The organism is Roseicella sp. DB1501 (genome assembly GCF_013112485.1).
GTDB lineage: Bacteria > Pseudomonadota > Alphaproteobacteria > Acetobacterales > Acetobacteraceae > Paracraurococcus.
In genome coordinates this window covers 278110-335356 of the sequence record NZ_JABFHG010000005.1, presented here as the reverse complement: position 1 = coordinate 335356, position 57247 = coordinate 278110, and the positions used below count along the sequence as shown (strand labels likewise).

48 protein-coding genes and 3 tRNA genes (2 of these 51 running past the window's edge) are annotated in these 57247 nt (G+C 70.0%); 48 read left to right on the top strand and 3 right to left on the bottom strand.

All coding sequences use genetic code 11. The features are described 5' to 3' along the window. The 3 genes from HJG45_RS12445 to HJG45_RS12435 all read left to right on the top strand — a co-directional run. Positions 1-787, top strand: partial view of an NAD(P)H-hydrate dehydratase gene (locus HJG45_RS12445; protein WP_171612432.1) — the 3' portion only. 647 nt of this gene lie to the left of the window's left edge; only the last 787 of its 1434 coding nucleotides appear in the window; its start codon lies off the left edge, out of view; it ends in the stop codon at positions 785-787. Between the two features lie 64 nt (positions 788-851). Continuing rightward, positions 852-2318 carry a malonyl-CoA decarboxylase gene (locus HJG45_RS12440; RefSeq protein ID WP_171612431.1) on the top strand — a complete coding sequence of 489 codons (1467 nt, stop codon included), beginning with the start codon at positions 852-854 and terminating at the stop codon, positions 2316-2318. 254 nt (positions 2319-2572) lie between these two features. After that, complete coding sequence (locus HJG45_RS12435) at positions 2573-4957, top strand: 1-deoxy-D-xylulose-5-phosphate synthase N-terminal domain-containing protein (protein WP_171612430.1); 2385 nt, start codon at positions 2573-2575, stop codon at positions 4955-4957. A 142-nt stretch (positions 4958-5099) separates the two neighbouring features. On the opposite strand, the gene HJG45_RS28395 is transcribed toward HJG45_RS12435, so the two are convergent. After that, positions 5100-6374, bottom strand: coding sequence for a glycoside hydrolase family 108 protein (locus HJG45_RS28395; RefSeq protein WP_217362908.1), 1275 nt, complete (start codon positions 6372-6374; stop codon positions 5100-5102). A gap of 264 nt (positions 6375-6638) precedes the next feature. On the opposite strand from HJG45_RS28395, the gene HJG45_RS12425 reads away from it, so the two are divergent. The 31 genes from HJG45_RS12425 to HJG45_RS12275 all read left to right on the top strand — a co-directional run bounded on the left by HJG45_RS12425 (position 6639) and on the right by HJG45_RS12275 (position 38909). Further along, positions 6639-6723, top strand: a tRNA-Leu gene (locus tag HJG45_RS12425). An 85-nt stretch (positions 6724-6808) separates the two neighbouring features. After that, the gene (gene tig, locus HJG45_RS12420; protein WP_171612429.1) at positions 6809-8152 is read left to right on the top strand and encodes a trigger factor; all 1344 of its coding nucleotides are present in this window, start codon (positions 6809-6811) and stop codon (positions 8150-8152) included. Positions 8153-8365: 213 nt separating this feature from the next. Then, complete coding sequence (clpP, locus tag HJG45_RS12415; RefSeq protein WP_171612428.1) at positions 8366-9013, top strand: ATP-dependent Clp endopeptidase proteolytic subunit ClpP; 648 nt, start codon at positions 8366-8368, stop codon at positions 9011-9013. A 264-nt stretch (positions 9014-9277) separates the two neighbouring features. Continuing rightward, positions 9278-10534, top strand: coding sequence for an ATP-dependent Clp protease ATP-binding subunit ClpX (gene clpX / locus HJG45_RS12410; RefSeq protein ID WP_171612427.1), 1257 nt, complete (start codon positions 9278-9280; stop codon positions 10532-10534). A gap of 156 nt (positions 10535-10690) precedes the next feature. After that, positions 10691-13105: an endopeptidase La gene (gene lon, locus HJG45_RS12405; protein WP_171612426.1), complete on the top strand. Its 2415-nt coding sequence runs from the start codon at positions 10691-10693 to the stop codon at positions 13103-13105. A 127-nt stretch (positions 13106-13232) separates the two neighbouring features. Then, positions 13233-13304 (top strand) — tRNA-Val (locus HJG45_RS12400). A 171-nt stretch (positions 13305-13475) separates the two neighbouring features. Beyond that, positions 13476-14252 (top strand): CsgG/HfaB family protein, encoded by a 777-nt coding sequence (locus tag HJG45_RS12395; RefSeq protein WP_217362907.1) that lies wholly within the window; start codon positions 13476-13478, stop codon positions 14250-14252. Continuing rightward, entirely contained in the window at positions 14230-15225 is a 996-nt protein-coding gene (locus HJG45_RS12390) for a tetratricopeptide repeat protein (protein WP_171612424.1), read from the top strand. The genes HJG45_RS12395 and HJG45_RS12390 overlap by 23 nt, the downstream gene beginning before the upstream one ends. 54 nt (positions 15226-15279) lie before the next feature. Next, positions 15280-15356: transfer RNA gene (locus HJG45_RS12385), tRNA-Asp, on the top strand. Positions 15357-15617: 261 nt separating this feature from the next. Further along, entirely contained in the window at positions 15618-15986 is a 369-nt protein-coding gene (locus HJG45_RS12380) for an NADH-quinone oxidoreductase subunit A (protein ID WP_171612423.1), read from the top strand. A 47-nt stretch (positions 15987-16033) separates the two neighbouring features. Further along, positions 16034-16618, top strand: coding sequence for an NADH-quinone oxidoreductase subunit B family protein (locus HJG45_RS12375; RefSeq protein WP_171612422.1), 585 nt, complete (start codon positions 16034-16036; stop codon positions 16616-16618). Continuing rightward, positions 16611-17273, top strand: a complete 663-nt coding sequence (locus tag HJG45_RS12370) for an NADH-quinone oxidoreductase subunit C (RefSeq protein ID WP_368040571.1) — start codon at positions 16611-16613, stop codon at positions 17271-17273. Before HJG45_RS12375 ends, HJG45_RS12370 begins: the two co-directional genes overlap by 8 nt. Continuing rightward, entirely contained in the window at positions 17270-18550 is a 1281-nt protein-coding gene (locus HJG45_RS12365) for an NADH-quinone oxidoreductase subunit D (protein WP_254452467.1), read from the top strand. Before HJG45_RS12370 ends, HJG45_RS12365 begins: the two co-directional genes overlap by 4 nt. Further along, on the top strand, positions 18550-19182 hold the full coding sequence (locus HJG45_RS12360; protein WP_171612420.1) for an NAD(P)H-dependent oxidoreductase subunit E: 633 nt from the start codon (positions 18550-18552) through the stop codon (positions 19180-19182). Before HJG45_RS12365 ends, HJG45_RS12360 begins: the two co-directional genes overlap by 1 nt. Before the next feature lie 4 nt (positions 19183-19186). After that, a complete protein-coding gene (gene nuoF / locus HJG45_RS12355; protein ID WP_171612419.1) occupies positions 19187-20500 on the top strand; it encodes an NADH-quinone oxidoreductase subunit NuoF in 1314 nt (437 codons plus the stop codon). 6 nt (positions 20501-20506) lie between these two features. Then, entirely contained in the window at positions 20507-22552 is a 2046-nt protein-coding gene (nuoG, locus tag HJG45_RS12350) for an NADH-quinone oxidoreductase subunit NuoG (RefSeq protein ID WP_171612418.1), read from the top strand. Positions 22553-22557: 5 nt separating this feature from the next. Next, positions 22558-23568: an NADH-quinone oxidoreductase subunit NuoH gene (nuoH, locus tag HJG45_RS12345; RefSeq protein ID WP_171612417.1), complete on the top strand. Its 1011-nt coding sequence runs from the start codon at positions 22558-22560 to the stop codon at positions 23566-23568. Between the two features lie 12 nt (positions 23569-23580). Continuing rightward, the gene (gene nuoI / locus HJG45_RS12340; protein WP_171612416.1) at positions 23581-24069 is read left to right on the top strand and encodes an NADH-quinone oxidoreductase subunit NuoI; all 489 of its coding nucleotides are present in this window, start codon (positions 23581-23583) and stop codon (positions 24067-24069) included. Positions 24070-24173: 104 nt separating this feature from the next. After that, positions 24174-24869 carry an NADH-quinone oxidoreductase subunit J gene (locus tag HJG45_RS12335; protein ID WP_171612415.1) on the top strand — a complete coding sequence of 232 codons (696 nt, stop codon included), beginning with the start codon at positions 24174-24176 and terminating at the stop codon, positions 24867-24869. Between the two features lies 1 nt (position 24870). After that, on the top strand, positions 24871-25179 hold the full coding sequence (gene nuoK / locus HJG45_RS12330; RefSeq protein WP_171612512.1) for an NADH-quinone oxidoreductase subunit NuoK: 309 nt from the start codon (positions 24871-24873) through the stop codon (positions 25177-25179). A gap of 4 nt (positions 25180-25183) precedes the next feature. Then, the gene (nuoL, locus tag HJG45_RS12325) at positions 25184-27172 is read left to right on the top strand and encodes an NADH-quinone oxidoreductase subunit L (protein WP_171612414.1); all 1989 of its coding nucleotides are present in this window, start codon (positions 25184-25186) and stop codon (positions 27170-27172) included. Positions 27173-27174: 2 nt separating this feature from the next. Further along, positions 27175-28686: an NADH-quinone oxidoreductase subunit M gene (locus tag HJG45_RS12320; protein ID WP_171612413.1), complete on the top strand. Its 1512-nt coding sequence runs from the start codon at positions 27175-27177 to the stop codon at positions 28684-28686. Positions 28687-28690: 4 nt separating this feature from the next. Then, positions 28691-30112, top strand: a complete 1422-nt coding sequence (nuoN, locus tag HJG45_RS12315) for an NADH-quinone oxidoreductase subunit NuoN (RefSeq protein WP_171612412.1) — start codon at positions 28691-28693, stop codon at positions 30110-30112. Next, a complete protein-coding gene (locus HJG45_RS12310) occupies positions 30109-30879 on the top strand; it encodes a biotin--[acetyl-CoA-carboxylase] ligase (RefSeq protein ID WP_171612411.1) in 771 nt (256 codons plus the stop codon). The genes nuoN and HJG45_RS12310 overlap by 4 nt, the downstream gene beginning before the upstream one ends. A 3-nt stretch (positions 30880-30882) precedes the next feature. Then, a complete protein-coding gene (locus HJG45_RS12305) occupies positions 30883-31686 on the top strand; it encodes a type III pantothenate kinase (RefSeq protein ID WP_171612410.1) in 804 nt (267 codons plus the stop codon). Between the two features lie 114 nt (positions 31687-31800). Next, entirely contained in the window at positions 31801-33471 is a 1671-nt protein-coding gene (locus HJG45_RS12300) for a ribonuclease J (RefSeq protein ID WP_171612511.1), read from the top strand. A 223-nt stretch (positions 33472-33694) separates the two neighbouring features. After that, entirely contained in the window at positions 33695-33955 is a 261-nt protein-coding gene (locus HJG45_RS12295) for a DUF1467 family protein (protein ID WP_171612409.1), read from the top strand. Positions 33956-34385: 430 nt separating this feature from the next. Then, positions 34386-35696, top strand: coding sequence for a proline--tRNA ligase (gene proS, locus HJG45_RS12290; protein WP_171612408.1), 1311 nt, complete (start codon positions 34386-34388; stop codon positions 35694-35696). 10 nt (positions 35697-35706) lie between these two features. Next, positions 35707-36960, top strand: coding sequence for a lipoprotein-releasing ABC transporter permease subunit (locus HJG45_RS12285; protein WP_171612407.1), 1254 nt, complete (start codon positions 35707-35709; stop codon positions 36958-36960). After that, positions 36953-38218 carry a lipoprotein-releasing ABC transporter permease subunit gene (locus HJG45_RS12280; protein WP_171612406.1) on the top strand — a complete coding sequence of 422 codons (1266 nt, stop codon included), beginning with the start codon at positions 36953-36955 and terminating at the stop codon, positions 38216-38218. Before HJG45_RS12285 ends, HJG45_RS12280 begins: the two co-directional genes overlap by 8 nt. Further along, positions 38211-38909 (top strand): ABC transporter ATP-binding protein, encoded by a 699-nt coding sequence (locus HJG45_RS12275; protein ID WP_171612405.1) that lies wholly within the window; start codon positions 38211-38213, stop codon positions 38907-38909. Before HJG45_RS12280 ends, HJG45_RS12275 begins: the two co-directional genes overlap by 8 nt. A 4-nt stretch (positions 38910-38913) precedes the next feature. Here HJG45_RS12275 and HJG45_RS12270 read toward each other — a convergent pair whose 3' ends face one another. Beyond that, positions 38914-39330: a hypothetical protein gene (locus HJG45_RS12270; protein ID WP_171612404.1), complete on the bottom strand. Its 417-nt coding sequence runs from the start codon at positions 39328-39330 to the stop codon at positions 38914-38916. Positions 39331-39360: 30 nt separating this feature from the next. Next, positions 39361-40281 (bottom strand): DMT family transporter, encoded by a 921-nt coding sequence (locus HJG45_RS12265; protein ID WP_171612403.1) that lies wholly within the window; start codon positions 40279-40281, stop codon positions 39361-39363. 47 nt (positions 40282-40328) lie between these two features. On the opposite strand from HJG45_RS12265, the gene dnaE reads away from it, so the two are divergent. The 14 genes from dnaE to lpxA form a co-directional block, all read left to right on the top strand. Beyond that, positions 40329-43781 (top strand): DNA polymerase III subunit alpha, encoded by a 3453-nt coding sequence (dnaE, locus tag HJG45_RS12260; protein ID WP_171612402.1) that lies wholly within the window; start codon positions 40329-40331, stop codon positions 43779-43781. A 350-nt stretch (positions 43782-44131) separates the two neighbouring features. Further along, positions 44132-45043, top strand: coding sequence for a 30S ribosomal protein S2 (rpsB, locus tag HJG45_RS12255; RefSeq protein WP_171612401.1), 912 nt, complete (start codon positions 44132-44134; stop codon positions 45041-45043). A 232-nt stretch (positions 45044-45275) separates the two neighbouring features. Next, positions 45276-46196, top strand: coding sequence for a translation elongation factor Ts (gene tsf, locus HJG45_RS12250; RefSeq protein WP_171612400.1), 921 nt, complete (start codon positions 45276-45278; stop codon positions 46194-46196). 138 nt (positions 46197-46334) lie between these two features. Beyond that, complete coding sequence (gene pyrH / locus HJG45_RS12245; protein WP_171612399.1) at positions 46335-47057, top strand: UMP kinase; 723 nt, start codon at positions 46335-46337, stop codon at positions 47055-47057. Positions 47058-47287: 230 nt separating this feature from the next. Beyond that, complete coding sequence (frr, locus tag HJG45_RS12240) at positions 47288-47860, top strand: ribosome recycling factor (RefSeq protein ID WP_171612398.1); 573 nt, start codon at positions 47288-47290, stop codon at positions 47858-47860. A 105-nt stretch (positions 47861-47965) separates the two neighbouring features. Beyond that, positions 47966-48640 carry a polyprenyl diphosphate synthase gene (gene uppS, locus HJG45_RS12235; RefSeq protein WP_171612510.1) on the top strand — a complete coding sequence of 225 codons (675 nt, stop codon included), beginning with the start codon at positions 47966-47968 and terminating at the stop codon, positions 48638-48640. Beyond that, positions 48624-49520 (top strand): phosphatidate cytidylyltransferase, encoded by an 897-nt coding sequence (locus HJG45_RS12230; RefSeq protein WP_368040570.1) that lies wholly within the window; start codon positions 48624-48626, stop codon positions 49518-49520. Before uppS ends, HJG45_RS12230 begins: the two co-directional genes overlap by 17 nt. 245 nt (positions 49521-49765) lie before the next feature. Continuing rightward, positions 49766-50929, top strand: coding sequence for a 1-deoxy-D-xylulose-5-phosphate reductoisomerase (gene dxr / locus HJG45_RS12225; RefSeq protein WP_368040569.1), 1164 nt, complete (start codon positions 49766-49768; stop codon positions 50927-50929). A 78-nt stretch (positions 50930-51007) separates the two neighbouring features. Further along, entirely contained in the window at positions 51008-52147 is a 1140-nt protein-coding gene (rseP, locus tag HJG45_RS12220) for an RIP metalloprotease RseP (RefSeq protein ID WP_254452466.1), read from the top strand. Between the two features lie 148 nt (positions 52148-52295). Further along, positions 52296-54650, top strand: coding sequence for an outer membrane protein assembly factor BamA (gene bamA / locus HJG45_RS12215; protein ID WP_254452465.1), 2355 nt, complete (start codon positions 52296-52298; stop codon positions 54648-54650). 20 nt (positions 54651-54670) lie between these two features. After that, entirely contained in the window at positions 54671-55456 is a 786-nt protein-coding gene (locus HJG45_RS12210; protein ID WP_254452464.1) for an OmpH family outer membrane protein, read from the top strand. Between the two features lie 13 nt (positions 55457-55469). After that, a complete protein-coding gene (gene lpxD, locus HJG45_RS12205; protein ID WP_171612394.1) occupies positions 55470-56489 on the top strand; it encodes a UDP-3-O-(3-hydroxymyristoyl)glucosamine N-acyltransferase in 1020 nt (339 codons plus the stop codon). Between the two features lie 19 nt (positions 56490-56508). After that, entirely contained in the window at positions 56509-56997 is a 489-nt protein-coding gene (gene fabZ, locus HJG45_RS12200) for a 3-hydroxyacyl-ACP dehydratase FabZ (RefSeq protein ID WP_171612393.1), read from the top strand. Then, positions 56994-57247 carry the start of an acyl-ACP--UDP-N-acetylglucosamine O-acyltransferase gene (lpxA, locus tag HJG45_RS12195; RefSeq protein ID WP_254452463.1) on the top strand. The gene runs 616 nt beyond the window's last position, so the window shows 254 of its 870 coding nt (coding positions 1-254); the start codon lies at positions 56994-56996; its stop codon lies off the right edge, out of view. The genes fabZ and lpxA overlap by 4 nt, the downstream gene beginning before the upstream one ends.

Here is a 57247-nt window from a genome sequence, read left to right as displayed (position 1 = left end):
CAACGCCCCCGGCCCCTGGCGCCCGCCCGGCTTCGGCGCCGAGGCGCACAAATACAGCCGCGGCCACCTCACCATCCTCGCCGGCGGCGAGATGACCGGCGCCGCCCGCCTCGCCGCCGGCGCCGCGCATCGCGCCGGGGCGGGGCTGGTGACGATCCTCGCCCCCGATGCCGCCAGCGCCGCGCTCTACCGCGCCGGCGATCCCGGCACGATCGTCAGCGAGGCCGGGCTCGAGGCGCTGCTCGCGGATGAGCGGCGGCGCGCCTGGCTGATCGGGCCCGGCCTGCCGGGCGATGCGGCGACGCGCGCGGCGCTGCGGCGGCTGGTCGCGGCGGGGCGGCAGGTGGTGGCGGATGCCGGCGCGCTCACCGCCTGCGCCGGCGATCCCGGCGCTCTCGCCGGCGCCGCGGTGCTGACGCCGCATGCCGGCGAGTTCGCCCGCGTCTTCGGCCCGGTCGGCGCGGACAAGCCGGAAGCCGCCCGCGCCGCCGCCGCGGCGACCGGGGCGGTGCTGCTGCTGAAGGGGGCGGACACCGTCATCGCCGCGCCGGACGGCCGGCTCGCCATCAACGACAACGCGCCGCCGAGCCTGGCGACGGGCGGCACCGGCGACGTGCTGGCCGGCACCATCGCGGCGCTGCTGGCGCAGGGGATGCCGGGCTTCGAGGCGGCCTGCTGCGGCGCCTGGGCACAGGGCAAGGCGGCGCGGCGATGCGGGCCCGGCCTGGTCGCCGAGGACCTCATCACGCTCCTGCCAAGCGCGCTGGAATCGGCTCGCATCAACTGAAGGGCGGCTCCACAATCGCGGCAGGTTTCACCATGTTACCGGTGCTGCCCGGAGAGAGTGACGCATGTCCGACTTAGCCCTCGAAACCGGCCTGCTGGACCGCGCGCTGCGGCGCGTCACCAGCCTCTGGCGCGATATGGCGGAGCGGGTGGTGGGCGGCGAGGCCGAGACCATCGCCGAGCAGATGCGCGCCTGCCTCGACGGCCGCGGCGGCGAGGTCTCCGCCCGCAATCGCGCGGCCAAGCTGGCCCGCGCCTATCTGGCGCTCGATGCCGAGGGGCGGGTCGGCTTCCTGCGCGACCTCGCCGGCTTCGACAGCGACGAGGCCGGGCTCGACTTCGCCATCGACCGCCTCGCCCGGGCGCGCGACCCGGAGGAGCGGGCGGCGGCCAAGACCCGGCTGCGCCGGGCGCTGGAGACGCCGCGCAGCCGGCTGCTGACCCAGTTCACCGCCATCCCGGACGGCATGAAATTCCTCGTCGAGCTGCGCGCCGAGCTGCTGCAGGCGACGGGCAAGGACGCGCTGCTGCAGGCGCTCGAGACCGATCTGAAGGGGCTGCTGGCGAGCTGGTTCGATGTCGGCTTCCTCGAGCTGCGGCGCATCGACTGGCACTCGCCGGCGGCGCTGCTGGAGAAGCTGGTGCGCTACGAGGCGGTGCACCGCATCCGCACCTGGCGCGACCTGAAGAACCGGCTGGACAGCGACCGCCGGTGCTACGCCTTCTTCCATCCGCGCATGCCGGAGGAGCCGCTGATCTTCGTCGAGGTGGCGCTGGTCAAGGGCATGGCGGACAGCGTGCAGCGGCTGCTGGACGAGAAGGCGCCGGTGCTCGACCCGGCGCAGGCGGATACCGCCATCTTCTACTCCATCAACAACTGCCAGCGCGGGCTGGACGGCATCTCCTTCGGCAATTTCCTCATCAAGCGCGTCGTCTCGCTGCTGCAGGAGGAGCTGAGGAACATCCGCCACTTCGCCACCCTCTCGCCCATCCCGGGCTTCGGCCGCTGGCTGACGGCGCAGCTCGCCGATGGCGATGCGGCGCTGATCGATGCGGAGCAGGCGGCGGCGCTGCGGCAGCTCGTGCCGCCGAGCCTCGCCTTGCCGGCGCCTGACGACGCGCAGAGGCAGACCGAGGGAGAGGGCACGGCGACGGTCCTCGCCGAGACGCCGGTGCAGACGCTCGCCCGGGTGCTCGCCCGCCGCGGCTGGCAGCGCGAGGAGGCGGTGGCGCGCATCCTCGAGCCGCTGCTGCTGCGCGCCTGCGCCCGCTACCTGCTGCAGGAATCCGCCAAGGGGCGGGCGAAGCGGGCGCGCGACCCGGTGGCGCATTTCCACCTCTCCAACGGCGCCCGGATCGAGCGGCTGAACTGGAAGGGCGATGTCAGCGAGAAGGGGCTGAAGGAGAGCCTCGGGTTGATGGTGAACTACCTCTACGACCCGGCCCGGATCGAGGACTACCACGAGGAGTATGTGGGCGAGGGCAAGCGCCCGGCCTCGGCGGCGCTGCGCAAGCTGGGGCGCAGCGGGTAGAGCATGATCGCCCGAGGTGGACTCACCGAAGGCGAGGCTCACGCGATCAAGCAGCGACCTGGACCATGGTCCGTGAACCGAAGTGAACGGATCATGGTCCAGGGGGCTGGCGGCGCCTGCTTCCTCGGCGGGGCCGTGCCGCGGGGATATCAAGCACAGGCCTCCGGCCTTATGCTCGCCCGGTCGCGGCCAGGCGCGGCGCAAGAATGGCCGGCCGCGCTCGCTCGCCAGGCCGGCCCGGAGGGAGTCCCGCCATGACCGTCCAGGGCCGCATCGCTCCCCTCGCCGAGGACTCGACGCGCCGGCTGGAGCTGCTGCACGCCATCGAGCGCAAGCTGCTCTGGCTCTCGGCCTGGATGATCCACCACGCCAACCATGTTCGGCCGAATCGCGACGGGCTGAAGGTGGGCGGCCACCAGGCCTCCTCGGCCTCGGTGATCTCGATCATGACGGCGCTGTATTTCGAGATCCTGCGGCCGCAGGACCGGCTGGCGGTGAAGCCGCATGCCGGGCCGGTCTTCCACGCCATCAACTACCTCTTTGGCCGGCAGGCGCGGGAGACGCTCGGGACGCTGCGGCAGTTCGGCGGCATCCAGCCCTATCCGAGCCGGGTGAAGGACGGGCCGGAGGTGGATTTCTCCACCGGCTCGGTCGGGCTCGGCGTGGCGCTGACCAGCTTCGGCAGCCTGGTGCAGGACTATGTGCGGCTGCACGGACTTGGCCGGGAGGAGGTGCCGGCCGGGCGGCATGTCGCCATCGTCGGCGATGCCGAGCTCGACGAGGGCAATATCTACGAGGCCCTGCTGGAGGGCTGGAAGCACGATGTCCGCAATGTCTGGTGGGTGATCGACTACAACCGCCAGAGCCTCGATTCGGTGGTGCAGGACCGGCTCTTCGGCCGGATCGAGGGCCTGTTCCGCGACATGGGCTGGAACGTCGTCATCCTGAAATACGGCCGCAGGCTGGAGGCGGCCTTCGCCCGCGAGGGCGGCGAGGCACTGCGCCGCTGGATCGACGACTGCCCGAACAGCCTCTACTCGGCGCTGACCTTCCAGGGCGGCGCCGCCTGGCGCGCGGCGCTGCTCGCCGAGCTCGGCCGCGAGCCGGGGGCGCGGGCGATCATCGACCCGCTTTCCGACGAGGAGCTGGGCGCGCTGATGACCAATCTCGGCGGCCAGGACACGGCGACGCTGCTCGAGGCCTTCCGCGCCCAGGACGCCGCCGGCGACCAGCCCACCTGCTTCATCGCCTACACCATCAAGGGCATGGGCCTGCCCTTCGCCGGGCACAAGGACAACCATGCCGGGCTGATGACGAAGGAGCAGATGGCCACCTTCAAGGCCGAGATGCGCATCCGCGACGGCCATGAATGGGACCGCTTCGAGGGGCTCGACATCCCGGAGGCCGAGCTGCGGGCCTTCATCGAGGGCGTGCCCTTCGCCACCCCCATCGCCCCGGAGGGCCGGCGGCTGCAGGCCGCGGCGGTGCCGGTGCCGGGGGCGAGCTTCCCGCAGCCGAAGGTCGCGCCCGGCCGCAAGCTCTCCACCCAGGCGGCCTTCGGCGAGGTGCTGGCCGAGCTCGGCCGCGGCCAGGGCGAGGCGGCGGCGATCGCGAAGCGGATCGTCACCACCAGCCCGGACGTCACCGTCTCGACCAATCTCGGCCCCTGGGTGAACCGGCGCGGCATCTTCGACCGGCACCTGAAGAACGACGTGTTCCGCGACGCCAAGCTGGCCAGCGCGCAGCGCTGGGGGATGAGCCCGGAGGGGCAGCATATCGAGCTGGGCATCGCCGAGCAGAACCTGTTCCTGCTGCTCTCGGCGCTCGGCCTGGCGCACGACCTCTACGGCGCCCGGCTGCTGCCGGTGGGGACGGTCTACGACCCCTTCGTCAATCGCGGCCTCGATGCGCTGATCTATGCCTGCTACCAGGATGCCCGCTTCATGCTGGTCAGCACGCCCTCCGGCCTGACGCTGGCGCCGGAGGGCGGGCAGCACCAGTCGGTCAACACGCCGTTGATCGGCATGGCGCAGGACCGGCTGGCGAGCTTCGAGCCGGCCTTCGCCGACGAGCTGGCGATCCTGATGCGCTGGGGGTTCGAGCACATGCAGAAGCCCGAGGGCAGCGCCGTCTGGCTGCGGCTCTCGACCCGCGGGCTGGAGCAGCCGCAGCGGCGGCTCGACCCGGCGGCGGTGGTGGCGGGGGCGCATTGGATGGTGCCGCCGGCGCCGGGCACGCGGATCGCGCTCGCCTATCAGGGCGCGGTGGCGCCGGAGGCGATCGCCGCCTTCGAGGCGCTGCGGGAGGACGAGCCGGGGGCGGGGCTGCTCGCCATCACCTCGCCCGACCGGCTGCATGCCGGGTGGCTGGCGGCGCGGCGGAAGGCGCGGGCGGGCTTCGGCGGCCCGTCCTGGGTGGAGGAGCTGCTGGCGCCGCTCGCCCCCGATGCGGCGCTGGTGACGGTGCTGGACGGGCACCCGGCGGCGCATGCCTGGCTCGGCGCGGTGCGCGGCCAGCGGGTGATGCCGCTCGGCGTCGACCGCTTCGGTCAGGGCGGCGACATTCCGGACCTGTACCGGGAATATGGGCTGGACACCGACGCCATCCTCGACGCCTGCGCCCAGGCGATGCTGGGATAGAGCATTTTCCGTTCACCTGCGTTCACGGCAAATGCTCTATCCTGTTGTTTTCAAAGCATCTTCACCCGTTCGAGTGTTTCCACTCGAACGGGATCTGCTCTAGGAAATTCCCCACGGCGTCGCTCCGCGCCGTCGTGGGGAACTACGCCATCGCCGGCTGCCGCGCCCGCGCCATCTGCATCGCCGCGTCGCGCATCCGCGTCGTGCGCAGGGTCCAGCCGCGGCCGAAGGCGTCGAAATTCTCCAGCGAACGGTAATAGGCGAGCCGCCGCTCGGCATAGCGCTCGATCAGCTCGGCCGGGTCGCAGGCGGCGGCGGCGGCCAGGGTGATGGCGCCGACCGAGCCGTCCTGGGTGACGCCGACCAGCTCCTGCAGCAGCAGGATCGCCCGCCGCACCCCGGCATTGACGCCGAAATCGAAGACGCAGAGATCAAGCCCCGGCGGCAGGCGGTCGCAGCAGGCGGCGTTCCAGTAATTCGAGCGGTAGATCTCGATCGCCTGCTCCCGCGTCAGCGCCCGCATCGTGGCCTCGCCCACGCTCTCCAGGGCGAGGCCGTGGAAATCGGCATAGGTGCGGGCGGTGATGCCGAAATTGGTCATGCCGCCGCGGTCGCGCGGGTCGTTGCTGAAGCCGCCCTCATTCTCGAGGATCAGGGCGACCGCCCGCTCGAAGGCCTGGTTGCGCGGCTGGCCGGCGGCAGCGGGGGCGGCCGGCGAGCGGGCGGCCTCGGCCACGCTCCGCAGCGAGGTGATGGCGTCCTTGGCCTGCTGGGTCTGGCTGGCCATGGCGGCGCTCGCCTGCTGGCTCTGGGCATTGAGCGCCGTGCTCGCCTGCTCGGCCTGGGTGGCCTGTAGGACGCGCACCGTCGCATCCTTCTCGCGCGAGCCCTGGGAGGAGCCGATCCAGAAATTGATCACCGCGGTGAAGGCGGCGACCAGGGCGCCGAGGATGATGTTCACCATCTCGCGGTTCCCCTGGGCGATGAAGGATTCCGACGAGGTGAAGATGAACAGCGCCAGGACGAACATCAGGGTCACGGTCACCGAGACGACCGGCGCGCCCCAGCGCATCGGGTCCCGGTTGCCGGAGAGCTGGAGCATCGCCGCCCGGGCGCCCTGGGTGTCGGCGATCCGGGCCTGCAACGTGGCGAACTCGACGGCGCGCTGCTTCTCGGCGGCTTCCAGCTGCAGCCGCTCCTGCTCGACCGCGATCTCGGCGAGGCGGGTGCGCAGCGCGGCGGCGGCGGCGGGGTCCTGGTCGAGCCGTTGCTTGGCATCGACCGGATCGGCGGTGCCGGTCGTCGCCTGCACCGCCTGCTCGACGGCGGTGGCGACGGTGCCGGCGCGGTCGCCGGCGACGAGGCGGACGAGTTCGGGCAGCACCGTGGCGGCGAGGGCGATCAGGGGGAAGGCCATGCTGTACCTCCAGCGGGCCCGGTCTGCGGATCGGGCCGGCGAGGAAGGCTAGGCGTCGCGGCGCGCCGGTTCTGTGTTCCAGGCCACGGAATGTAACGATGGTGCGACGCTGGGAAGGCAACCTGGCGTTGTGCTGCGGCTGGCACCGGGCGCCGTGGGAGAGGCGGTGGGCAGCGCCATGGGAGAGGCAGCGGCCTCGTCGCCCCAGGCATCCTTGGAAAGCCCCTTCCCCTGCGCTAGACAGCGCCCCTTCCGGGGCCCGGGGCGGGCGTGGTGGAATTGGTAGACACGCTGGATTTAGGTTCCAGTGGCGCAAGCCGTGGGGGTTCAAGTCCCTCCGCCCGCACCACCGCCTCGCCAATGGCCCATCATCGCCCGCCGGGGCAGGAGACCCCGGCCGGCTGGCAGGACCTTTCTCCAGGGTGGACAGTACGATGCAGGTGACCGAGGTCGCGAACGAGGGGCTGAAGCGGGCCTATACGGTGGTGGTCCCCGCGGGCGACATCGCCGCCGAACGCCAGAAGCGCCTGGCGGAGCTCGGCCGCGACCTGCGCCTGCCTGGCTTCCGCCCCGGTAAGGTGCCGGCCAAGGTGGTGGCGCAGCGCTACGGCCAGGCCGTGATGGGCGAGGTGCTTGAGCAGTCGGTCAACAAGGCCACCGACCAGGTGGTGACCGATCGCGGCCTGCGCCCGGCGCTGCAGCCGAAGATCGAGCTGGTGAACTTCGCCCCCGAGGCCGATCTGGAGTTCAAGGTCGAGCTCGAGGTGCTGCCCGAGATCCCCATGCCCGACTTCTCCGGCATCGCGGTGGAGCGGCTGAAGGCCGAGCCCTCGGAGGAGCAGGTCGAGAAGGCGCTCGAGACCATCGCCTCGCGCAACCGCAAGCTCGAGGACATCACCGAGAAGGCGGCCGAGAAGGGCGAGGTCCTGGTCTGCGACTTCGTCGGCCGGCTCGACCCGGCCGAGGGCGAGGAGGGGCCGGGCGAGCCCTTCCCGGGCGGCACCGCCAACGACATGCCGGTCGAGGTGGACGGCCCCGGCTTCATCCCCGGCTTCACCGAGCAGCTCACCGGCATGCGTCCGGGCGAGGTGCGCGAGGTGAAGGTGACCTTCCCCGAGGAATACGGCTCGAAGGAGCTGGCGGGGAAGAAGGCGACCTTCACGGTGACGGCCAAGGGCCTGAAGCGCTCGGTGACGCCGCCGGTCGACGAGGAGATGGCGAAGTCGATCGGCTTCGAGACGCTGGACGCGCTGAAGGAGGCGGTCCGCGGCAGCCTCGCCCAGGAATACGACAACCTGTCCCGGCTGAAGGTGAAGCGGGCGCTGCTCGATGCGCTGGCAGAGCGGGCCGACTTCCCGGTGCCGGAGGGGATGATCGAATCCGAGTTCGCCCAGATCTGGCAGCGGGTCGAGGCCGACATGAAGGCCGGCAACCTCGACGAGGACGACAAGGGCAAGAACGAGGCGGCGCTGAAGGCCGAGTATCGCGGCATCGCCGAGCGGCGCATCCGGCTCGGCCTGCTGCTCTCCGAGATCGGCCGGACCAACAACATCAGCGTCAGCGGTGACGAATTGGCAAGGGCGATGCGGCAAGAAGCCTCCCGCTACCCGGGGCAGGAGCAGCAGGTGATGGAGTTCTTCCGCAAGAACCCGCAGGCGGCCGACAACCTGCGCAGCCCCATCTTCGAGGAGAAGGTGGTGGACTTCATGCTGGAACTCGCCCAGGTGACCGAGCGGCAGGTCTCGCCCGAGGACCTGACCGCGCCCGCCACAGCCTGATGCCCGAGCGCGGGGTGACGGACCGGCCCCGTCGGGCCGCCGCCTTGCCGGCCGGATCGCCGCCGGCAACCCCGCCATCCGGCGGGGACTTCCGGCCGGCCCTGGCTTGCCCCACATTGCCAAGGAGAGGTCCGGCCGCCGCGCCGGATCGCCGTCCTGGCCAGCCCGGCCCCACGGCCGGGCCGGCGGGCCGGGAGAGGGAAAGGTTGCACCATGCGGGACCGTGATCCGGTCGAGGTCTACAACAACACCCTGGTTCCGATGGTCGTCGAGCAGACGGCGCGGGGCGAGCGGGCCTTCGATATCTATTCGCGCCTGCTGAAGGAGCGGATCATCTTCCTGACCGGGCCGGTCTTCGACCAGGTTTCCTCGCTGATCTGCGCCCAGCTCCTCTTCCTCGAGAGCGAGAATCCCAACAAGGACATCGCCTTCTACATCAACAGCCCGGGCGGCGTGGTCTCCTCGGGCCTCGCGATGTACGACACGATGCAGTACATCCGCTCCCCGGTGAGCACGGTCTGCATCGGCCAGGCGGCCTCCATGGGCTCGCTGCTGCTGACCGCCGGCGCCAAGGACAAGCGCTTCGCTTTGCCGAACAGCCGGATCATGGTGCACCAGCCCTCCGGCGGGGCGCAGGGCCAGGCGACCGACATCGAGATCCAGGCCCGCGAGATCCTGAAGCTGCGGCAGCGGCTGAACGAGATCTATGTGAAGCACACGGGCCAGCCCATCGAGGCGATCGAGCGGAAGCTGGAGCGCGATACCTATATGTCGGCCGAGGAGGCCCGGGATTTCGGGCTGATCGACCAGGTGGTCGAGGAGCGTCCTCCCGCGCCCGGCCTGGAAGCGCCGAAGTCCTGAGCCCTCGGGATGTCGCAATCCTGAGACATTGGGTTTGGCCGCGATCCTGTTCCGCCGGCGGTGACATTCTGACAGGATGTTGTCGCACCGGTTGGTGCGTGGCCCCCCAACCGGCCTCTGTCATGCTTCCCCCCCGATGACAGGGGGGCTACAGTCCCACCCCAGGCCCCCCCTCGGCGACGGGGGGCAGGGCCCGGGCGGTCCGCGCCTTCCCCGAGGAGAAGGCGCCGGCAGCCCTGGCCGGCCCATCCAGGCGGAGTGCCCATGAGCAAGTCCGGCGACTCGAAGAATACCCTCTACTGCTCGTTCTGCGGCAAGTCGCAGCACGAGGTCCGCAAGCTCATCGCCGGACCCACCGTGTTCATCTGCGACGAATGCGTCGAGCTGTGCATGGACATCATCCGCGAGGAGCACAAGACGCATCTCGTGAAGTCGCGGGACGGTGTGCCGACTCCGAAGGAGATCTGCAAGGTCCTCGATGACTACGTGATCGGCCAGGACCATGCGAAGCGTGTCCTCTCCGTGGCGGTCCACAACCACTACAAGCGGCTGGCGCACGGCGCGAAGAACAACGACGTCGAGATCGCCAAGTCGAACATCCTGCTGCTCGGCCCGACGGGCTCGGGCAAGACGCTGCTCGCCCAGACGCTTGCCCGCATCCTCGACGTGCCCTTCACCATGGCGGATGCGACGACGCTGACCGAGGCGGGCTATGTCGGCGAGGATGTCGAGAACATCATCCTGAAGCTGCTGCAGGCCGCCGACTACAATGTCGAGCGGGCGCAGCGCGGCATCGTCTATATCGACGAGGTCGACAAGATCAGCCGCAAGTCGGACAACCCCTCCATCACCCGCGACGTGAGCGGGGAGGGCGTGCAGCAGGCGCTGCTGAAGATCATGGAGGGCACGGTCGCCTCGGTCCCGCCGCAGGGTGGCCGCAAGCACCCGCAGCAGGAATTCCTGCAGGTCGACACCGCCAACATCCTCTTCATCTGCGGCGGCGCCTTCGCCGGCCTCGAGCGCATCATCGGCTCGCGCGGCAAGGGTTCGGGCATCGGCTTCGGCGCCGAGGTGCGCTCGCCGGACGAGCGCCGCGCCGGCGCCGTGCTGCGCGAGGTGGAGCCGGAGGACCTGCTGAAATTCGGCCTGATCCCCGAATTCATCGGCCGCCTGCCGGTGGTCGCGACCCTCGAGGACCTGGACGAGAAGGCGTTGGTCGAGATCCTGACCAAGCCGAAGAACGCCCTCGTCAAGCAGTACCAGCGCCTGTTCGAGATGGAGGGGACGAAGCTCACCTTCACCGAGGACGCGCTGCGCTCGGTCGCCACCCGCGCCATCCAGCGCAAGACCGGCGCCCGTGGCCTCCGCTCCATCATGGAGGCGATCCTGCTCTCCACCATGTTCGACCTGCCCGGGCTCGACGACGTGGACGAGGTTGTGGTGAACCGCGAAGTGGCCGAGGGCCGGGCCACGCCGCTCTTCATCTATGGCGAGCGCGCCGCCGAGCAGAGCTCGGCCTGATCCGGGCGGCGCGCCGGCCCTGCTGACAGGGCCGCCGGAAATTCAAGGGATTGCGAGGGGACGCCGGAGTCCCATCTAATTCGCAGTCCCGTGATGCCCGGAACCATGCCGCTTGCGGGTGGCTCCGGCATCGACTGTCCTTCAGCGAGGTCCACAATGGCGGACAAGCCCGAAACTCTCCGCGGCGAATTGCTTCCCGTCCTGCCGCTCCGCGACATCGTCGTCTTCCCCCACATGATCGTGCCGCTCTTCGTCGGCCGCGAGAAATCGGTGCGGGCCCTGGAAGCGGTGATGCGCGACGACAAGCAGATCCTGCTCGTCGCCCAGAAGAATGCCGCCCAGGACGATCCCGGCGCCGACGACCTGTACGAGGTTGGCACCGTCTCCACCGTGCTGCAGCTGCTGAAGCTGCCGGACGGCACCGTGAAGGTGCTGGTGGAGGGCGGCAAGCGCGCGCGGATCGCCGGCTACAAGGAAACCCAGACGCATTTCGAGGCCTTTGCGGCGCCGCTCGACGAGCCCGCGGGCACCGCGCCGGAGACCGAGGCCCTGGCGCGCACCGTGGTCGGGCAGTTCGAGCAATACATCAAGCTCAACAAGAAGATCGCGCCCGAGGTGCTGGTCTCGATCAACCAGATCGACGATCCGAACAAGCTCGCCGACACCGTCGCGGCGCATCTCTCGCTGAAGATCCCCGAGAAGCAGGAGCTGCTGGAGACCGCCGGCACCGCCGCGCGGCTGGAGCGGGTCTTCGCCCATATGGAGAGCGAGATCGGCGTCCTGCAGGTGGAGAAGCGCATCCGCAACCGCGTGAAGCGGCAGATGGAGAAGACGCAGCGCGAGTACTACCTGAACGAGCAGCTCAAGGCGATCCAGAAGGAGCTGGGCGAGGGCGAGGACGGCAAGGACGAGGCCGCCGAGCTCGAGGCCAAGATCAAGGCCACCAAGCTTTCCAAGGACGCGCGCGAGAAGGCGATGGCCGAGCTGAAGAAGCTGCGGACCATGAGCCCGATGAGCGCCGAGGCGACGGTGGTGCGCAACTACCTCGACTGGATGCTCTCCATTCCCTGGAAGAAGCGCAGCAAGGTCCGCAACGACGTCGTCGAGGCGGAGAAGGTGCTCGACGCCGACCACTACGGCCTCGAGAAGGTCAAGGAGCGGATCATCGAGTACCTGGCGGTGCAGTCGCGCTCGCCGAAGATCCGCGGCCCGATCCTCTGCCTCGTCGGCCCGCCCGGCGTCGGCAAGACCTCGCTCGGCAAGTCCATCGCCAAGGCGACGGGGCGCAATTTCGTCCGCATGTCGCTCGGCGGCGTGCGGGACGAGGCCGAGGTGCGCGGCCACCGGCGGACCTATATCGGCTCCATGCCCGGCAAGGTCATCCAGGGCATGAAGAAGGCGAAGACCTCCAACCCGCTCTTCCTGCTCGACGAGATCGACAAGCTCGGCGCCGACTGGCGCGGCGACCCGTCCTCGGCGCTGCTCGAGGTGCTGGATCCGGAGCAGAACGCCACCTTCGCCGACCACTATCTCGAGGTGGATTACGACCTGTCGGACGTGATGTTCGTCACCACGGCGAACTCGCTCCGCATGCCGCAGCCGCTGCTCGACCGCATGGAGATCATCCGCATCCCCGGCTACACCGAGGATGAGAAGGTGGAGATCGCCAAGCGCCACCTGATGCCGAAGCAGTCCGAGGCGAACGGGCTGAAGGAGGGCGAGTGGTCGGTGAGCGAGGACGCCCTGCGCGACCTCGTGCGCTACTACACGCGCGAGGCCGGCGTGCGGAACCTCGAGCGCGAGATCGGCGGCCTGGCCCGCAAGGCGGTGCGCGAGATCGTCTCGAAGAAGGCGAAGAAGGTTCAGATCACCGTCAAGAACCTCGACAAATTCGCCGGCGTGCGGAAGTTCCGCTACGGCGAGGCCGAGGCGGAGGACATGGTCGGCGTGGTGACCGGCTTGGCCTGGACCGAGGTCGGCGGCGAGATCCTGACGATCGAGAGCGTCACCGTGCCGGGCAAGGGCAAGATCCAGCACACCGGCAAGCTCGGCGACGTCATGCAGGAGAGCGTCTCGGCGGCGATGTCCTATGTCCGCAGCCGGGCGACCAGCTTCGGGCTGAAGCCGACGCTGTTCGACCGGCGCGACATCCATGTGCACGTGCCGGAAGGGGCGACGCCGAAGGACGGCCCGTCTGCCGGCATCGCCATGGCGACGAGCATCGTCTCCGTCCTCACCGGCATCCCGGTTCGCCGGGACGTGGCGATGACCGGCGAGATCACGCTGCGCGGCCGGGTGCTGCCGATCGGCGGGCTGAAGGAGAAGCTGCTGGCGTCGCTGCGGGCCGGCGTCACCACGGTCTTCATCCCGAAGGAGAACGAGAAGGATCTTGCGGACATCCCCGACAACGTGAAGAAGGGGCTGACCATCCACCCCGTCTCGCATGTGGACGAAGTGATCGCCAGCGCGCTGGTCCGCAAGCCGGAGGCGATCGACTGGGAGGAGCCGCCGGAGCCGCCGACGCCGCGGCCGGCGGATGGCGACGGGGCGAAGCCGGTCCTGCCGCACTGAGATCGAGGATGGGGCGGGCCCGCAAGGCCCGCCCTTCTTCGTTGCGGCACACCCCCCGCGCGGCCGCGGGCCCGCGCCGAAGGGCCTTCAGTTTTGCCTTCCGCCGGGGCATGCTGCGGCCGCCCAGGGGCGCTTAGCTCAGCGGTAGAGCGCTTCGTTTACACCGAAGATGCCGGGGGTTCGAATCCCTCAGCGCCCATGGCGCCCGGGTTCCGACACCCGCAGTCGATAAGCGCAGAATGGTTGCCTATCTCTCTGGTTTGTGACGAGCGCGATTCATGCCGAAGGCATGATCATCCCCGCATCGGACCACCCCAGGGGGAGACAGGACAAGATGGCGGGCTTACGCGTTACGGGTAGGCGGGTCGGCATGGCGGCGCTCGCCGCTTTCGGACTGGCAGGCTGCGTGCAGCAGGGCACCGGCGGCGGGCCGGTGACCGGCGCCACCGGCGGCGCGACCAGCGTCGGGGCGGATGCCAATCTCGAGCGCTGCAGCGAATCCCTCGGCACCCTCGCGGTGGACGATGGACGCGAGCAGGCCTGGTGGGGGCCCTTCACGGCACGGACCCAGATCACCACCATCGAGCCGATGGTGCGGCTGGTGGTGCAGCAGTCCAACTGCTTCGTCATCACCTCCATGGGCAACAGCCGGCTCGAGGGCCGCATGCGCGGCATGGTCGAGGACATGCGCAACAGCGGCGAGTACCGCGCCGGCTCGCGCATGCAGCGCGGCCAGCGCGTCGCCGCCGACTACTTCCTCGAGCCGGCGGTGCTCTTCTCCAACGTCAACACCAGCGGGCTCGGCGGCGGCATCGGCGGCTGGGCGGGGCTCGCCATCGGCGCGGCCGGCGCGGCGCTGTCGCAATCCTCGACCTCGGTGACGATGTCGCTCTTCGACATGCGCAGCGGCGTGCAGGTGGCCGCCTCGGAGGGCTCCTCGACCGCCACCAATGCCGGGGCGCTGCTCGCCGGCTTCGGCGTCGGCGCGGGCGGCGCGCTCGGCGGCTACCAGCGGACGCCGGCCGGCCAGGCGACCGTCGCCGCCTTCGTCGACGCCTACAACAAGCTGGTTGTCGCGGTGCGCGGCTACCGGGCGCAGGATGTCCGCGGCGGGCTCGGCACCGGTGGGCGGCTGCAGGTCCGCTGAGGGGCGGGGCCGCACGCTCGCGGCCCTGGCCCTGCCTCTCGCGCTGCTGGCCGGCTGCGCTGGCCAGCGCGGCGGCAGCGGCTTCGGCCCGATGGTGCGGGTCTGCGACGAGGCCGGCTGCCGCGACCAGCCGAAGGCGGCGCTCGTGCAGGCGGTGGGCGAGGATCCGCGCACGAGCCGGCAGCAGGACCCGGATGCCTATCGCGGCGAGGATGTCGCCGCGCTGCGGGCGGCGGCCGCTGCCGGCGATGCCGGCGCCGCCTATCGGCTCGGCCAGGCCTATGAGGCCGGCGCCGGCGGCCTGGGGCGCCAGCCCGCTCAGGCGGCGCGGCTCTACGCCCAGGCTGCGGAGGCCGGCATGCCCTTCGCCGCCTTCCGCCTGGCGCGGCTGACCGAGCAGGGGCAGGCGCCAGGCGGGCAGGGGCGGGCGATCGCGCTCGAGCGCAGCGCCGCCGAGGGCGGCGTCGCCCAGGCGGCGCATCAGCTCGGCGTGCGCGCCCTCGATGGCCGCGGCCTGCCGCGCGATCCCGGCGAGGCCTTTCGCTGGTTCGCCCAGGCGGCGGAGGGCGGCGTGCCGGAGAGCCAATACAACCTGGCGCTGATGTATTTCCGCGGCGAGGGCACGGCGCGCCAGCCCTATCAGGCGATCCAGTGGATGCGCCGCGCGGGCGATCAGGGCGTGGTGCCGGCGCAGCTCGCGCTCGGGCGGCTCTACATGACCGGGCTCGAGGAGCAGGGCCAGGACATGCAGGAGGCGCAGTCCTGGCTGTCCCGCGCCGCGGCGGCAGGCAATGCCGAGGCGCGGCGGCTGCTGCCCGGGGTGACGCAGGCGGCGCAGGCCGAGCGGGCCGCCTGGCAGGTGGCGCAGCGCAGCTACGCGCTGCAGGCGGCGGCGACGCGCAGCTATTGGTGGGGCCTGACCTACTGGCCGCTGCTGACGATCGGGCCGCCACGCTTCGTGGCGGTGTATTAGCGCTGGGCTGTTGACACCCCACCGTCCGCGGCATACACCGCGGCCACGTCGCAAGCGGGTGTAGCTCAGTTGGTTAGAGCGCCGGCCTGTCACGCCGGAGGTCGCGGGTTCGAGCCCCGTCACTCGCGCCACGCGACGCAGAACGGCGCCTTTCGCCATCGGGCGGAGGCGCCGTTGTCGTGTCCAGGGTTGTCCTGCCAAGCCCGATTTTGGCCTGGCGAAAAACACGACCCTGTGCCTGAGAAAGCTGTCCTGCCCCCTATGCGAAATGCTCGGCGCGTGGCTAATGTCCGCCCACGCTGCGCTGCGGCAACGGCCGGGGCACGGCCCGCCAGGGTGCCTCGCCGGGCACCCCCCATGGCGGTCATGGCGCCACGAGGGGCGGAGTTACGATGAACCAGCCGCTGCTGGCCGAATATTTCCCGATTCTTGTCTTCCTCGTCATCGCCGGCGGGATCGCCGCGGCGATGGTGGGGGGCAGCATGCTGCTGGCACGGCAGAAGCCGAATCCCGAGAAGCTGTCGGCCTATGAATGCGGCTTCGAGCCCTTCGACGACACGCGCCGGCGCTTCGACGTGCGCTTCTACCTCGTGGCCATCCTCTTCATCATCTTCGATCTCGAGGTGGCCTTCCTCTTTCCCTGGGCGGTCGCGCTCGGCGATATCGGGTGGTTCGGCTTCTTCTCGATGATCGCCTTCCTTGGCGTCCTGACGGTCGGTTTTATCTACGAATGGCGCAAGGGCGCCCTGGACTGGGAGTGACGGGGACTGGGAGTGACGGCGCGAGCCGCCCCCAACCGGAGAAGAGCATGAGCGGGAACACGGAGAGCGCCACCTCGCCGGGCGCGATCGATACGGTGGCCTGGAACCGCGAGCACCTAGTGCCCGGCCCGGCCCAGGAAGCGGTGGTGCGCGGCATCACCGGTGAGATCGAGGAGAAGGGCTTCGTCGTCGCCAATCTCGACAAGGTCGTGAACTGGGCGCGGACGGGGAGCCTCTGGCCGATGACCTTCGGCCTGGCCTGCTGCGCGGTGCCGATGATCCACGCCTATATGGCGCGCTACGATCTCGACCGCTTCGGCATCATTCCGCGCGGCTCGCCGCGGCAATCGGATGTGATGATCGTGGCCGGCACGCTGACCAACAAGATGGCCCCGGCGCTGCGCAAGGTCTACGACCAGATGAGCGAGCCGCGCTGGGTGATCTCCATGGGCAGCTGCGCCAATGGCGGCGGCTACTACCATTATTCCTACAGCGTGGTGCGCGGCTGCGACCGCATCGTGCCGGTCGATGTCTACGTGCCGGGCTGCCCGCCGACCGCAGAGGGGCTGGTCTACGGCATCCTGCAGCTGCAGAAGAAGATCCGCCGGACGGGGACCATCCTGCGTGGCTGAGGCAAGCGACAAGCGCGCCGCGCTGCAGGCGCTGGGCGAGGCCGTGCGCATGGCGTTGCCGCACGGGACCGTCGAATCGCTCGAGGTGGAGCGCGGCCAGGAGCTGGTGCTGCGCGTCCGCCGCGAGGGGCTGATCGAGACCATGATGCTGCTGCGCGACGGCGGGCAATTCGCCTTCGAGCAGTGCATGGACATCTGCGGCACGGACTGGCCGGAGAAGCCGGAGCGCTTCGAGGTGGTCTACAACCTGCTCAGCCTGAGCCTGAACCAGCGCATCCGCGTCATCGTCTCGACCGATGCGGCGACGCCGGTGCCCTCCGTCACCGCCATCTGGCCCGTCGCCACCTGGTACGAGCGCGAGGCCTGGGACATGTACGGCATCGTCTTTGCCGGCCAGACCGACCTGCGCCGTCTGCTGACCGATTACGGCTTCGAGGGGCATCCGCTGCGTAAGGACTTCCCGCTCACCGGTTATGTCGAGGTGCGCTACGACGAGGAGCGCAAGCAGGTCGTCTACGAGCCGGTGAAGCTCACCCAGGATTTCCGCAATTTCGATTTCCTTTCCCCCTGGGAAGGGATGACCACGCTGCCGGGCGACGAGAAGGTGCATCTGAACCGAATCGAAGGGCCGAAGCCGGAAGGGTCGATCCCATGAGCGGCAGTTCCGCGATGGCGTCCGAGGCAGGGCCGCTGAGCGCGGCCGCCGATCCCGCCAGCCTGTCGTCGGCGACCGGCATCTCCGCCGAGCGCCGGACCATCGAGGTCGACAGCCACACGATCAATTTCGGCCCGCAGCATCCGGCGGCGCATGGCGTGCTGCGCCTCATCCTCGAGATGAAGGGCGAGGTGGTGGAACGCGCCGATCCGCATATCGGCCTGCTGCATCGCGGCACCGAGAAGCTGATCGAGTACAAGACCTACCTCCAGGCGCTGCCCTATATGGACCGCCTGGACTACGTCTCGCCCATGTGCATGGAGCACAGCTTCGCCCTGGCGGTGGAGCGGCTGCTGCGTGTCGAGGACCAGGTGCCGGAGCGGGCGCGGGTGATCCGCACTATGTTCGCCGAGCTGACGCGCATCCTGAACCACCTGCTGAACGTCACCACCTATGCGCTCGACTGCGGCGCCATCACCCCTTCGCTCTGGGGCTTCGAGCAGCGCGAGCACCTGCTGGAATTCTACGAGGCGGCGGGCGGCAGCCATTACCACGTGAACTACTTCCGGCCGGGCGGCGTGGCGAAGGACATCCCGCCCGCGCTCGAGGAGCGCATCGCGAACTGGTGCCGGAGCTTCCCGAAATTCCTCGAGGATCTCGAGGGGCTGCTCTCGGGCAACCGCATCTTCAAGCAGCGCACCGTCGATATCGGCGTCATGAGCGCCGAGCAGGCGATGGAATGGGGCTTCTCCGGCCCTTGCATCCGTGCCTCCGGCGTGCCCTGGGACCTGCGCAAGGCGCAGCCCTACGAGATCTACGCCGATCTCGACTTCGACATCCCGGTTGGCCGCCATGGCGACTGCTACGACCGCTATCTGGTGCGGATCTGGGAGATGCGGCAGTCGCTTCGCATCGTCGAGCAGTGCCTGGCGCGCCTCAAGCCGGGGCCGGTCAAGATCCCGGACAACAAGATCACGCCGCCGAAGCGGGCGGAGATGAAGCGCTCGATGGAGGCGCTCATCCACCACTTCAAGCTCTACACCGAGGGCTACCACGTGCCGGAGGGCGCGACCTATACGGTGACCGAGGCGCCGAAGGGCGAGTTCGGCGTCTACATGGTCGCCGACGGCACCAACCGGCCCTATCGGTGCAAGATTCGGGCGCCCGGCTTCGCGCATCTGCAGGCCATGGAGGCGCTGTCCAAGGGGCATATGCTCGCGGATGCCGTGGCGATCATCGGCTCGCTCGACATCGTCTTCGGGGAGATCGATCGCTGATGGTCGACATATCCACCGCCCATGAGGTTGCGCAGCCGGCGAGCTTCGAGTTCGACGCCGAGAGCAATGCGGCGATCGAGACCATCCTGAAGCGCTACCCGCCGGGGCGGCAGGCCAGCGCCGTCATCCCGCTGCTCTATGTGGTGCAGCGGCAGATGAAGCGGCAGACCGACAGCGCCTGGGTGCCGCTGAAGGGCATGGATGCGGTCGCGGCGCGGCTCGGCATGGCGCCGATCCGGGTCTACGAGGTCGCCAGCTTCTACTTCATGTTCAACACCAAGCCGATCGGGCGCTTCCACCTGCAGGTCTGCGGCACCACGCCCTGCTGGCTGCGCGGCTCGGACGAGGTCTTCCACGCCTGCAAGGATGCGGCGCATGTCGCCGGCTACGGCCAGACCAGCGAGGATGGGATGTTCACGCTGAGCGAGGTCGAGTGCCTCGGCGGCTGCGTGAACGCGCCGATCCTGCAGGTGGACGATGACTACTACGAGGACATGGATTACGAGCGCACGGTGCAGCTGATCGAGGCGCTGCGGCGCGGCGAGCGGCCGGCGCCCGGCTCGACGATCGGGCGGCAGACCAGCGCGCCGGAGGGCGGGCCGCAGACGCTGCTGGACGTGCCGGGAGAGTGATGCGATGGCACTGAGCGACAAGGACCGCATCTTCACCAATCTCTATGGCCTGCATGACTGGCGGCTGCCGGCCGCTCGGCGGCGCGGGCAGTGGGACGGGACCGGCGCGCTGATCGCCAAGGGGCGCGACTGGATCATCGAGGAGGTGAAGAATTCCGGCCTGCGCGGCCGCGGCGGCGCGGGCTTCCCGACCGGGCTGAAATGGTCCTTCATGCCGAAGCAGTCGGACGGAAGGCCGCACTACCTGGTGGTGAACTCGGACGAGTCCGAGCCCGGCACCTGCAAGGACCGCGACATCCTGCGGCACGATCCGCACACGCTGATCGAGGGCTGCCTGTTCGCCGGCGTCGCCATGGGCGCGCATGCCGGCTACATCTATGTGCGCGGCGAGTATTATAACGAGCATCTGGTGCTGCAGGCGGCGATCGACGAAGCCTATGATGCCGGGCTGCTCGGCCCGAATGCCTGCGGCAGCGGCTGGGACTTCGATCTCTACGTGCATCGCGGCGCCGGCGCCTATATCTGCGGCGAAGAGACGGCGCTGATCGAGAGCCTCGAGGGCAAGAAGGGGATGCCGCGGCTGAAGCCGCCCTTCCCGGCGGCGGTCGGGCTCTATGGCTGCCCCTCGACGGTGAACAATGTCGAGACCATCGCGGTGGTGCCGACCATCCTGCGCCGCGGCGGCGCCTGGTTCGCCGGCTTCGGCCGGCCGAAGAATTCGGGCACCAAGATCTTCTGCATCCAGGGCCATGTGAACAAGCCCTGCAATGTGGAGGAGGAGATGTCGATCCCGCTGCGCGAGCTGATCGAGCGGCATGCCGGCGGTGTGCGCGGCGGCTGGGACAACCTGCTGGCGGTGATCCCCGGCGGCTCCTCCACGCCGCTGATCCCGAAGCCGGTCTGCGACGACGTGCTGATGGATTTCGACGCGCTGCGCGAGCACAAGACCGGCCTCGGCACCGCGGGCGTCATCGTCATGGACAAGTCCACCGACCTGATCAAGGCGATCGCCCGGCTCTCCGCCTTCTACAAGCATGAGAGCTGCGGCCAGTGCACCCCCTGCCGCGAGGGCATGGGCTGGGTGAAGCGGATGATGGACCGCATGGTCGAGGGCCGGGCCGAGGTGGCGGAGATCGACGTGCTCGAGCAGGTGACGCGGCAGATCGAGGGGCACACGATCTGCGCCCTGGCCGATGGCGGCGTCTGGCCGGTGCAGGGGCTGATCCGGCATTTCCGGCCGCTGATGGAAGAACGCATTGCCGCCTACAAGGCCGCGAAGGGCTCGCCGCAGCCCACGCTGCCGATGGCGGCGGAGTAAGCCCCGATGGCGAAGGTCACGGTCGACGGGATCGAGGTGGAGGTGCCGAACGGCGTCTCCGTGCTGCAGGCCTGCGAGGCGGCCGGCAAGGAGATCCCGCGCTTCTGCTACCACGAGCGTCTCTCGGTCGCCGGCAATTGCCGCATGTGCCTGGTCGAGGTGGAGAAGGCGCCGAAGCCCATCGCCTCCTGCGCCTATCCGGTCGCCGACGGCATGAAGGTCTTTACCGATAGCGAGATGGTGCGCCGGGCGCGTCGCGGCGTCATGGAATTCCTGCTGATCAACCACCCGCTGGATTGCCCGATCTGCGACCAGGGCGGCGAGTGCGACCTGCAGGACCAGGCCATGGCCTACGGCCTCGACAAGAGCCGCTATCTCGAGGAGAAGCGCGCGGTCAAGGACAAGTACATGGGGCCGCTGGTCAAGACGATCATGACCCGCTGCATCCAGTGCACGCGCTGCGTGCGCTTCGCGACCGAGGTTGCGGGCGTGCCGGAGCTCGGCGCGACCAATCGCGGCGAGAACATGGAAATCGGCACCTATGTCGAGAAGGCGCTGACCACCGAGCTCTCCGGCAACCTGATCGATATCTGCCCGGTCGGCGCGCTCACCTCGCGCCCCTATGCCTTCGTCTCGCGGCCCTGGGAGCTGCGCAAGACAGACAGCATCGACGTGTTGGACGCGACCGGCACCAATATCCGCATCGACACCCGCGCCGGCGAGGTGCTGCGCATCCTGCCGCGCACCAATGACGACGTGAACGAGGAGTGGATGGCCGATCGCGGCCGCTTCTCCTTCGACGGGCTGAAGCGGCGCCGGCTCGACCGGCCCTGGATCAAGGTCGATGGCCGGCTGCGGCCGGCGAGCTGGAGCGAGGCGCTCGGCGCCGTCGCGGCGCGGCTGAAGGGCCTGCCAGGCGAGCGGATCGGCGCGGTGGCGGGCGGCCTCGCCGATGCCGAGGCGATCGTCGCGCTGAAGGACCTGATGGGCGCGCTCGGCAGCCGCAACCTGGAATGCCGCTCCGACGGCGCGGCGATCGATGCCTCGCGGCGCGACTTCTACACCTTCAACACCGGCATCGCCGGCATCGAGGAGGCGGATGCGCTGCTGATCATCGGCGCCAATCCGCGGCTCGAGGCGCCGGTGATGAATGCCCGCATCCGCAAGCGGGTGGTGGCCGGCGGCTTCCCGGTCGGCTTCATCGGACCGCGCGGGCTCGACCTGACCTATGCGCAGGACTGGCTGGGGGAGGGGGGGCGGACGCTCCGCATCCTCGCCGAGGGCGGGCATCGCTTCAACGAGGTGCTGCGCGCGGCGAAGCGGCCGATGCTGATCCTCGGCCGCGGCGCGCTGACCCGGCCGGATGGCGCGGCGATCCTGGCGGCGGCCTGGAAGATCGCGGCCGAGAACAACATGCTGCAGGCCGACTGGCACGGCTTCAACCTGCTGCACCAGTTCGGCGGCCAGGTGGCGGCGCTCGATCTCGGCTTCGTCCCGCCCGCGGACGGCGCGGCGGTCTCGCCGGCGACGGAGGCGTTGTGGCTGCTCGGCGCCGAGGTCGATCCGGCGGCGATCCCGGCCGGTGCCTTCGTCATCTATCAGGGCCATCACGGTGAGGCGGTGGCGGCGCGGGCCGACGTGATCCTGCCCGGCGCCGCCTATACCGAGAAGGACGCGACCTGGGTGAACACCGAGGGGCGCGTGCAGCATGGGCGGCTGGCGGTCTATCCGCCGGGCGAGGCGCGCGAGGACTGGAAGATCATCCGCGCCGCCTCCGAACTGCTCGGCAAGCGGCTGCCCTATGATTCGCTGGATGCGGTGCGGGCCCGGCTCGCCGAGGCCAATCCGGTCTTCGCCGGGCGCGGCTTCGCGGCGCATGGCTGCACGGATATGACGGGACCGACGGGCGATGTCGGCGCGCTGACCGAGGCGGGCTTCGCGCCGGCCGCGACGAATTACTGGCAGGCGGAGCCGATCAGCCGCGCCTCCGACACCATGGCCGAATGCGCGCGCGTCTATGGCGCGGCGCAGGTCCAGCTGGCGGCGGAGTAGGGGCGATGGACGGCTTCCTCGCCACGCCGGTCGGCATCCTGGCGATCACCCTGGCGCAGACCCTGGCGCTGCTGGTGCCGGTGCTGATCGCGGTCGCCTACCTGACTTATGCCGAGCGCAAGGTCCTGGCCGCGATGCAGCTCCGCAAGGGGCCGAACGTGGTCGGGCCCTTCGGCCTGCTGCAGCCCTTCGCCGATGCGCTGAAGATGCTGATGAAGGAGACGATCGTGCCTTCGGGCGCGAATCGCTACCTCTTCCTCTTCGCGCCGATGCTCACCTTTCTGCTCGCCATGCTGGCCTGGGCGGTGATCCCAGTGAACGAGGGATGGGCGATCGCCGATATCAATGTCGGCATCCTCTATCTCTTCGCCATCAGCTCGCTCGGCGTCTACGGCATCATCATCGCCGGCTGGGCCTCGAATTCGAAATACGCCTTCCTCGGGGCGCTGCGCTCGGCGGCGCAGATGGTCAGCTACGAGGTCTCGATGGGCTTCGTCATCGTGACCGTGCTGATGTGCGTCGGCTCGCTGAACCTGACGGCCATCGTCAAGGCGCAGGAGACGGTCTGGTTCTTCCTGCCGCTCTTCCCGATGTTCGTCATCTTCTTCATCAGCACGCTGGCGGAGACGAACCGGGCGCCCTTCGACCTGCCCGAGGGCGAGAGCGAGCTGGTCGCGGGCTTCTTCGTCGAGTACTCCTCGATGTCATTCGCCCTCTTCTTCCTCGGCGAATACGCGAACATGATCCTCATGTCCGCGCTGACCACCATCCTCTTTCTCGGGGGCTGGCTGCCGCCGCTGGCGGTGGAGCCCTTCATCTGGATTCCGGGGCCGGTCTGGTTCGCCCTGAAGATCTGCCTCTGCCTCTTCACCTTCATCTGGGTCCGCGCGACCTTCCCCCGCTACCGCTACGACCAGCTCATGCGGCTGGGCTGGAAGGTGTTCCTGCCCTTCAGCCTGGTCTGGCTGGTGCTGACGGCGGCGGTGCTCAAGCTCACCGGCTGGCTGCCGGCATAAGGATCGACGACGATGGCTACCCTCGATCGCGCCGCCCGGAGCTTGCTGCTGTCCGAGCTCGTCGCCGGCATGGCCCTGACGCTGAAGTATTTCTTCAAGCCGAAGGTCACCCTCAACTACCCTTATGAGAAGGGCCCGATCTCGCCCCGCTTCAAGGGTGAGCACGCGCTGCGCCGCTACCCGAACGGCGAGGAACGCTGCATCGCCTGCAAGCTCTGCGAGGCGGTCTGCCCGGCCCAGGCCATCACCATCGAGGCCGAGCCGCGGGCCGATGGCAGCCGGCGGACGACGCGCTACGACATCGACATGGTGAAGTGCATCTATTGCGGGATGTGCGAGGAGGCCTGCCCGGTCGACGCCATCGTCGAGGGGCCGAATCTGGAGTTCACCACCGAGACGCGCGAGGAGCTGCTCTACGACAAGGAGAAGCTGCTCTCGAACGGCGACCGCTGGGAGGCGGAGATCGCCAAGCGCCTCGAGCTGGATGCTCCCTACCGCTGAATTTCCCCGGGCCGCCGCAAGCGGCCCGCCTTCTGATTCACGCGCCGCAGGCGGCGCCACGGACCGGACGATGCCATGACGCTGCAACGGCCTGGAGGGACGCGATGATCACCGCGCTCGCCTTCTATCTCTTCGCCGCCATCCTGATCGCCTCCGCCGTGATGGTGGTGACGGCGCGCAACCCCGTCCACAGCGTCCTGTTCCTCATCCTCGCCTTCTTCAACGCGGCGGCGCTGTTCCTCATCGCCGGCGCCGAATTCCTGGCGATGATCCTGGTCATCGTCTATGTCGGCGCCGTCGCGGTGCTCTTCCTCTTCGTCGTGATGATGCTCGACATCGACTTCGCGCGGCTGCGGGAGGGCTTCCAGCGCTACGCGCCGATCGGGGCGGTGGTCGGCGGCATCCTCTTCCTCGAACTGGTACTGGTGCTCGGCGCCTGGTCCTTCGCCGACCAGGCCGACGATCTGCGCCTCTCGCCCAATCCGGGCGGCGGCCTGACCAATGCCGAGGCGATCGGCCGGATCATCTATACGGACTATGTCTATCTCTTCCAGGCGGCGGGCCTCGTCCTGCTCGTCGCCATGATCGGCGCCATCGTCCTCACCCACCGCGATCGGCCGGGCACGCGGCGCCAGAACATCGGCGCCCAGGTCGCCCGCACCGGCACGATCAGCCTCGAGAAGGTGCCGGTCGGCGCCGGGGTGAAGGAGCTCGGCATCCGCCGGCCGCCGGAGCCCGAGGCGGAGGCGCCGAAGGTCGCGCATGACGCCGGCCATCATGGCCATGGGGGGCATCACTGAGATGGAGATCGGCCTCGCCCACTACCTGACGGTCGGTGCGATCCTGCTCGTGCTCGGCATCTTCGGCATCTTCGTGAACCGGAAGAACGTCATCGTCATCCTGATGAGCATCGAGCTCATCCTGCTCTCGGTGAACCTGAACTTCGTGGCGTTCTCCGCTTGGCTCGACGACCTCGCCGGGCAGGTCTTCGCCATGTTCGTCCTCACCGTTGCCGCCGCGGAGGCCGCGATCGGCCTCGCCATCGTCGTCATCTACTTCCGCAACCGCGGCAGCATCGAGGTCGAGGATATCTCGACCCTGAGGGGCTGAGCCCATGTTTGTCGGTGCCATCTTCTTCCCCCTGCTGGGGGCCTGCATCAGCGGCTTCCTCGGCCGCTGGATCGGCGACAGGGCCGCGCAGTGGTCGACCGTGGCCTGCATGGTGCTCGCCGCCATCTGCGGCTCGGCCGCCTTCGGCCAGGTCGCGCTCGGTGGGCATCCGCTGGTGCAGCTGATCTGGACCTGGATGGATGTCGGCGGGCTCGAGGTCTCCTGGGCGCTCCGCTACGACACGCTCTCGGTCGTCATGGTGGCGATGGTCACCTTCATCTCGACGCTGATCCACCTCTACTCGGTCGGCTACATGTCGCATGATGCGACGCCGGCCCGCTTCTTCGCCTATCTCTCGCTCTTCACCTTCATGATGCTGATGCTGGTGACGGCGGACAACCTGGCGCAGCTCTTCTTCGGCTGGGAAGGCGTCGGCCTGGCGAGCTACCTGCTGATCGGCTACTGGTACGACCGCGAGAGCGCGAACCGCGCGGCGATGAAGGCTTTCATCGTCAACCGCGTCGGCGACGTGTTCTTCATGCTCGGCCTGGCGCTGACCTTCTACATCTTCGGCAGCATCGAATTCGCCACCATCTTCCCGGCGGTCGAGGCGCATGCCGCAGACCGCTTCCTCGGCATTCCGGCGATCGAGCTGATCGGCGTGCTGCTCTTCCTCGGCGCCTGCGGCAAGTCGGCGCAGCTCGGCCTGCACACCTGGCTGCCGGACGCGATGGAGGGGCCGACCCCGGTCTCGGCGCTGATCCATGCCGCGACCATGGTGACGGCCGGCGTCTTCCTCGTCTGCCGCATGTCGCCGCTGATGGAATATGCGCCGGTGGCGTTGACCGTCGTCACGGTCGTCGGCGCCAGCACCGCCTTCTTCGCCGCGACGATCGGCTGCGTGCAGAACGACATCAAGCGGGTGATCGCCTACTCCACCTGCTCGCAGCTCGGCTACATGTTCTTCGCCGCCGGCGTCGGCGCCTATCAGGTGGCGATGTTCCACCTCTTCACCCATGCCTTCTTCAAGGCGCTGCTCTTCCTCGGCGCCGGCAGCGTGATCCACGCCATGTCGGACGAGCAGGACATCCGCCGCATGGGCGGCATCTGGACCAAGATCCCGGTCACCTATGCGGTGATGTGGATCGGCAATCTCGCGCTCGCCGGCATTCCCTTCTTCGCCGGCTACTACTCGAAGGACGCGATCCTCGAAGCGGCCTACGCCGCCGGGGGCGGGGCCGCCGCCTATGCCTGGGTGCTCGGCATGGCCGCGGCCTTCCTCACCGCCTTCTATTCCTGGCGGCTGCTGATCCTCACCTTCCATGGCGAGCCGCGGGCGGATCATCACGTAATGGAGCATGTGCATGAGAGTCCGCTCGTCATGCTCATCCCGCTGATCGTACTGGCCGCCGGCGCGGTGCTGACCGGCTACCTCTTCGCGCCGCTCTTCATCGGCGAGCACGCGCACGAGTTCTGGCACGAGGCGATCTTCAACGGCCCGCACAACCACATCCTGCACGAGATGCATGAGGTGCCGCACTGGGTGCCGCTGGCCCCAACGGTGATGGGCGTCGCCGGCATCGCGCTGGCCTATGTGATGTACATGGCCATGCCGGCGCTGCCGGCGCGGCTCGCCCGGATGTTCAGCGCGCGGCCGGAGATGGTGCGCAACCTGCCGCTTATCCCGGCCGAGGGTGCCGAGCAGCAGACCGAGCCCAATCCGGGCGGCCTCTACGGCTTCCTGCTGAAGAAGTGGTATTTCGACGAGCTGTACGACGCCATTTTCGTGCGGCCGGCGCGCCGGCTGGCGAATGTCTTCTGGAAGGTCGGCGACGCGCAGATCATCGACGGCATGCCGAACGGCGCCGGCAGCCTCGCGGTCGAGGCCTCGCGCGGCGCGGTGCGCCTGCAGACGGGGCGCGTGGCGAACTACGCCTTCGCCATGATCATCGGCCTCGTCGTCTTTGTCTCCCTCTTCCTGTTCGTGGGCTGAGAATGAACGCCGTCGGCTTCCCGCTGCTCTCGCTCATCACCTTCCTGCCGCTGGTGGGCGCGGGCATCATCATGTCCGTGCGGGGTGAGGATGCGGTCATCGCCCGGAACGCGCGCTGGATCGCGCTCTGGACCAGTCTCATCGTCCTGCTGCTCAGCCTGATCCTCTGGGTCCGGTTCGACCCCAGCACCGCCGCCTTCCAGTTTGAGGAGCGGCTCGCTTGGCTGCCCGAGTTTGGCGTCGGCTACCATATGGGCGTGGACGGCATCTCGGTGCTCTTCGTCCTGCTCTCGACCGCGCTGACGCCGCTCTGCATCCTCGCCTCTTGGGAGGCGATCGAGACCCGCGTCCGCGAGTACATGATCTCCTTCCTGATCCTCGAGACGATGATGGTGGGCATGTTCTGCGCCCTCGACTTCATCATCTTCTACGTCTTCTTCGAGGCGGTGCTGATCCCGATGTTCCTCATCATCGGGGTCTGGGGCGGGCCGCGGCGGGTCTATGCCGCCTTCAAGTTCTTCCTCTACACCCTGCTCGGCAGCGTGCTGATGCTGCTGGCGATCCTGTATCTCTGGTACAATGCCGGCACGACCGACATCCCGGAGCTGTTCGAGCAGGCGGTGCCGCGCGCGGCGCAGACCTGGATCTTCTTCGCCTTCCTCGCCTCCTTCGCGGTGAAGGTGCCGATGTGGCCGGTGCATACCTGGCTGCCGGACGCGCATGTCGAGGCGCCGACCGCGGGCTCGGTGATCCTGGCCGGCGTGCTGCTGAAGATGGGGGCCTATGGCTTCCTGCGCTTCAGCCTGCCGCTGCTGCCCGAGGCCTCGGCCGAGTTCGCGCCGCTGATCTTCGTCCTCTCGGTCGTCGCCGTGGTCTACACCTCGCTTGTCGCGCTGGCGCAGGAGGACATGAAGAAGCTGATCGCCTATTCCTCGGTGGCCCATATGGGCATCGTCACGATCGGCATCTTCACCTTCAACCAGCAGGGCCTTTCCGGCGCGCTCTTCACCATGCTGGCGCATGGCGTGGTTTCCGGCGCGCTCTTCCTCTGCGTCGGCGTGCTCTACGACCGCGTCCATAGCCGCGAGATCCTGCGCTACGGCGGCGTCGCGCAGATCATGCCGTCCTACGCCATGGTGTTCATGCTCTTCACCATGGCCTCGATCGGCTTGCCGGGCCTGGCGAATTTCGTCGGCGAGTTCCTGGTCATCATCGGCGCCTGGGCGGTCAATCCCTGGGTCGCCTTCGGCGCGGCGCTCGGCATGGTGCTGGGCGCGGGCTACATGCTCTACCTCTATCGCCGCGTCAGCTTCGGGCGGATCACCCGCGAGGACCTCCGCGCGCTGCTCGATCTCAGCCCGCGTGAATACACGGTCTTCGCGCCGCTCATCCTGCTGACGCTCTGGATGGGCGTCTATCCGCAGTCCTTCCTGTCCTTCTTCGAGGTCTCGGTCGCCGCCCTGCTGCAGCGCCATGAGGCGGCGCTCGGCGCCGCCCGCCTCGCCGGGATGTAAGCCGATGATCTGGACCCTCGCCCTGCCGGAACTGGTGCTGGCCGTCTCCGGCCTCGTCATCCTCGCCGCGGGCGTCATCCCGAAGCGTGACACCTTCTTCCCGGTCTCCATGGCCTGCGTCGGCGCGCTGCTGCTGACGGCGGTGCTGGTGCTCGGCCAGGGTGACGGGACCGCGCTCTCCGGGCACTACGTCTCGGACGCCTTCTCCGGCTACATGAAGTTCCTGGCGCTCGCCGCCGCGGCCGTCGGCATCCTGCTCTCGCTCGACTACAACGAGAAGGAAGGGTTGGCGCGCTTCGAATTCCCGATCCTCATGCTCTTCGCCACGCTCGGCATGATGGTCATGATCTCGGCCAACGACCTGCTCTCGCTCTATATCGGGCTGGAGCTGCTCTCCCTGCCGCTCTACGTCATCGCCGCCTTCAACCGCGACAGCGGCCGCTCGGCTGAAGCCGGACTGAAGTATTTCGTCCTCGGCGCCCTCGCTTCCGGCCTGCTGCTCTACGGCACCACGCTGGTCTACGGCTTCGCCGGAACGACGAATTTCGACCGGCTGGGCGAGGCCTTCTCGGCGCTGGAGGGCGTCTCGCCCGGCGTCGTGGTCGGCGTGGTCTTCGTCATCACCGGCCTCGCCTTCAAGGTCTCGGCCGTGCCCTTCCACATGTGGACGCCCGACGTGTACGAGGGCGCGCCGACGCCGGTGACCGCCTTCTTCGCCTCGGCGCCGAAGGTCGCGGCCATCGCGCTGCTCGCCCGCGTGCTGCTCGGCCCCTTCGGCGACCTCGTCGGGCAGTGGTCGCAGGTCATCACCCTGATCTCGCTCGGCTCGATGATCCTCGGCGGCTTTGCCGCGATCGGTCAGCGCAACCTGAAGCGGCTGATGGCCTATTCTTCCATCGGCCATGTCGGCTACGCGCTGATGGGCCTCGCCGTCGGCACCGATATCGGGCTGCGCGGCCTGCTGGTCTACATGGCGATCTACGTCTTCATGAATCTCGGCACCTTCGCGGTGCTCGTCTCCATGCGGCGCCAGGGCCGGGCGGTGGAGGGCGTCGACGACCTCGCCGGCCTCGGCCGCACCGATCCGGTGACCGCCATGTGGATGGCGGTGTTCATGTTCTCCATGGCCGGCATCCCGCCGCTCGCCGGCTTCTTCGGCAAGCTCTACGTCTTCCTCGCCGCCGTGCAGGCGGGCTACTGGACGCTCGCCGTCGTCGGCGTGCTGACCAGCGTGGTCTCGGCCTACTACTACCTGCGCATCGTCAAGGTGATGTATTTCGACGCGCCGGCCGGGTCGCTTGACCGGGCGCCGTCGAGCCTCACCCTGGTGATGGCGGGGACGGGCCTCTTCACCGTCCTCTTCGCCCTCTGGCCGGCGCCGATGCTGGCGGCGGCGCAGGCGGCGGCCGCGGCCCTGCTGGGGTGAGCGGACCGGGCGAGGGGCGGGGGCCGGCTCCGCCTGTCGCATGGCGGCTCGAGCGTTACGCCGCGCTGCCCAGCACGGCCGATCTGCTCAATGCCCGGGCCGAGGCCGGCGAGGCCGAGGGCCTGGCGATCCTGGCCGATGAGCAGTTGGCGGGGCGCGGCCGGGCCGGGCGCGGCTGGACCTCGCCGCCGGGCAATCTCTATCTCTCGGTGCTGCTTCGTCCGGCCGGACCGGCGCGGGAGGCGCCGCAATGGAGCCTGCTGGCGGCTGTCGCGCTCGCCGAGGCGGCCTCCGCTCTGGTCGCCGATCCGGGCGCGGTGCGGCTGAAATGGCCGAACGACCTGCTGGTCGGCGGCGGCAAGGCCGCCGGCATCCTGGTCGAGAGCGTGCTGAGCGCGACGGGCGGCATCGCCTGGCTGGGGCTCGGCTTCGGCGTCAACCTGCTGCATGCTCCGGCGCTGCCCGACCGGCCAACCGCGACGCTCGGCGGCGCCGAGAGGCCCGAGCGCTTCGCGGCCCGGTTGCTGGCGCGGCTCGGCCATTGGGTAGGGGTGCAGCGGCAGGCGGGCTTCGCACCGGTGCGGACAGCCTGGTCCCGCTTCGGGCCTGACCCGGGCGAGGCGATCGCGGTGCGCGGCCTGCCGGAGAAGGGGGGCTTCGCGGGCCTCGCGGAGGATGGCAGCCTGCTGCTCGACATCGGGGGCCGGCGCCGGGCGATTCCCGCCGGCGAGATCCTCTCCCAAGGGAACGACAAGCGGGGCGCCTAGACCATGCTGCTCGCCATCGATGCCGGAAACACCAATGTCGTCTTCGCCGTGCATGACGGCACGGAATGGCGCGGCCGGTGGCGCATCGCGACCCGCGCCGATCGCACCTCGGACGAATATGCCGTCTGGCTGATGGCGCTGCTGCAGCACAGTGGGCTGAAGGTCGCCGAGATCGACCGCTGCGTCATCGGCACCGTGGTGCCGGCTGCGCTCTACAATCTCCGCCGGCTGGCCCGCGAATGGTTCAATGTCGAGCCGCTGATCGCCCGCGCGGCGGTGGATTGGGGCTTCGCCATCCGCGTCGAGCGGCCGCAGGAGGTCGGCGCCGACCGCCTGCTGAACGCGCTCGCCTCGCACCACCACTATCGCGGCCCGCTTATCGTCATTGATTTCGGAACCGCGACGACCTTCGACGTGGTGGATGCCGATGGCGCCTATCTCGGCGGCGTGATCGCCCCGGGGATCAACCTCTCGCTCGAGGCGCTGCACAAGGCCGCCGCCCGGCTGCCCCGGATCGGCATCGGCCGGCCGCAGGCGGTGATCGGCCGCGACACCATTGCTGCCATGCAATCGGGCATCTTCTGGGGCTATGTCGGGCTGATCGAGGGCATCGTCGGTCGGATCCAGGCCGAGCAGGAGACGCATCTGAAGGTGGTGGCGACCGGCGGGCTGGCGCCGCTCTTCGCCGAGGGGACCACCATCATTGAGAAGATCGACCCCGACATCACCCTGGAGGGGCTCCGCCTGTTGGCGGAACGCAATCCGGTCCCCAAATTGCAAAAGACGACCTACCGCGACTCGCTCTGAGCGCGATCCGGCTCCTGGCCCCCGCACGGGTCTGGCCCGGACCCGCATCGCGCTTGCAATGGCAAAGGAAGGGTGAGGCCGGCCTCGGCGGGGCCGGCGCAGCCCTGGTACGACATGGATGATCATGTAACGACGGCCGGACCCGATCCGGCCGGTGATTTGGCGTTCATTCCGCTCGGCGGTACCGGCGAGATCGGCATGAACCTGAACATCTACCGTTGCGATGGCGCGTTGCTCGCCATCGATTGCGGCATCGGGTTCGGCGGCCCGGAAAACCCCGAGATCGACGTCATGGTGCCCGATCCGGCCTGGCTGGCCGCGCGGCGGGAGAGGCTGGTCGGGCTGGTGATCACCCATGCCCATGAAGACCATGTCGGCGCCGTCGCGCATCTCTGGCCGCAGCTCCGCTGCCCGATCTATGCCGGGCCCTTCGTCTCGGCCGTGCTGCGGCGGAAGCTCGGCGAGGCGGGGCTGCTGGGCGAGGCGCGGATCAACACCCTGCCGCTCGGGGCGCGGCTGGCGCTCGGCCCCTTCGACCTCGAATTCCTCCGGGTGGCGCATTCGGTGCCCGAGGCGCAGGCGGTCGCCATCCGTACCCGGCACGGCATCGTGCTGCATACCGGCGACTGGAAGCTCGATCCCGACCCGCTGATCGGCCAGCCGACCGACGAGGCCGCCTTCGCCCGGATCGGCGCCGAGGGCGTCCTCGCCATGGTCTGCGATTCGACCAATGCCCTGGTCGAGGGCCATTCCGGCTCCGAGTCCGAGGTCCGGCGCAATCTTACCGCCATCATCCGCGGCCTCACCGGCCGGGTGGCGGTGAGCTGCTTCGCCACCAATGTGGCGCGCGTCGAGAGCATCACCCGCGCCGCCATGGCCGCCGGCCGGCAGGTGGCGCTCTTCGGCCGCTCGCTGCGCAATGCCGAGGCGGCGGCGCGGGAATGCGGCTATCTCAAGGACATCCCGCCCTATGTGCCGGAGGAGGAGGCGGGCTACATCCCGGACGACAACCTCCTCATCATCTGCACCGGCAGCCAGGGCGAGCCGCGCTCGGCGCTGTCCAAGATCGCGGCCGACACGCATCCCAACATCGCGCTCGGCGAGGGAGATACCGTGATCTTCTCCTCGCGCATGATTCCCGGCAATGAGCGCGGCATCCTGCTGCTGCAGGACCAGCTCGCCCGCCGTGGCTGCCGGGTGATGACCGCCGACGACCACGTGGTGCATGTCTCCGGCCATCCGGCGCGGGACGAGTTGCGGCGGCTCTACCAGCTGGTGAAGCCGCAATTCGCCGTGCCGGTGCATGGCGAGTGGCGCCACCTCTCGGAACACGCGGCGCTGGCGAAGTCGCTGCAGGCGACGCCGGTGCTGGTCGAGGATGGCGACGTGCTACGCCTCTCGCCGGGCCGTCCCGACGTGGTGGAAGGCGTGCCGACCGGGCGTCTGGCCGTCGACAACGGAAGGCTGCTGCCGATCAGCGGCGGTGTTCTCGCCGCGCGCAAGCGGATGCTCTTCAACGGCGTCGTCATGGCCTCGCTCGCGGTCGACGAGGCGGGGCGGGTGCTGGGCACGCCGCAGGTCTCGGCGCCCGGGCTGCTCGACGGCGAGGAGGGGATCGGGGCGCAGCTCGCCTCCGAGCTCTCGCGGGCCCTCGGCGAGCTGCCGAGCGCTCTGCGGCGGGAGGATGACGCGCTGCGCGAGGCGGCGCGGGCGGTGCTGCGGAAATCCGTCGGACGCCGGCTGCGCAAGCGGCCGAATGTCGAGGTGCATCTGCTGCGGGTCTAGACCATGATCCGCTCACACAGGGTGGCGGATCATGGTCCAGGCCGTTGTTTGATCACGTGAGGCACGCTTTTCGGTGAGTCCACCTCAAGCGATCGCGCTCTAGCGACCGGACTGCGGCAAGGCCGAGGACGGCAGGGCACGGGGCGCCGCCCTTCGGGGCGCGCCGCGTCGCCGGCGCTGCCCGCTCCGCACCATTCCCGATCCAATCCGACCGGAGGGCTTCATGACCTGGTTCACCGGCGTCGTCGTCTATCTGTTGATCTGGTGGGTCGCGCTTTTCGCCGTGCTGCCCATCGGCGCCCAGCCGAATCCGGAAGGCGACGACCAGACCGGCTGGCGCGGCGTGCCGCAACGGCCGCAGCTACTGCGCAAGGTGGTTATCACCACTCTTGTTTCGGCAATTCTCTGGCTGGCCATCTTCGCCCTGGTTGAGAGCGATTGGATGAGCTTCCGGTCGGGCTGGTGGGCCATGCCCAATGATTAGGCGATAACGCCGGCCTGCGCCGCTTTGTGATGGCGAATTGTGCGGCTCTCGTTTAGGAGCCTGCTTTTTCCGCTTTTTCGGCAGCCTTTGCCGTTGTCCGGCGTTGGCCTTCCGCGCCACCATGGTCGTCAGAGAGGGGGTTGGTCCTCTCTCTGCCGTGTGACTGGCGTTTCCTCCCTAAACTCGGGCCGTGCCTTCGGGCGCGGCCCTTTTTTCGTCTAGCGCGCTGACCACGCCAGCGCCAAGACGGAAACTGCGGTGTGGGGCAGAAAATCGTCGCCCTTCATGCGCGGGTCCCCGCCCTCACGCAACAAAGTTGCGCCGTGCGAAAGCGGCGCCAAAGGGCGGCCGGGCGCGCGCCGACCCCATCCCCGCCCGCGCGATTCCGGTCTAAAGGAGTGCCCGAGACCGCCGATCCCAGGAGTTCGCCTTGCGCCTGTCCCGCGCCTTCCTGCCGACGCTGAAGGAAACCCCGGCCGAGGCGCAGATCGCCTCGCACCGGCTCATGCTGCGCGCCGGCATGGTCCGGCAGACCAGCGCCGGCATCTATGCCTGGCTGCCGCTCGGCTGGCGGGTGCTGCAGAAGGTCGAGCAGATCGTCCGCGAGGAGCAGGATGCCGCCGGCGCGCAGGAGATCCTGATGCCGACCATCCAGCCGGCCGATCTCTGGAAGCAGTCCGGCCGGCACGACGCCTACGGCCCGGAGATGCTGCGCCTCAAGGACCGGCACGAGCGAGAGATGCTCTACGGCCCGACCAACGAGGAGATGGTCACCGACATCTTCCGCACCTATGCGAAGAGCTACCGCGACCTGCCGCGCAACCTCTACCACATCCAGTGGAAGTTCCGCGACGAGATCCGCCCGCGCTTCGGCGTCATGCGCGGCCGCGAATTCCTGATGAAGGACGCCTATTCCTTCGATCTCGACTATGCCGGGGCGCGGCGCAGCTACCAGCGCATGTTCGTCGCCTATCTCCGCACCTTCGCCCGCATGGGGCTGAAGGCGATCCCGATGCAGGCCGATACCGGCCCGATCGGCGGCGATCTCAGCCATGAATTCCTCATCCTGGCCGAGACCGGCGAGAGCCAGGTCTACCTGCACAAGGACCTGCTCGACTTCGACGTGCTCTCGCAGGGCATCGACTATGACGGCGACCTCTCGCCCATCGTCGATTTCTGGACCAGCCGCTACGCCGCGACCGACGAGAAGCATGACGAGGCCGTCTGGGCGACGGTGCCGGAGGCCGACCGCGTCTCCGCGCGGGGGATCGAGATCGGCCACATCTTCTATTTCGGCACCAAGTACAGCGCGCCGATGGGGCTGCAGGTGAGCGGCCCGGACGGCAAGATGGTCACACCCGAGATGGGCAGCTACGGCATCGGCGTCTCCCGCCTCGTCGGCGCCATCATCGAGGCAAATCACGACGAGACCGGCATCCGCTGGCCGGAGCCGGTGGCGCCCTTCCGCCTCGCGGTGCTGAACCTGAAGCCCGGCGATGCCGGCACCGACGCCCTGGCCGAGCGGCTCTATGCCGGCTTCGATCCGGATGCCGTCTATGACGACCGCGACGAGCGGGCGGGCGTGAAATTCGCCGATGCCGATCTCATGGGCTATCCCTGGCAGGCCATCATCGGGCCCCGCGGCGCCGCCGCCGGCCGCATCGAGCTGAAGCGCCGGGCGACGGGCGAGCGGGCCGAGCTCTCGCTGGAGGACGCCGTCGCGCGCATCCGGGGCGGCTGAGGCCGGCCCGATGTTCGGTCCGTTCGAGCGCATGGTGGCCTGGCGCTACCTGCGCGCCCGCAAGGGCGAGCGCTTCGTCTCCGTCACCGCCGCCTTCTCGCTGCTCGGCATCGCCCTCGGCGTCGCCGCGCTCATCATCGTCATGGCGGTGATGAACGGCTTCCGGCAGGAGCTGATCACCCGGATCATCGGGCTGAACGGGCATCTGACGGTGCATCCGGCGAGCGGCCGCAGCCTGCCGGATTACGAGGCCCTCGCCGCGCGGCTCCGCGCCTTGCCGGGGGTGGAGCAGGCGGCGCCGACCGTCGACGGCCAGGTGCTGCTCACGGGCGAGCGCGGCGGGGCGGCGGGCGGCATGGTGCGCGGCATCGCGCCGGAGGCGCTGCGGGCGCGCGGCGTCATCGCCCGCGGCATCCGCCTCGGCAGCCTCGAGGCTTTCGGCGACGAGGACACGGCGGTGATCGGGCTCCGCCTCGCCGCGCGCATGGGGCTGCGCCTCGGCGACCAGGTCACGCTCGTCCTGCCGCAGGCCCGCGGCGCGGATTTCAGCGTCGCGCCGAAGCAGCGCGCCTTTCGCATCGTCGCCCTCTTCGATATCGGCATGCCGGAATATGACGGACGCGAGGTCTTCATCCCGCTGCGGGCGGCGCAATCCTTCTTCGGTCTGGACCACGCCGCGAGCCAGGTGGAGCTCTTCGTCGGCGATCCCGACCGGGTGGCCCCGGTGACCGAGGCGGTGCGGGCGATGCTCGCCGGCGGGCCCTACCGCATCACCGACTGGCAGGGCGCGAACAGCAGCATCTATGCGGCGGTGGTGGTGGAGCGGAACGTGATGTTCCTCATCCTCACCCTGATCATCCTCATCGCCGCCTTCAACATCATCTCCTCGCTGACCATGCTGGTGAAGGACAAGGGACGAGATATCGCCATCCTGCGCACCATGGGGGCCGGGCGGGGGGCGATCCTGCGCATCTTCCTGCTCTGCGGCGCGAGTGTGGGCTGCGGCGGCACGCTGATCGGCTTCCTGCTCGGCCTCGGCATCGCCACCAATTTCGACAGCCTGCGCGCCTGGCTGCTGTCGCTGGAGGGCACGCCCCTGTTCCGGCCGGAGCTGCTCTTCCTCACCCAGCTTCCCGCTGCGGTCGATCCGCGCGAGGTCGCCTCCGTCCTCGCCATGGGGCTCGGCCTCTCGCTGCTGGCGACGCTCTATCCGAGCTGGCGGGCGGCGCGGATCGATCCCATCGAGGCGCTGCGCCATGGCTGAGGCCGGACCCTTCGGCGGCTTCGAGCGCGCTGTCGCGGCGCGCTACCTGCTCGCCCGCAAGGGGGAGCGTTTCGTCTCGGTCATCGCCGGCTTCTCCCTCGTCGGCATCGCGCTCGGCGTCGCCACGCTGATCGTCGTGCTCTCGGTCATGGGCGGCTTCCGGCAGGAGCTGCTCGGCCGCATCCTCGGCCTGAACGGGCAGCTCGGCATCAGCGCGGCGCAGGGGACGCTGCCCGACGACCCCGCTTTGGTCGCCCGCCTCCGTGCCCTGCCGGAGGTTGCGCAGGCCGCCGCGGTGGTCGAGGGGCAGGTGCTGCTGACCACCGATGCCGGTGCCTCGGCGGGCGGGCTGGTGCGCGGCATCGCGCCGGAGGACCTGCGGGCGAAGCGGATCATCGCCGACAACATCAAGGCCGGCGACCTGGCGCGCTTCCAGGGGGAGGATGCCATCGTCATCGGCACCGGCCTGGCGCGGCGGCTCGATATCGGCCTCGGCGACCGCGTCACCCTGGTCTCGCCGCAGGGGCGGGTGACGGTCTTCGGCACCGTGCCGCGGCTCCGGGCCTATCGGGTGGTGGCGCTGTTCGAGGTGGGCATGGAGGAATACGACAGCGGCTTCGTCTTCCTGCCGCTGGCCGCGGCGCAGCTTTTCTTCCAGATGCCGCATGCCGTCAGCCAGATCGAGGTCTATCTGAAGCAGGCCGACCGCTCGGCCGAGGCGGCCGGCGCCATCCGCGTGGCGCTCGCCGGCGAGCCGGTCCGCATCGCCGACTGGCAGGATGCCAATGGCGGCTTCTTCCAGCTCGTGCAGGTGCAGCGGAACGTCATGTTCCTGATCCTCACCCTCATCATCCTGGTCGCCGCCTTCAACATCGTCTCCTCGCTGACCATGCTGGTGAAGGACAAGGGGCGGGACATCGCCATCCTGCGCACCATGGGGGCGCGGCGGGGCGCCATCCTGCGCATCTTCCTGCTCTGCGGCGCGGCGATCGGCGGGGCTGGGACGCTCGCCGGGCTCGGGCTCGGCCTGCTCTTCTGCGCCAATATCGAGGCGATCCGGCAATGGCTGATGCGGCTGACCGGCACCACCGTCTTCGACCCGAACGTCTATTTCCTGACCCGCATCCCGGCCGTGGTGGACCCGTTCGAGGTCGCCCAGGTGGTCGGGCTCGGGCTGCTGCTGTCGCTGCTCGCCACCCTGCCGCCGAGCTGGCGGGCGGCGCGGCTCGATCCCGTGGAGGCGCTGCGCGATGAATGAGACGGGGGAAAGCGGGGCCCCGGCGCTGCGCCTCGCGGCGGTGGAGCGGCGCTTCCGCACCGAGGCGGGCGAGCTGCCGGTGCTGCGGGGCGCCGACCTCGCGCTCGCCGCCGGCGAGATCGTGGCGCTGGTCGCGCCCTCCGGCACCGGCAAATCGACCCTGCTGCACCTCGCCGGCCTGCTGGAACGGCCGGATGCCGGCGAGGTCGTCGTCGCCGGCCGGGCGGCGGGCACGCTGTCGGACGATGCGCGGACGGCGATCCGGCGAACCGCCATCGGCTTCGTCTACCAGTTCCACCACCTGCTGCCGGAATTCACGGCGGAAGAGAATGTGGTGCTGCCGCAGCTCGCCGCCGGCACGCCGCGCCGGGCGGCGCGGGAGCGGGCGCGCGGCTTGCTGGCGAGCTTCGGGCTCGCGGGGCGCGAGCAGCACCGGCCGGGCCGCCTCTCAGGCGGCGAGCAGCAGCGGGTGGCGATCGCCCGGGCGCTGGCCAATGCGCCGCAGGTGCTGCTGGCCGACGAGCCGACCGGCAATCTCGATCTCGGCACGGCGAACCGGGTCTTCGAGGAGCTGCTGCAGGCGGTGCGCGGGCAGGGGCTCGCGGCGCTGATCGCGACGCACAACCCGGAGCTGGCGGCGCGGATGGACCGGGTGGTGACGCTGCGTGAGGGCCGGGTGGTGGCGGGTTGAGGCCCTATTCGGCCGGCAGCGGCATCGCCGCGACCGGCGCCGCCGCCGGGTGGCGAAGCAGCAGCAGCATGAGCCGCGCCAGGAAGAGCAGCGCGCCCCCCAACCAGACTAGGGCGGCGGCGATGGCGAGGCCCGGCTGCCCCTGCGCGATGGAGAGATAGATCCCGCAGGGAAAGGCGAGGGCGGCGCCGGCCGAGAGCAGGTATTGCGCGATCGCCATGCCGCGCGGCGCTGCCAGCGCCGGCCAGGCCCGGTAGGTGAGGCCCATCAGCGCCAGCGAGGTCCAGCCGAGCAGGTTGAGATGCGCATGCACCGGCGCGAGCTGGAAGTCATGCGCCATCCCCATGGCGATGCCCAGGCCGGTGCCGAGGACGAGGCAGGCGGCGGCGGTGGTGACGAAGAGCAGGGGCAGGCGCGGCATGGGCAGGTCCTCGCAGCGGGAGGCCGCGGTTTAGGCAGGCCTGGATTCCGCGTCCGTGCGCCGGCGCACGGTGCCCGGCCGCCACAGCGCGCCGCAGAGCATGCCGAGGACGACGAGCGCCATGCCCGCGAGCTGCACCGGGCTCACCTGCTCGCCGAGCAGCAGCCAGGCCCAGAAGACGCCGAGCGCCGGGACCAGCGGCGGCAGCAGCGCGCCGCGGGCCGGGCCGAGCAGCGCCACCGCCCGGCTGTAGAGCACGACGGCGATGCCGCCGGCGATCAGTCCCTGATAGACCGCCTGCAGCAGCGCCTCGCCCGGATGCGCCGGCACCCCGCCGGGGCCGAGCAGCAGCAGGTGCAGCGGCACCCAGGCGAGGGAGAGTGCCCCGGCCGCCGCCGCGGCGCGCGTGCCCGGCACCTGCCAGCGCCGCATCAGCACGCCGAAGAGCGCCCAGGTGAAGCCGCTCGCCAGCAGCAGCAGGTCGCCGATCCAGGCCCGGCCGCCGCCCTCGGCGAGGGAGGCGCCGCCGATCAGCAGCAGCCCGGCGCCGAGGATGCCGAGGCCGGCCCGCACCCCCGTCTCCGGCGCCTGCCGCAGCACCCACCAGCCGAGGAGGGGCGCGAAGAGGACGGTCGCGCCGGGATTGAGGATGGAGGCATGGGTCGCCGGCGCGAATTGCAGCGCCGCGACGGTCAGCAGGTAGTAGGGCGCGCCGGCGAGCAGCGCGAGCACCGCCGCCCGCGCCAGCGACAGCCCGCCGAGGCCGATGCGCCAGAGCAGCAGGCTCATCAGCAGGCCAGCGGTGGTCGAGCGCAGCAGCACCAGGTCGGCGAGCGAGAGGCCATGCGCCAGGCCGTGCCGGGTCGAGGCGAAATTGCCGCTGAACAGCACCATGGCGAGCACGCCGGCGGCGATGGTGCGGCGATCCCCGCGGCGCTGGTCTTCCGGCATGCGGGCGAGTGTGCCGGGAGACGGACCGGCATGCTACCCTGCCCGGCATGAGCGACTCGGCCGGCGGTTCCTTCGTCCATCTCCACGCCCATTCCAGCTATTCGCTCTCGGAAGGCGCCATCAAGGCGGAGAAGCTCGCCGCCCTGGCCAGGGCGGCCGGCATGCCCGCCGTGGCGCTGACCGACAGCGCCAACCTTTTCGGCGGGCTGGAATTCTCCCAGGCCTGCGCCGGCAAGGGCGTGCAGCCGATCATGGGCTGCCAGCTCTTCCTCAGCCGGACGGCGAGCGACGAGCGGCCGGAGGCGGAGCGGCAGCCGCCGGATCCGATCGTGGCGCTGGCCATGGATGCGCGGGGGCTCGACAACCTGCAGCGTCTCTCCTCCCGCGGCTATCTCGCGGGCGATGCCTCCGGCCGCCCCTGCCTTCGCCTGACGACGCTGGAGGAGCATGCCGAGGGGCTGTTCCTGCTGACCGGCGGCACCTTCGGCCCGATCGGCCGGCTGCTGGCGGAGGGGCGGCGCGCCCCGGCCGAGGCGCTGCTGCGCCGCCTCGCCGCCGCCTTCCCGGACCGGCTGGCGGTGGAGCTGAACCGCCACGGTTTGCCGGTGGAGAAGGCGATCGAGCCGGCGATGCTGGCCCTGGCGGACGAGCTCGCCTTGCCGATCGCCGCCGCCAACGACGTCTATTTCGCCGCGCCGGAGATGCACGAGGCGCATGACGCGCTGCTCTGCATCGCCGAGGGCCGCACCTTGGCCGAGGAGGACCGGCGCCGCGTCACCGCCGAGCATTGGTTCAAGCCGGCGGATGCCATGCGGGCGGCCTTCGCCGACCTGCCGGAGGCCTGCGACAACACCCTCGCCATCGCCCGCCGCTGCGCGGTGATGGTGGAGACGAAGAAGCCCGAATTGCCGGTCTGCCCCAAGGTGCAGCCGGGCATGACCGAGGCCGAGACGGTGCGCGACATGGCGGTGCGCGGCCTCGAGGCGCGGCTCGACGCGGCGCAGATGCCCGAGGCGGCGCGGGCGCCCTATCGCGAGCGGCTGGCCTATGAGCTCGGCGTCATCGAGCAGATGGGCTTCTCAGGCTATTTCCTCATCGTCGCCGACTTCATCCAATGGGCGAAGCGGCACGACATCCCGGTCGGGCCCGGCCGCGGCTCCGGCGCCGGCTCGGTCGCCGCCTGGGCGCTGACCATCACCGATCTCGACCCGATGCGCTTCGGCCTGCTGTTCGAGCGCTTCCTCAACCCCGAGCGCGTCTCGATGCCGGATTTCGACATCGACTTCTGCCAGGACCGGCGCGACGAGGTGATCAATTACGTCCGCCGCGAATACGGCGCCGACCGGGTGGCGCAGATCATCACCTTCGGCAAGCTGCAGGCCAAGGCGGCGGTGCGCGATGTCGGCCGCGTGCTCGGCATGCCCTATGGGCAGGTGGACCGCATCGCCTCGCTGATCCCGTTCAACCCCGCCAAGCCCATCAGCCTCGCCCAGGCGATCGCGGAGGAGCCGCGGCTGCAGCAGATGCGCGACGCCGACGAGCAGGTGGCGCGGCTGCTCGAGATCGCCAACCAGCTCGAAGGGCTCTACCGCAACGCCAGCACGCATGCCGCCGGCGTCGTCATCGGCCGCAAGCCGCTGATCGAGATCGTGCCGCTCTACCGCGATCCGCGCTCGGAGATGCTGATCACCCAGTACTCGATGAAGTATGTCGAGCAGGCGAGCCTGGTGAAGTTCGACTTCCTCGGCCTGAAGACGCTGACGGTGATCCAGAAGGCGCTCGAGATCCTGAAGGGGCAGGGGATCGAGGTCGACATCAACGCCATCCCGCTCGACGACCGCAAGACCTACGAGATGCTGCGCCGCGGCGACGCCGCCGGGGTGTTCCAGTTCGAAGGCGCGGGCATGCGGGACTGCCTGCGGCAGATGCGCGTCGACCGCTTCGAGGACCTGATCGCCGCCGTCTCGCTCTACCGTCCCGGCCCTATGGCGAACATCCCCGCCTATTGCCAGCGCAAGCATGGCGAGCCCTGGGAGAGCCCGCATCCGAAGATCCATCCCATCCTTGAGGAGACCTTCGGCATCATGGTCTACCAGGAGCAGGTGATGCAGATCAGCCAGGAGCTGGCGGGCTACTCGCTCGGCGGCGCCGACCTGCTGCGCCGCGCCATGGGCAAGAAGATCGCCAAGGAGATGGAGCAGCAGCGGGCCATCTTCACCGAGGGCGCCGTGAGGAACGGCATCTCGCCGGAGAAGGCGACCGAGATCTTCGACATGATGGCGAAGTTCGCGGAATATGGCTTCAACAAGTCGCACGCTGCCGCATACGCCCTCGTCAGCTACCAGACGGCCTGGCTGAAGGCGAACCACGCCGTCGCCTTCCTCGCCGCCTCGATGACGCTCGATCTCGACAAGACCGAGAAGCTGGCGAACCACATGCAGGAGGCGAGCCGGCTCGGCATCCCGGTCCTGCCGCCCGACGTGAACCGCTCGGGCGCCGAATTCCTGGTGGAGACGACGGAGGAGGGCAAGCAGGCCATCCGCTTCGCCCTCGCCGCGGTCAAGCGCGTCGGCGCCCAGGCCATGCAGGACCTGGTGCGGGCGCGCGACGCCAGGGGGCCCTTCGGCTCCATCGCCGAATTCGCCCACCGGGTCGATCCGAAGCTGCTGAACAAGATGCAGATCGAGAACCTGGCCAAGGCCGGCGCCTTCGACCAGCTCGAGCCCAACCGTGCCCGGCTGGTGGCCGGGGCCGAGGTGATCCTGCGCCGCGCCCAGGCGGCGGCGGAGGCGCGGGTGAGCGCCCAGATCGCCCTCTTCGGCGGCGCCGATTCCCGCCCCGAGCCGCTGCGCATCCCGGAGGTGCCGGACTGGCCGCAGCTCGAGAAGCTTGCCTTCGAGGCCGAGGCGGTGGGCTTCCACCTCTCGGCGCATCCGCTCGACACCTACAAATCGGTGCTGCAACGGCTCGGCGTCATCCCCTCGGCGCGGATCGCCGAGCGGGCCAGGGCCGGCGCGGCGCGGCTGAAGCTGGCCGGCACGGTGGTGGCGAGCAAGGAGCGCCCGACCCGCACCGGCAGCCGCATGGCCTGGGTCACTCTATCCGATGCCGCCGGCAGCTACGAGGTGACGCTCTTCTCCGAGGTCCTCTCCCGCTCGCGCGAGCTGCTCGCCGAGGGCACGGCCGTGCTCTGCACCGCCGAGGCGCGGCTGGACGGCGAGATGCTGCGGCTCACGGCGCAGGATTTCGAGGGGCTGGAGAAGGCGGCGCAGCAGGTGGGGCAGGGGATCCGGCTCTGGCTGGAGGGCGAGGCCGGGGTGCCGGCGATCCGCGACCTGCTGGCGAAGGAGGGCCGCGGCCGCGGCCGGGTGGTGGTGGTGGCGCGCACCGGCCAGGGGCAGGAGGTGGAGCTGGCTCTGCCGGGCGGCTTCAACGTCTCGCCCCGCCTGATCCAGCAGATGCGCGTGGTGCCCGGCATCGCCGAGGTGGAGGCGGTCTAGCATTCCCCACGACGCCGCTGCGCGTCGCCGCGGGGACCCCGGATTGCTTGCCTTCCACCCAAGATCCGTCACAGCCTGCCACGGCGAAGCCGCGGCAGGGCAACAGGCAGCGGCAGGCTGATATTGACGGCGCAATGACTGGTCCGGAATCGCGCTGATCGTTCAGCCGGCGCCGCGGCCGTCTTGCCCCGGGGTCGGCCGCATGCCATATCCCCGCCGCCGCCGTGGGGAAGCCCGCGGCGGCAAATCCGCACGCGGCGCACCCTTCCTCATCGGTCGGGTCCGGTCCTGGGAGACATCCAGGAAGGCGCCGCGGAGGCTCAACCGGACTGATTGGAAGGATTTCGCCGATGGCGATGCCCCAGGTCACCCTGCGCGCCCTGCTCGAGGCGGGTGTGCATTTCGGCCACCATACGCGGCGCTGGAACCCGCGCATGGCCCCCTACATCTTCGGCGTGCGCAACCAGGTCCACATCCTGGACCTGCAGCAGACCGTTCCGATGATGGACCGGGCCCTGCGCGCCGTGCGCGACGTCGTCGCCGCCGGCGGCCGCGTGCTTTTCGTCGGCACCAAGAAGGCGGCGGCCGAGTATGTGGCCGAGGCGGCGACCCGCTGCGGCCAGTACTACGTCAACCACCGCTGGCTCGGCGGCATGCTGACCAACTGGAAGACGATCACCGGCTCCATCAAGCGCCTGAAGCAGATGGAGGACCAGCTCTCCGGCAACGTCCAGGGCCTCACCAAGAAGGAGGTCCTGATGCTGACGCGCGAGAAGGAGAAGCTCGACCGCGCCCTCGGCGGCATCAAGGAGATGGGCGGCCTGCCGGACATCATCTTCGTCATCGACGTGGTGAAGGAGAAGCTGGCGATCGAGGAGGCCAACAAGCTCGGCATCCCGGTCGTCGCCGTGGTCGATTCGAACGCCGATCCGCAGGGCGTCGCCTTCCCGATCCCGGGCAATGACGACGCGATCCGCGCCATCAACCTCTATTGCGACATGGTCGCGGGCGCGGTCTTCGACGGCATCTCCGCCGAGCTGCAGGCCAGCGGCGTCGATCTCGGCGCCACCGAGGAGCTGCCCGCCGAGCCCGAGCTGACCGCCGATGTCGCGGCCGAGCTGGCGCCCGAACTGGCGCCAGAGCTGACCGAGGGCGAGCCGGCGCTCGCCGATGCGCAGTCCAGCCCGACCGCCGGCCTCGACACCGAGAGCCTGGAGACGATGGTCCAGGCCAACGAGGACGACGGCAACCGGGCCGGCTGAGGCCCGCCCCGGTTGGGCCGCGCCGCCTGGCGGCGGGGCCCGTCCAGGGCATGACCGGATGTTGCGGCCGGGCGGCGCCGTCGCCGGGCCGGCAAGGACGTCTTGATGGCGGGCTGGCCTTCGGGGAAGGTCGGCCCGCCGCTTCTCATTGTTCCCAGGAGCAGGGCCGCGCGCCCGGACCGCGGCGTCCGCGACCCGCTCCTCTCGATTAGGCAGGACACGGGAGACACCCATGGCCGAGATCACCGCCGCGCTGGTGCGCGACCTCCGCGACAAGACCGGCGCCGGCATGATGGACTGCAAGAAGGCGCTGGTCGAAGCGAATGGCGACATGGAGGCCGCGATCGACTGGCTGCGCAAGAAGGGCTTGTCCGCCGCCGCCAAGAAGTCCGGCCGCGTCGCGGCCGAGGGGCTGGTCGGCGTCGCCACCGGGCCGCAGGTCGGCGCCATGGTCGAGGTGAATGCCGAGACCGATTTCGTCGCGCGGAACGAACAATTCCAGGGCTTCGTCGCCGAGGTGGCGGGGCTGGTGCTCTCGGTCGGCGACGATCTGGAGCGGCTGAAGGCGGCCCCCTATCCGGGCACGCGGCATTCGGTGGCCGAGGAGCTGACGCGCCTCATCGCCACCATCGGCGAGAACATGAACATCCGCCGCGCCAAGCGCCTCGAGGTGGAGAAGGGCGTCGTCGCCACCTACACGCACAACGCCGTGCGGCCGGGCCTCGGCAAGATCGGCGTGCTGGTCGCGCTCGAGGGCAATTCCGAGATCGAGGCGCTCGAGACGCTCGGCCGCCAGATCGGCATGCATGTCGCCGCCGCCCGGCCGGAGGCGCTCGAGGTCGGCTGCGTCGATCCCTCCGCGCTCGAGCGCGAGAAGGCGGTGCTCTCCGAGCAGGCCCGCGCCTCGGGCAAGCCGGAGGCGATCATCGGCAAGATGGTCGAGGGCCGGATCCGGAAATACTACGAGGAAGTGGTGCTGCTGGAGCAGGTCTGGGTGCATGACGGCGAGAGCCGGGTGAAGGAGATCGTCCGCAAGGCCGGCGGCAACCTCACCGGCTTCGCCCGCTTCCAGCTCGGCGAGGGCATCGACAAGCCGGTCGGCCCCGACTTCGCCACCGAGGTCGCGGCGGCGGCCGGCACCGGCCCCGCCTGAGGGGACAGCCCGGGAGCGGAGGGCGATGCGGCTGCCGTGCGATAGACGGCAGCCACATCGCATCCCCTTGTTGATTCCCGAGCTTGTCCAGGGTTAGTCGGGTGCCTAACTTCACCCGCTTGCCGTGACGGACCCAAAATGAGCCAACAGACCAGCTACAAGCGTGTCATGCTCAAGGTGTCCGGCGAGGCACTGATGGGGCAGGGCGACTATGGCCTCGACACCAACACCTGCCGCCGGATAGCGGAGGATGTGAGGGGCGTCGTCGAGCTCGGCGTCGAGGTTTGCCTGGTCATCGGCGGCGGCAACATCTTCCGCGGCATCGCGGGCGCCGCCACCGGCATGGACCGCGCCCAGGCCGACTATATGGGCATGCTGGCGACTGTGATGAACGCCCTCGCCATGCAGTCGGCGCTCGAGAAGGTCGGCGTGCCGACCCGGGTGCAGAGCGCCATCGCCATGCAGTCGGTCTGCGAGCCCTATATCCGGCGCCGGGCGATCCGGCACATGGAGAAGGGCCGGGTCGTCATCTTCGCCGCCGGCACGGGCAATCCCTTCTTCACCACCGACACCGCCGCGGCGCTGCGGGCCGCCGAGATGCAGTGCGACGCGCTGCTGAAGGGCACCCAGGTGGACGGCGTCTATTCGGCGGACCCGCGCAAGAACGCCCAGGCCGAGCGCTACGTGACGCTCACCTATCTGGACATGCTGGCGCGCGACTTGGCGGTGATGGATGCGGCGGCGATCTCGCTCTGCCGCGAGAACAAGCTGCCGATCATCGTCTTCAACATCCACGAGCCGGGCGCCTTCACCGCGGTGATGCAGGGCGAGGGCAACTTCACCACGGTCGTGGAGAGCTAGGGTCCTGAGGACTTCGAGATCAGGACAGTAGGGCACATGCCGATCGGGCGGCTCGCCCGCATCCCGCCCCTGGGCGGGCGGCCCGGCCGGGGGTAGGTAGACGGAAACAGGGGCCGGGCGCCCTGCCGCATCGAGTCGCGGCGGCGCCGGGCCGGCCCGCCTGGCGGCCATCCGGGCAGGCGCCCGGTCATGCCGGGCCGGGCGGATCGAGGAACGGGAGTGCAGGGGCCATGCCGGCCGACCTCAAGACGTTGAAGCAGGACCTGACGCGCCGCATGGATGGCGCGATCGAGCTGCTCAAGAAGGAATTCACCGGCCTGCGCACCGGCCGGGCCAGTCCGGCGCTGCTCGAGCCCGTGCGGGTCGAGGCCTATGGCAACAACCAGCCGCTCAACCAGGTGGCCAATGTCTCGGTCGCTGGGCCGAGCCTGCTGTCGGTGCAGGTCTGGGACAAGTCGGTGGTGAAGGCGGTCGAGATCGCCATCCGCGATTCCGGCCTCGGCCTCAACCCGCAGAGCGAGGGCCAGGTGATCCGCGTGCCGCTGCCGCCGCTGACCCAGGAGCGCCGCAACGAGCTGGTGCGGACGGCGGCGAAATACGCCGAGAGCGCCAAGGTCGCCATCCGCGGCGTGCGGCGCGACGGCATGGAGCAGGTCAAGGCGCAGGAGAAGGACAAGAAGGCGCCGATCAGCCAGGACGACGCCAAGCACTGGTCCGACGAGGTGCAGAAGCTGACCGACCAGTACATCAAGCAGGTCGATCAGGTGCTGGCCGACAAGGAAAAGGACATCAGGCAGGTCTGAGCCGCGGTGTCCGGTCTTCCCAAGCTGAGCCTCGCGCCGCTCGCCGCCGAGGCGGCGCCCCGCCGCCCCGGCCAGTCCGGGCCGCCCGCGCATGTCGCCATCATCATGGACGGCAACCGCCGCTGGGCCGAGGCGCGCGGCCTGCCCATCCCGCTCGGCCACAAGGCCGGGGCGGAGGCGGTGCGGCGCACCATCGAGGCCTGCATCCAGGAAGGCATCGGCTGGCTCACCCTCTTCGCCTTCTCCTCGGAGAACTGGCTGCGGCCGATCGAGGAGGTGCGGGCGCTCACCGGCCTGCTGCGGCTCTACCTGCGGGCCGAGGTGGCGACGCTGGCCAAGGAGGGCATCCGGCTGCGGGTGATCGGCGACCGCGCCCGCTTCGGCCGGGAGACCATGCATGAGATCGAGCGGGCCGAGGCGCAGACGGCGCAGGGCACGCGGCTGAACCTGACCGTCGCCCTGTCCTATGGCGGGCGCGGCGAGATCGTCGCCGCGGCGCGGGCGGTGGCGGAGGCGGTGCGGGATGGCCGGCTCGACCCCGCCAGCCTGGACGAGGCGAGCTTCGGCGGCCGGCTCTTCACCGCCGGCATGCCGGATCCGGACCTGATCATCCGCACCTCGGGCGAGCAGCGGCTGTCGAATTTCCTGCTCTGGCAGGCCGCCTATGCCGAGTTCGTCTTCCAGGACGTGCTCTGGCCGGATTACGGCGCCGATTTCCTCGGCCAGGCCATCCGCGAATTCGGCCGCCGGGAGCGCCGCTACGGTGCCCGCACTGGCTGAACCTCCCTCTCGCGGCGGCGGCCTCGTCAGCCGCTGGCCGGATCTGCGCAAGCGGGTCCTCTCCGCCATGCTGCTCGGCCCGGCCGCGCTGCTCTGCATCTGGCTCGGGGCCGAGGCCTGGGCGGCGCTGATGGCGGCGGCGGTGGCGCTGCTCGCCTGGGAATGGGTGCGGCTCTGCGGCTTCTCCACGCGCCGGCTGCCCGGCCTCGCCGTGCCGCTTCTGGTGCTCGGCGCCGGCACCCTTGCGGTCGAGGCGGCATGGAGCTGGGCGCTCGCCCTGCTCGCCGGCGGCTTCCTCGGCTTGTGGGTGTATGGAGGAGCATTCGGGAGGACATCCGGGCGGAGACCGGGGCAGGGGGGGCACGCCCGCTCCGGCTTCTGGCTGGCCTTCGGCATCCTCTATATCGGCCTCGCCGGCGTCGCCCTGATCCATCTGCGCGGCGATGCCGCGGTGGGGCGCTGGAACGTGCTGCTCCTCTTCCTCGTGGTCTGGGCGAGCGATATCGGCGCCTATGTCGCCGGGCGGCGCTTCGGCGGGCCGAAGCTGGCGCCGGCCATCTCGCCCAACAAGACCTGGTCCGGCGCCGCCGGCGGGCTGGTCTCGGCCATCCTCGTCGCCCTGCTCGTCATCGCGGCGGTGGAGGGGGCGACGCCACCCTTCGGGCGCGTCGCGCTGCTCGCCGGCCTGATCGGCGTGGTGGCCCAGATCGGCGACCTGTTCGAGAGCTGGATCAAGCGGCGCTTCCAGGTGAAGGACAGCTCCGCCCTCATTCCCGGCCATGGCGGCTTGCTCGACCGGCTCGATGCGGTGCTGGCCGCGGCGCCGGTCGCGGCGCTGCTCGGCGCGCTATTGGGGCCGGGGGCGGCCCTGTGGCGATAGGGCCACAGGCATGAGGTCTGACCGCTTGCGCAGGCCGGCCCAGGCCTGCCATGAGGGGCCCCTTCCGGCCTAGTGTCTTGTAGGGATTGATGTCGGTGGCCTGCCGCTCCGCTCTCCCCGCGGGGCAGGGCTCCGGCGCCGGCCGGACCGAGGATGACGAAGCGCCTGGCAAGCAAGGGTAGTGGGGCGATGCGAAGGGGGTCTGAAGGCTGCATGGCGGGGCACGGTCCCGGATGGCTGGTTCCATGAAGCGCCTCACCATCCTCGGCAGCACCGGCTCGGTCGGGCGCAGCACCCTGGCCCTGGTGGAGGCGGCGGCGCCCGGCGCCTATGCGATCGAGGCGCTGGTCGCCGGCCGCGACGTGGCGGCTCTGGCCGCCCAGGCGCAACGGCTGCGGCCGCGTCTCGCCGTCGTCGCCGATCCGGGCGCGCATGCCGCGCTGCGCGAGGCCCTGGCGGGCACCGGCATCGAGACCGCCGCCGGCCCGGCTGCCGTGGTGGAGGCGGCGGCCCGGCCGGTCGACTGGACCATGGCGGCGATCGTCGGCAGCGCCGGGCTGCATTCCGCCCTCGCCGTGCTGCGCCGCGGCGGCACCCTGGCGCTGGCCAACAAGGAGACGCTGGTCTGCGCCGGCGAGGTGGTGCTGGCCGAGGCAACGCGGACAGGCGCCCGGCTGCTGCCGGTCGATTCCGAGCACAACGCCATCTTCCAGGCCCTCGACGCCCGCGACCCGGCGATGATCGAGAAGATCGTGCTGACCGCCTCGGGCGGGCCCTTCCGGACGGCCGAGCCCGCCGCCATGCGGGCCGCGACGCCGGAGCAGGCGGTGCGGCATCCGATCTGGTCGATGGGGGCGAAGATCTCGATCGACTCTGCCACCATGATGAACAAGGGCCTCGAGCTGATCGAGGCGGCGCGGCTCTTCCCGGTGCCCGAGGCGCGGATCGAGGTGCTGGTGCATCCGCAATCCACCGTGCACGGCATGGTGCAATATGCCGATGGCTCGATCCTCGCCCAGCTCGGCACGCCGGACATGCGCACCCCGATCGCGCATTGCCTGGCCTGGCCGGAGCGCATGCCGGTCAGCCTGCCGCGGCTCGACCTTGCGACGCTCGGGCGGCTGGAGTTCTTCGCCCCCGACCCGGTCCGCTTCCCGGCGCTGCGCCTGGCGCGGGAGGCGTTGCAGGCGGGGGCCGGCGCCCCCACTATCCTGAATGCCGCGAACGAGGTGGCGGTCGCGCTCTTCCTGGCCCGCCGCCTGGGCTTCCTCGACATCGCGGCGGTGGTGGAGGAGACGCTCGAGCGCCTCGGCGCGCCGGGCATCCCCGGCCTCGATGCGGTGCTGGCGCTCGACGACGCCGCCCGGGCCGAGGCCGGCCGGATCGCCGCCCGCCGCGCCGCGGCCTGAGGCGGGACGCGTCCGACCGAGTGATTTTCCGACCGGGTGATTTCCGACGCTGGGCAGCGCCGGCTGGAGGGCTGGGCCTTGGAGCTTCTGGGTAGTCTGTGGAACGCGTTGCCGGCCCTGCCGCGCACGCTCATCGCCTTTGCCGTCGTACTCGGCGTGCTGGTCTTCGTGCACGAGCTCGGCCATTACCTCGCGGCGCGCTGGCGCGGCGTGCATGTCGAGGCCTTCTCCATCGGCTTCGGCCGGCCCGTGCTGCGGGGGCGGGACCGCCATGGGACGGAATGGCGCCTCGGCTGGATCCCGCTCGGCGGCTACGTGAAGATGCATGGCCAGGAGACGCCGGAGGACGTGCCGCCCGAGGTGCGCGCCACCTGGCAGGAGGGCCGCACCTTCCACGGCAAGTCGGTGGGCAGCCGGGCGATCGTGGTCGCTGCCGGGCCGATCGCCAATTTCCTGCTGGCCATGGCGCTGTTTGCCGGGCTGTTCATGACCTCCGGCCGGCCGGTGAGCAACACCAGCCTCGCCGCCGTGGTCGAGTCCTCGGCCGCGGCGCGCGCTGGGCTGCGCGCCGGCGACGAGATCCTGGCGCTCGACGACCATCGGGTGACGCGGTTCGAGCAGGTGCAGCGCTACGTGCAGCAGCGCCCTGGCCAGTCGATCGCGATGCTGGTCCGCCGCGACGGCGAGGAGACCACGCTCACCGCGGTGCCGGAGTCGCGCGAAGGCGCGGGCGGCGCGGGCGGCGCGGTCGGCGTCCTCGGCGTGCAGGGCGGCGCGGTGCGCTTCGAGCGGCTCGATCCCGTCTCGGCCGTCGCGGCCGGCGTGGTGCAGACCGCCGACATCACCTGGCAGACCCTGGCCGGAATCGGCGAGATGATCGTCGGCAAGCGCAGCGCCAAGGAGCTCGGCGGCCCGATCCGCATCGCCGAGATCAGCGGCGAGGCCGCCTCGCTCGGCTTCGGCGCGCTGGTCAACCTCATGGCCGTGCTCTCGGTCAGCCTCGGCCTGCTCAACCTCTTCCCGATTCCCGTCCTCGATGGCGGTCACCTGATGTTCTATGCCGCCGAGGCGATCCGCGGCCGTCCCCTGCCGCCGCGGGTGCAGGAATACGGCTTCCGGGCCGGCTTCGCGCTGCTGATCGCCTTGTTCCTCTTTGCCTCGAGGAACGACATCGTCGAGGGCGGCGTCGGCCGCTTCGTCGCGCGCCTTTTCGGTTGAGCGCGGGCGGGGCCCCACGGCCGATGGGATGCCGCCGGGCCACGCCGGCGGCATCCCGGATCGGGGCTGCAGCGGGTGGGGTGGCGGGGCGGGGGTGCTGCGGCTATTCTCCGCGCCGCCAGCGATCCCCAGCCGCACGGGTCCGAACTTGTCCCTCTCGCCTCGCGTCCTCCTGCTCGCCACCGCCTGCCTGACGCCGGCCCTGCTGCCCATCGCGGCGGATGCGCAGTCGCGCGCCAGGCCTCCCGCCCATGCCGCGCCGCAGCGCGCCGCGGCCGACGGCATCGTCCAGGCCATCGATATCCGCGGCAACCAGCGCATCGAGGCGGACACCATCCGCTCCTACATGCTGTTGCAGCCCGGCGACGTCTTCGACGCCGACCGTCTGGACCGCAGCCTGAAGTCGCTCTTTGCCACCGGCCTCTTCAAGGATGTGCAGGTGCGGCACGAGGGCAACCGCGTGGTGGTCGAGGTGCAGGAGAACCCGATCGTCAATCGCGTCGCCTTCGAGGGCAACCGCAAGATCTCGGACGACGTGCTGCGCAACGAGGTGCAGATGCGCGCCCGCGCCGTCTTCACGCCGCAGGCGGTGCAGGCGGACCGGCAGCGCATCCAGGAGCTCTACGCCCGCCGCGGCCGCTTCGCCGCGGTGGTCGAGCCGAAGCTGATCGAGCTCGACCAGAACCGCGTCGACGTGATCTACGAGATCCAGGAAGGCGATGCGGCGCTGGTCGCCCGCATCAACTTCGTCGGCAACCACGAATACAGCGACAGCAAGCTGCGTGAGATCGTGGCGACGAAGGAGCAGGCCTGGTATCGGATCTTCTCCTCCTCGGACCAGTTCGATCCGGAGCGGTTGTCCTTCGACCGGGAATTGCTGCGACGCTTCTATCTCCGCAACGGCTATGCGGACATCCAGATCACCAACGCAACCGCCGAGCTGGCGCCGGACCGCAGCGGCTTCTTCATCACCTACACGCTGGACGAAGGCCCGCGCTACAAGGTCGGCAAGGTCGACGTCATCTCGAACCTGCGCAACCTCGACGCCACCAGCGTCCGGCGCCTCGTCGATATCGACACCGACGACTGGTATGACGGCGACAGCGTCGAGCGGGTGGCGCAGTCGCTGCAGGATGCGGTCAACCTGCGCGGCTATCCCTTCGTCGACGTGCAGCCGCGCATCCAGCGCGACCGCGAGGCGCGGCGCGTCGACCTCACCTTCGAGATCAACGAGGCGCCGCGCGTCTATGTCGAGCGCATCGACATCAACGGCAACACGCGCACCCAGGACCGGGTGATCCGCCGCGAATTCCGCATCGCCGAGGGCGACGCCTTCAACGCGGCGCAGATCCGGCGCTCGCGCCAGCGCATCCGCGACCTCGGCTACTTCTCGGACGTGCAGGTGAGCTCGGCGCCCGGCTCGGCGCCCGACCGCGCGGTGCTGACGACCCAGGTGGCCGAGCGGGCGACGGGCGAGGTCTCGATCGGCGGCGGCTACTCGACCGATGCCGGCGCCCTCGCCGATGTCGGCCTGCGCGAGCGCAACCTGCTCGGCACCGGCATCGACGGGCGCATCAACGGCACCCTGGCGCAGCGCCGCAGCCAGCTCGACCTCTCGGTCACCGATCCCTACTTCCTCGACCGCAACCTCGCGGCCGGCGTCGACATCTTCTTCGTCCAGCGCAACCTGCTCAGCATCTCCGCCTACCGCGAGCGGCGCGCCGGCTTCGCGCTGCGCGCCGGCTACGCCTTCAACGACCGGCTGCGGCAGACCTGGGCCTACACCCTGACGGACCGCGAGGTCTACGACATCGCGCAGAACGCCTCGCGCTACATCCAGGAGCAGAAGGGCGAGACGCTGCTGTCGCAGCTCGGCCAGACGCTGACCTACGACTTCCGCGATTCCATCATCGACCCGCGGCGCGGCGGCGTGGTGCGCGTCGGCACCGACTTTGCCGGCCTCGGCGGCGACGTCGCCTATATCCGCGCCCGGCTGGACGGCAGCTACTACATCCCCTTCGAGCAGTATCTCGGCGATCCGGATTACGTGCTCTCCATCTCCGCCGGCGTCGGCTATCTCGAGCCGCTCTTCGGCAAGGACGAGCGCATCATCGACCGCTTCTTCCTCGGCGGCGAGAACCTGCGCGGCTTCCGCATCGCCGGCGCCGGGCCCCGCGACCTCGATACCCGCGACAGCCTCGGCGGCCGCTTTATCTGGACCCAGAGCACGGAGATGCGCTACCCGCTGCCCCTGCCGGCCGAACTCGGGCTGGTGGGCCGGGCTTTCGTGGATGTCGGTGCGCTGTCGCAACTGGACAAGAGCTCGCCAGGGCTGGCGGGCGTGCGGATCGCCGATGACGGCTCGCCGCGGGTCGGTGCCGGCGTCGGCATCTCCTGGCGGAGTCCCTTCGGCCTGATCAACATCGACTTGGCCCAGGCCGTGGTGAAGAAGTCCTACGACGAGACACAGGTCTTCCGCTTCGGCTTCGGCACCCGCTTCTGACCACGGGAATTCCCCAGCCCATGTGCCTCACCCTCGCTTCGGTCCGGCCAGCCATCCGCCTGCTGGCCATGGCCGCCCCCGCCCTCCTGGCGACCGCCCTGCCTGCCACGGCGCAGCAGCAGCAGGAATGGTTCGTGCCCAACCAGGGACAGCAGCAGCCGCAGCAGCGCCAGCAGCGCCCGGCCCAGCAGAACCAGGCGCGGCAGCAGCCCCAGGCTGCGGCGACCCAGGCCCCGGCGCCGCTGCCGCCGGGCCAGCAGCCGCCGACCGCGGTCATCGGCATCGTGGACGTGCCCGAGATCCAGCGGGTCTCGACCGCCTTCACCCAGGTGCGCGACGAGATCGAGCGGCGGCGCCAGCGGCTGAACGACGATCTGCAGCGCGAGCAGAACAACTGGCGCGAGCAGCAGCAGCAGCTCGCCAACCAGCGCAACGCCATGCCGCAGGATCAGCTCCGCGAGCGGGAGCGGGCGCTGCAGGACCGCATCACCGACAGCCAGCGCATCTTTCGCGAGCGCAGCCGGGCCATCGAGCAGGCGGCGCAGCAGGCGTTGGCCGAGATCGAGCAGGGGCTCGGCGGCGTCATCCGGCAGGTCGCGGCCAGCCGCAAGGTCAACCTGGTGCTGCCGCGGCCGCTCGTCATCTTCAACGACCCGCCCTTCGACCTCACGGAGGATGTCGCGCAGCAGTTCAACAAGGTGCTGAAAAGCGTGAACATGCCGCCGGAGTCGAGCGGGACCGAGGCGCCCGCCGCGGCCAACGCGCCGGCGCGCCCGGCCTCGCCGCCGGCGCAGCAGAAGCGCTGATCGGAGCGGCGGCGTGGCGGATCCGCGCTTCTTCCCGACCAGCGGCGCGCAGCGCCTGCAGGACCTCGCGGCCGCGGCCGGGGCGAGCTTCACCGGGGATCCGGAGCGCCTCTTCACCGGGGTCGCGCCGCTGCAATCGGCCGGCCCGGAGGATGTCAGCTTCCTCGACAACCGCCGCTATGCCGGGCTGCTCGCGGGGACTAGGGCAGGCGCCGTCGTGCTCGCCCCGGCCTTCGCGGCGCAGGTGCCGGAGGGCGCCGTCGCGCTGGTGACGCCGCAGCCCTATCTCGGCTTCGCCCGCGTTGCCCGGCTGCTGCATCCGGCGCCGGCACCGGTGCCGGGGGTGCATCCCACCGCCGTGGTCGCCGCGGATGCGTCGATCGGCGTGGGCACGGAGATCGGCCCCTATGCCGTGATCGGCAGCGGCGCGCGGATCGGGGCGAATTGCATCATCCACGCGCATGCGACGATCGGGCCGGCGGTCGAGATCGGCGATGACTGCCGGCTGCACGCGCAGTGCAGCGTCAGCCATGCCATCCTCGGACGCGGGGTGGTGCTGCATCCCGGGGCGCGGATCGGCCAGGAAGGCTTCGGCTTCGCCCCGACGCCGGAGGGCGGCTTCGAAACGATGCCGCAACTCGGACGCGTGCTGCTCGGCGACTTTGCCGAGGTGGGGGCGAATTCCTGTATCGATCGCGGCAGCCAGGGCGACACGGTGATCGGTCCCGGGACGCGCCTCGACAACCTCGTCCAGATCGGGCACAACGTCCAGACCGGGCGCGGCTGCGTGGTCGTTGGGCAGGCGGGCATTTCGGGCTCCACGACGCTAGAGGACCACGTGACCGTTGCGGCGCAGGCGGGGCTGACGGGACACCTCCGTATCGGCACCCAGGCGCGGATCGGCGCCCAGGCCGGCGTCATGAACGATGTTCCGGCCAAGACCGACGTGATCGGCAGCCCTTCCATGCCCGTGCGGGAATTCTGGCGCGCCATGGCGAAGCTCAAGAAGCTCGGCGCCGGGCGCGAGGGTTGAGGGAAGGCAGGCAAGGACCATGGACGCGAGCGAGGCGCAGGCGGCGGAGACCGCAGGCCCAGCCACGGTGGAGGCTTTCGATATCGCGCAGATCATGCGCGCGATCCCGCACCGCTACCCCTTCCTGATGGTGGACCGCGTGGTGGAGGTGCACAAGAACGCCTCCGCCATCGGCATCAAGAACGTCACCATCAACGAGAATTTCTTCCAGGGACATTTCCCGGAACACCCCGTGATGCCAGGCGTGCTGATCATCGAGTGCATGGCCCAGACCGCGGCCGTGCTGGTGGTCGAGACGCTGGGGCCGGAGGCGCGGGGCAAGCTGGTCTATTTCATGACCGTGGAGAACGCGAAATTCCGCAAGCCCGTCGTCCCCGGCGACCAGATGCGCGTGCACGTGGTGAAGGAGAAGCAGCGCGCCAATATCTGGAAGTTCACAGCCGAGGCGAAGGTCGATGACAAGGTGGTCGCCGAGGCCACCTATGCGGCGATGATCCTGGACCGTTGAGCACCTTGGGACAGATCGACCCGACGGCCCGGATCGCGCCCGGCGCCAGCGTCGCGGAGGGCGCGATCATCGGCGCCGGCTGCCGCATCGGCCCCTTCTGCACCCTCGGCCCCGAGGTGGTCCTCGAGGAGGGCGTCGAGCTCGTCTCGCATGTGGTGATCGACGGGGCGACGCGCATCGGCGCCCGCAGCCGCATCCTGCCCTTCGCCTCGATCGGCACGCCGCCGCAGGACCTGAAGTACAAGAACGA

Excerpts from the sequence above, each read along its gene's own strand:
- HJG45_RS12365 (WP_254452467.1), top strand. The coding sequence starts at position 17,270 with ATGAGCGGCAGTTCCGCGATGGCGTCCGAGGCAGGGCCGCTGAGCGCG.
- nuoN (WP_171612412.1), top strand. The coding sequence starts at position 28,691 with ATGATCTGGACCCTCGCCCTGCCGGAACTGGTGCTGGCCGTCTCCGGC.
- HJG45_RS12305 (WP_171612410.1), top strand. The coding sequence starts at position 30,883 with ATGCTGCTCGCCATCGATGCCGGAAACACCAATGTCGTCTTCGCCGTG.
- HJG45_RS28395 (WP_217362908.1), bottom strand. The coding sequence starts at position 6,374 with ATGGCCTTCCCCCTGATCGCCCTCGCCGCCACGGTGCTGCCCGAACTC.
- HJG45_RS12265 (WP_171612403.1), bottom strand. The coding sequence starts at position 40,281 with ATGCCGGAAGACCAGCGCCGCGGGGATCGCCGCACCATCGCCGCCGGC.
- nuoI (WP_171612416.1), top strand. The coding sequence starts at position 23,581 with ATGGCTACCCTCGATCGCGCCGCCCGGAGCTTGCTGCTGTCCGAGCTC.
- nuoF (WP_171612419.1), top strand. The coding sequence starts at position 19,187 with ATGGCACTGAGCGACAAGGACCGCATCTTCACCAATCTCTATGGCCTG.
- HJG45_RS12275 (WP_171612405.1), top strand. The coding sequence starts at position 38,211 with ATGAATGAGACGGGGGAAAGCGGGGCCCCGGCGCTGCGCCTCGCGGCG.
- HJG45_RS12270 (WP_171612404.1), bottom strand. The coding sequence starts at position 39,330 with ATGCCGCGCCTGCCCCTGCTCTTCGTCACCACCGCCGCCGCCTGCCTC.
- clpP (WP_171612428.1), top strand. The coding sequence starts at position 8,366 with ATGCGGGACCGTGATCCGGTCGAGGTCTACAACAACACCCTGGTTCCG.
- lon (WP_171612426.1), top strand. The coding sequence starts at position 10,691 with ATGGCGGACAAGCCCGAAACTCTCCGCGGCGAATTGCTTCCCGTCCTG.
- HJG45_RS12435 (WP_171612430.1), top strand. The coding sequence starts at position 2,573 with ATGACCGTCCAGGGCCGCATCGCTCCCCTCGCCGAGGACTCGACGCGC.
- nuoH (WP_171612417.1), top strand. The coding sequence starts at position 22,558 with ATGGACGGCTTCCTCGCCACGCCGGTCGGCATCCTGGCGATCACCCTG.
- HJG45_RS12335 (WP_171612415.1), top strand. The coding sequence starts at position 24,174 with ATGATCACCGCGCTCGCCTTCTATCTCTTCGCCGCCATCCTGATCGCC.
- nuoL (WP_171612414.1), top strand. The coding sequence starts at position 25,184 with ATGTTTGTCGGTGCCATCTTCTTCCCCCTGCTGGGGGCCTGCATCAGC.
- nuoG (WP_171612418.1), top strand. The coding sequence starts at position 20,507 with ATGGCGAAGGTCACGGTCGACGGGATCGAGGTGGAGGTGCCGAACGGC.
- HJG45_RS12280 (WP_171612406.1), top strand. The coding sequence starts at position 36,953 with ATGGCTGAGGCCGGACCCTTCGGCGGCTTCGAGCGCGCTGTCGCGGCG.
- HJG45_RS12210 (WP_254452464.1), top strand. The coding sequence starts at position 54,671 with ATGTGCCTCACCCTCGCTTCGGTCCGGCCAGCCATCCGCCTGCTGGCC.
- dnaE (WP_171612402.1), top strand. The coding sequence starts at position 40,329 with ATGAGCGACTCGGCCGGCGGTTCCTTCGTCCATCTCCACGCCCATTCC.
- HJG45_RS12440 (WP_171612431.1), top strand. The coding sequence starts at position 852 with ATGTCCGACTTAGCCCTCGAAACCGGCCTGCTGGACCGCGCGCTGCGG.
- HJG45_RS12375 (WP_171612422.1), top strand. The coding sequence starts at position 16,034 with ATGAGCGGGAACACGGAGAGCGCCACCTCGCCGGGCGCGATCGATACG.
- uppS (WP_171612510.1), top strand. The coding sequence starts at position 47,966 with ATGGACGGCAACCGCCGCTGGGCCGAGGCGCGCGGCCTGCCCATCCCG.
- HJG45_RS12360 (WP_171612420.1), top strand. The coding sequence starts at position 18,550 with ATGGTCGACATATCCACCGCCCATGAGGTTGCGCAGCCGGCGAGCTTC.
- rpsB (WP_171612401.1), top strand. The coding sequence starts at position 44,132 with ATGGCGATGCCCCAGGTCACCCTGCGCGCCCTGCTCGAGGCGGGTGTG.
- pyrH (WP_171612399.1), top strand. The coding sequence starts at position 46,335 with ATGAGCCAACAGACCAGCTACAAGCGTGTCATGCTCAAGGTGTCCGGC.
- HJG45_RS12285 (WP_171612407.1), top strand. The coding sequence starts at position 35,707 with ATGTTCGGTCCGTTCGAGCGCATGGTGGCCTGGCGCTACCTGCGCGCC.
- fabZ (WP_171612393.1), top strand. The coding sequence starts at position 56,509 with ATGGACGCGAGCGAGGCGCAGGCGGCGGAGACCGCAGGCCCAGCCACG.
- HJG45_RS12395 (WP_217362907.1), top strand. The coding sequence starts at position 13,476 with ATGGCGGCGCTCGCCGCTTTCGGACTGGCAGGCTGCGTGCAGCAGGGC.
- HJG45_RS12320 (WP_171612413.1), top strand. The coding sequence starts at position 27,175 with ATGAACGCCGTCGGCTTCCCGCTGCTCTCGCTCATCACCTTCCTGCCG.
- tig (WP_171612429.1), top strand. The coding sequence starts at position 6,809 with ATGCAGGTGACCGAGGTCGCGAACGAGGGGCTGAAGCGGGCCTATACG.
- HJG45_RS12380 (WP_171612423.1), top strand. The coding sequence starts at position 15,618 with ATGAACCAGCCGCTGCTGGCCGAATATTTCCCGATTCTTGTCTTCCTC.
- dxr (WP_368040569.1), top strand. The coding sequence starts at position 49,766 with ATGAAGCGCCTCACCATCCTCGGCAGCACCGGCTCGGTCGGGCGCAGC.
- HJG45_RS12295 (WP_171612409.1), top strand. The coding sequence starts at position 33,695 with ATGACCTGGTTCACCGGCGTCGTCGTCTATCTGTTGATCTGGTGGGTC.
- frr (WP_171612398.1), top strand. The coding sequence starts at position 47,288 with ATGCCGGCCGACCTCAAGACGTTGAAGCAGGACCTGACGCGCCGCATG.
- HJG45_RS12300 (WP_171612511.1), top strand. The coding sequence starts at position 31,801 with ATGGATGATCATGTAACGACGGCCGGACCCGATCCGGCCGGTGATTTG.
- tsf (WP_171612400.1), top strand. The coding sequence starts at position 45,276 with ATGGCCGAGATCACCGCCGCGCTGGTGCGCGACCTCCGCGACAAGACC.
- nuoK (WP_171612512.1), top strand. The coding sequence starts at position 24,871 with ATGGAGATCGGCCTCGCCCACTACCTGACGGTCGGTGCGATCCTGCTC.
- clpX (WP_171612427.1), top strand. The coding sequence starts at position 9,278 with ATGAGCAAGTCCGGCGACTCGAAGAATACCCTCTACTGCTCGTTCTGC.